Here is a 57,671-nt window from a genome sequence, read left to right on the forward strand (position 1 = left end):
AGAAATGGGTAGAATTGCAGGAGCTAATGCGTGCGGTGACGAAATCGAGTTTGAAAATGAATGCTACCCAGTATCACTAGATGCTATGGAAGCAAAAGTATTTACTCTAGGAAATATACAAGACTACGATGGAGAATTATGTTTAAAAGATCCTAAGAATAAGATTTACAAAAAGTTATTTATCAAAGATGACAAGTTAGTTGGAGCTATACTAATAAATGATATGAGTTCAACTGTTAAGGTAATGAGACTTATGGCACAAGATGCTAGTACGAGTGAAGTTGCCAATGAACATATTATTTAAAATGGTGGGAAAAAATGCGAATTGATTAAGATGAATTAAAAATAAATAAGACATACTGAACCAAAGTTAATGGATAGTATAAAGTGAAAATACATAAAACGTCCAGCACACTTACAGATTTTTTACCAATCTGTGGTGCTGGACGTCTTTTGGATTTTTAATTTCTACTATCCATTAACTTTATTTTCCTTCATTCCACCATTGAAATTCTCAAGAGCTTGTTTCCAATTAATAACATTGAACCAGTTATCTATATAATCAGCTCTAACATTCTTGTACTTCAAATAGTAAGCATGTTCCCAAACATCTAACCCAATCACAGGGGTCAAATTATCTGACACAGGGCTGTTTTGATTCGGTGTAGTGACTATTGATAGCTTTCCGCTAGAATCTTTCACTAACCAAGCCCAGCCAGATCCAAATACACTAGATGAGGCTTGTTTAAATTGCTCTTTAAAATTTTCAAAAGATCCAAAATCTCTTTCTATAGAAACTCTTAGTTCTTCTGAAGGTTCGGTTTTATCTGGTGACATAATGTCAAAGAAAAAACCATGATTATATGCTCCACCAGCGTTGTTTAAAACAGTTTTTTGAATATCTTTAGGCAGTGTGTCGATGTTTTGCAGAAGCTCAACAAGAGAGTATTTGTATAACTCTGGATATTTTTCTAGAGCTTTATTTAGATTATCGACGTATGCTTGATAGTGCTTATTGTGGTGCAAAATCATTGTTTCTTTGTCAATATACGGCTCTAATGCATCGTAAGCGTATGGCAAAGGTTTAACTTTAAAAGCATTTTGATTAGGTGCTAATGCAATTGAGTTAGTTAACGATGAAATTGTAAAAATAAATGATAAAACTAATGTAACTAAAAATTTTTTCTTCATAAAATCACCTCATTAATAGTATATCTTTGTTATACAAAACTATTAGGACATTTAATGGAATATAATCAATAAATTTCTTTTTTGGTTTTTTATATTTTAGGTTAAATCATTAGAATCTTATTAGAATAGCTGCGATTTTGAGGACAAATCAGTAGTAAAAATGATATAATACTATTAATAATGAAGGAAACTTTAATAAATAAGATAAGTAAGGAGATTAAAACTATGGGTATAACATTGGCAAAAGGACAAAAAGTAGATTTGACAAAAACAAATCCAGGTCTTAAAGACATTTTAGTTGGATTGGGTTGGGATACTAATAAATATGATGGTGGCTCTGATTTTGATTTGGATTCAGCTGTTTTTTTGACTGGATCTAATGGTAGTGTTACGAATGATGGTGATTTCGTGTTCTACAATAACTTAAAGCACAGTTCAGGTTCAGTTGAGCATTTGGGCGACAATAGAACAGGTGAAGGTGATGGAGATGATGAAGAAGTATTAGTTAATTTATCAAAGGTACCAAATAATATAGATAAAATATCATTTACTGTAACTATTCACGATGCTTTAGAAAGAAGACAAAATTTTGGACAAGTAAGTAATTCATATATCAGAATAGTAAATAAAGATTCAAATGAAGAACTTATCAAATACGAACTTGGAGAAGATTTCAGTATTGAGACTGCAGTAGTTGTAGCAGAACTTTACAGACACAATGGCGAATGGAAATTTAATGCTTTAGGAGCTGGGTTTGAAGGTGGACTTGCAGCACTTTGTGGAAACTTTGGTATAAATATATAGTTGTTTAGCATATATAAAAAGAGTTTTTAATTTGAATTTTGACGGGGGGATTTTATGGCAATCGTACTTAAAAAAGGACAAAAAATAGATCTTACTAAAGGAAATCCAGGTCTTAAAAAAATAAAACTTGGACTTGGATGGGATACTAATTCATTTGACAGTGGACATGACTATGACTTAGATGTTAGTGTATTTATGGTTGGTAAATCCAACAGAGTAGAGAGAGATGAAGACTTTATATTCTATAACAATCTAAAGCACAGCTCAGATTCAGTTGAGCATTTAGGAGACAATAGAACTGGTGAAGGCGATGGAGATGACGAGGAAATCGTTATGGATTTACCTAAAATACCAGAACATATTGAAAAGGTTGCAGTAACCGTAACAATATACGATGCTGATCAGAGAAGACAGAACTTTGGACAAGTTTCAAATTCATATGTAAGAGTAATAAACAATGAAGATGAAGAAGAAATACTTAGATATGACCTTGGAGAAGAGTTTAGTATAGAGACTGCTATAACTGTTTGTGAAATATACAGATACAATGGCGAGTGGAAATTTAGTGCTGTTGGCGCAGGTTTTGAAGGCGGGCTTGAGGCACTTTGTAGAAACTACGGATTAAGCGTTTAGAATATCATAAAGCAAAAAATGGAGGTTTAGTATGTCAATTAATTTAAATAAAGGTGATAAAATAGATTTAAAAAAATCTAATCCAGGTCTGGGTAACATTACTGTTGGTCTTGGCTGGGACCCAGTTTCTGAAGGCGGGGGCGGTTTTTTAAAAGCTCTATTGGGTTCAAGTAAAGCTAATATCGACTGTGATGCTTCTGTTTTTATGTTAGATAATAACGGAAAGCTAGACAATGTAAAGGATTTAATTTATTTTGGAAACTTAAAGAGTAAATGCAGATCTGTTATCCACACTGGAGATAATCTAACTGGAGATGGAGATGGAGATGATGAGCAGATATTAGTCGAACTTGATAATATACCAAGTAGAATACATAAACTGCTATTTGTGGTAAATATATATGATTCTATTCGTAGAAATCAGCACTTTGGTATGATAAAAAATGCTTTTATAAGAGTAGTAGATCAAACTACTCGTAAAGAAATAATTAAGTACAATTTATCTGATAATTACGCTGATAAGACTACATTAATAGTTGGATGTATTTTTAGAAAAGATGGTAGTTGGCAATTTGAAGCAATAGGTGAGGGAACTAAAGATTCAAGTCTTACGGAAGTTTTAAAAAATTTAGAAAAGATTGAGAGAGGTTATGGAATCTAAGAGTATGGAAAATAATAAAGAAAAAATGAAGTATTTTAATCACACCGGTCTTGAAGTTCTGGAAGAACTATCAGTTGATTGGGAAAAAGGTCTATCAGATGAAGAAGTTGAGATTAGAAGAGAAAAATATGGCTTAAATGAATTTACTCCAAAAGCTGAAGAGAGTTTTTGGGATAATTTAAAAGATGCCTTAACTGAACCTATGATCTTAATACTTATAGTGGCTGCAGTAGTAAGTGCAATAATTGGTGAGACTCACGATGCTATTGGTATAATAGGAGCAATATCTATAGGTATCGCAATAGGCATGATAACGGAAGGCCGTTCAAAAAAAGCTGCAGATGCGCTTTCTAAAATGACTGAAAATATTGAAGTTAAGGCTATGAGAAATGGAAAGATACATCAAGTTTCTAAGAGTGAATTAGTACCTGGTGATATAGTTTATGTCGAAACTGGTGATATGATTCCTGCAGATGGAAGACTTATCGAGTGTGTAAACATAAAAGCAAGAGAAGATATGCTTACAGGTGAATCTGACGATGTTTCTAAGAGATGTGAAGTAGTAGTTGAAATGGAGGAAATAGAATCTAAAGGAAATATTATAATTCAAGACCCTATTCCTGCAAAACAGATTAACATGGTATTTGGTGGAACTCTTATAGCATACGGTAGAGGTATAATGGTAGTAACTGATATAGGTGACGAAAGTGAAATGGGTGAAATAGCTCAACATCTTTCAGATCCAGATGAAGAAACGCCTCTACAAATAAAACTTGGTAACTTAGGCGGAATGATCGCTAAGATATCTAGTGCTGTAGCATCTTTATTGTTTATATTTATGATATTCCAATCAGTTAGCAAGGGGATACTAAATGTTGACACATCAGGTTTTATGCCTTTCCTAGAATCTATAGGGCCTGCTAAAACTGCGTTTACAGTGTGTGTTGCATTAATAGTTGCAGCTGTTCCAGAGGGACTTCCAACTATGATAAATATGACGCTTGCAATTACAATGCAGAAGATGGCTAAGATCAATGCCCTTATAACTAAAAAAGAGGCTTGTGAGACAATAGGTTCAGTATCAGTAATTTGTTCTGACAAAACTGGTACACTTACTGAAAATAGAATGACTGTAGAAGTTGTAAATGTAGATGGGGAGTATATTGATGGCAATATTACGAAATCAAACAGTTACTTTATAGAAAACTGTATAATAAATTCAACAGCAGATATAGAAAAAGTAGATGGTGAAGTTAAATATCTAGGAAGTGCAACTGAGTGTGCTCTTTTACTTTACAATGATGATAAAGATTATAGAGGTATCAGAAGTTATTCAGAAGTGGCTGCACAAAGCCCATTCTCTTCTGAAACAAAGAGAATGACATCTCTTTATAAAGATAATGGTAATTATGTATTGCTATCGAAAGGTGCTCCTGAAATAGTACTTGATCTATGTTCACATGTTCAAAGAGGAAAAAATATAGTACCTATTACAGATGCAATTAAAAATGAAGTTCTAGAAGAAATCAAAAAGCTTCAAGTAAAATCAATGAGAAGTTTAGGTTTTGCATATAGAGAAGTTTTATTGGCAGATGAAGAAGCTGCGATTACTACAGAAGACAAATTCGTTAATGTAGAAATCTTAGAAGAAAACTTAGTATTTGGTGGATTTGTCGGTATAAGAGATCCACTAAGAAAAGATGTAGTTGAATCTGTTGAATTAGCAGGACATGCTGGTGTATCTGTAAAAATGCTTACAGGAGACAATATAATAACAGCTAAAGCTATAGGTGAAGAATTAGGTCTTTTAAAAGATAATATGAGAGCAGTTGAAGCTTCTTATATAGATACTTTATCAGACGAAGAATTAAGAGAAGAAATTAAAGATATCGCTATAGTTGCAAGAAGTAAACCAGAGAGTAAGATGAGAATAGTAACAGCTCTCCAAAAATCAGGTGAAGTAGTAGCGGTAACTGGAGACGGAATAAATGATGCACCTGCACTTTCTAAGGCAGATGTTGGGATAGCAATGGGTATAAGTGGTACTGAGGTTTCTAAAAATGCTGCAGATATTATACTTACAGATGATAGTTTTAGTACTATTGTTCAAGGTATTAAATGGGGTAGAGGAATTTACGATAACTTCCAGAGATTTGTGCAGTTCCAGCTTACAGTTAATATAATTGCATTCTTAGTGGCGATAGTATCTCAAGTGATGGGACAAGAAATGCCATTTACAACAATACAATTACTTTGGGTTAATATAATCATGGATGGACCTCCAGCGCTTGCTCTTGGTCTAGAGCCAGTTAGAGATCATGTACTTAACAGAAAGCCAGTTAATAGAAATGCTAATATAATATCTAAAAAGATGATGTATTCTATTTTATCAAATGCTTTGCTTATAACAGTACTTATTGTAGCCCAATCTACATTTAACTTCTTAGGTGTTGATGAAGCTCATAAAGGAACTGTAATGTTTGCATTATTTGCATTCTGTGCACTATTTAATGCGTTTAACTGTAGAGAATTTGGATCAGACAGTATAATACCAAACTTTACTAAGAATAAATTAGCTATACAGATAATTATAATTACAGGGATAGCACAAGTATTCTTTACACAAGTATTCCAAGACTTCTTTAACTCAGTTGCAATGGACGTAGTAACTTGGCTAAAGGTTATAGGAATATCATCACTAGTAATAGTTGTTAACGAATTAGTTAAATTCTGTGTAAGAATAGTAAATGTAAAAGAAGAAGCTTAATTTGTGAATAGCAATTAAATAAGAATATATAAAAAAGATATGAAATAAATTGGAAATAGATAGAAAATTATAAATTAGCTAAAAAATAATTAAATAATTGATAATATATTATAGCTAAAATGTAAATTTAATAGTAATATTATATTACAGATTGCCTCAAAGAGAGCTTTTATGAGTTAAATTAAGTAATCTTTGGGGCATTTTTCATAATTTTTGAGGGATAGGAGGGTAAAAATTGAATGATTCATCGGTGTTTGGAAAGATATTTTCCAGTCAATCGGACAGAGGTAATTACACTCCTTCAAAAGCTTACTTAAGTTACTTTATTTTATACTTTGGAGTTGGTGAGGAAAATCTGTACAACTTAGAGATATACAAAACTAACTACAATATAGAAAATAGAAAAGATATAGCTCTATTTACAGATACAATTCCAAATCCAAGCGATTTTGATCTTATAAACTATTTCAAAGATGGACTAAAAAATTACAGAAATAGTTTGGAAGAATTAGATTTAGAGATTGTAAAAAACGAAGAAATTAATCTAAAGATAAAAAGGGCAATGGACTTAGTATTAGATGAAGAAAAAAGTGAATTTGCTAATGATAGAGTAAAACAAAACTTTATTATAAAAATAATGTCTTGGATAAAAGAGTATGTAGGAGAACTAAACATAGATAAAAACGAACCTCCGAAAGTTGTTTTTTATGGGGATGCAAAGAAGCACGAATTTCTTTTTATGTTGACTCTACATCTTTCCGGGTTTGATATACTTTACTTAAATCCAAACTCTAAAGCTAATACAAGTATTTTGAAACCAGAGAAACACAATATAGAAATTGAAGAAGGAAATATCGTTGACGAAGTAATTTCATTTGAAGATAGAGATGAAATGGGCGAAAAAGTAGAAAAAGGATCAATTAAAAAGGCATATACAGTTGGAGCAGAAGCTTCTAAGAGAATAAGCGAAGAACTTTTAAATGAGTCAGGTTTTATAAAGCGTGGCAGCTACAAGATAGGATGATTAAAAACCTACTTTTAAGTACTACTGTAGACGAAATATCTATTTACTGGAATGAGCCGTCTAAGCTTAGACCTGGTTTTAAATTTGATTCGAATATTGTAGATATGCCAGTATTTTTTTCTAAGATTGATGGAATTTACAGTGATAAGATGGAGTATGTAGAGTTTATAGACAAGCTTAGAAATTCTACTTATACGTATTTTATAGAGTACAATGGTTATACAAATGTATTCGCTAGAGAATTTATAAAAAATGCTTTCAGCCTTTCGTTTTTACTGTCTACAGATGTAAAACTAGATAAAAAGCCTATTATAAATAACCAAGATTACACTATATCAACTCTTAGCATACAGCAGCAAATAATGATTTTAGAAAAAGTAGAAGAGTTATTTGAAGGTAATATGTTTATAGAAGGGCTAAACGTCGAGGATAAGATAAGAGGACTATACACAGTGCTCCATATGGATAAGCAGTTTGTTAGGATGATTAACAACTTCGATTATTCAGGTATAAATCCTAAGTTAGTTTTATATATTGGGAAGAGCTTTTTACTGAATAAAGAAATTTGCTTCTTAATGATTTTACTAAGTAAGATAGGATTTGACATAATTATTATGTCCCCTGGAGGAGAAAATACAGTAGAGAATATAATAAATAGCAGTTTAGTAGATCGACATAGATTAGACAGAATGGAATACGATATGAGATTAAATGATCTAAATGAGGATGTTCCTTTATTTAAAAAGTTATTTGGGAAAAGGAGAAAATATTAATGGCTATTAACATGAACAGTCTATCAAAAGATAACAACAACCAAACAGAAGTGGTTGAAGGAAATGCAGTAGTAGTAGAAGATAACTTTGATATTGTGGAGTACACTAACATAAAAAAGAATGAACTTAGAAAATCCAAAGAAGTCGAAGCATTGACATCCCTTATAGAAGTAGAAAATCCAGATTCAATACTTAAGTTTGGTTGTGACGCTTCACAAGGAGTTGCTAAGGTTTCAGATAATCTATTAAATACTATCAGAGTTAATAAAAACGAAGAAAACTCTAAAATGCTACAACACTTAGCAAAAATAATGGACAAGTTTGATATAGATGATTTTCAAGATACTAAAGAACCAAATTTTATACAAAAAATCTTTAAAAAAGCAAACAATGCTTTAGAGATGATGTTCCAAAAGTATGAAACTCTAGGTGGAGAAGTAGAGAAAATACAAATAGAGCTTGAAAAGTATGAAAGAGAAATAGGAATGTCAAACAAGCAGTTGGGAGCTATGTTAAATGAAAACTTTGATTTCTACAACGAGCTTCAAAAATATATAGTAGCTGGTGAAATGGCAGTAGAAGAGATGGACAAGGAGATCCTTCCGCATTATAAGCAGTTGTCAGAGACTAGTGGGGATCAAATGGATTTAGTTAACTATCAAGATCTACTTAAGATATACGATATGTTAAACCAAAGAGTGTACGACTTGAGAATAGCTGAAAATATATCTATTCAAACAATTCCTATGTTAAAGGGAATGCAACACAATAACTACAATTTAATTAGAAAAATAAATAGTGCCTTTGTAGTTACACTGCCAGTATTCAAGCAATGCTTATCACAAGCGATACTTCTAAAAAAGCAAGAGCTTCAAGCACAATCACTTAAAGCATTAGATGATAAAACTAATGAGCTTTTACTAAAAAATGCACAAAATGTAAGTCAACAAAGTGCTCAAATTGCTAGAATGGCAGGTTCAAGTTCTATTCAGATAGAAACTCTTGAAAAAATGCACAATACGATAAAATCAGGAATTGAAGAGACTATGAGAATAGAAGAAAACAGCAGAGTTGCAATAAAAGATAATACGAAGAGATTAGAAGAACTAAATACTAGTATTATTTACAATAAATAATAGTTAAGGGCTGATTTGTATAAAGTCAGCCCTTAATAAGTATTAGAGGTGGATATTTTGAGATATTTTGATTATCTAAGTGAAGATACTCTGAACAGAGTATTTTATAAAAAGCCCATTGAATTCGATAAAAAAACTGATAGAAATACATTAAAATACGCTCTTGGAGCGTTTTTATATATGCCAGCTACTCAGTATGATATGATGCAGAAAAATATTTCAAGCGAGTTAAAAGGTGCAAGGCCCTTGGCTATATGCTTAGAAGATGCAGTTGGTGCAAGTGGAGAAAAAGAGGCTATAGAAAATGTGGAGTCAATATTAAATGAAGTAAGTCAAAGTAACCTTGATAATAATTTTAAACTGCCGATAATCTTTCTAAGAATAAAGAATCTGGATCAATTCCAGAAGATCAAAGATATAGTTTATACAAATCAATCTATAATTACAGGATTACTTATTCCAAAGGCAAACTCAAAGATTATAGAGTCTTTTATTGAGCTTATGGATTCAAATAATATAAAAGATATATATATTATGCCTATTATCGAGACAAGTGAATTTATATACAGGGAATTAAAAGACATAAGCTTTTTAGAGCTGTACGATACAGTTCTAAAACACAGGGAGAGAATACTTAGTCTTAGAATTGGACTTACCGATATACTTGGGCTGTTTGGAGTTAGGAGAAGCGAAAAATTTTCTATATATGAAAACAATATATGTTCGGTATTTATCAGTGATATGGTTACTTATCTTAACAGACCAGAAATAGATATACCTATATCCGGTGGAGTGTCAGAGTTTTTTGACATGAATTATGTAGAGATTAAAGAAAAATATATAAAGGAAATAGAGCTAGACAAGTTTCATGGTTTAGTAGGAAAAACTGTTATACATCCGAAGCAGATACGAATTGTACAAGCCCTGTGTTCAGTTAGCTTTGAAGATCATAATGATGCGGTTAATATTATTGAAAGCTTTGGCGGAAAATATGGCGTAAGTAAAAGTGCATCTGGAAAGAGGATGAATGAGACCAATCCTCATTTAATTTGGGCAAAAAGGACAATAATGTTATCAAAAATCTACGGAGTATTAAATGAAGGAGTAACATATGAGGAATTACTTAAATTTTAACTGTACAATGGATATAACTGAAAATCCTATGGATCTAGACATAAATGACTTTTTAGATATTGCAATCAGGAATAATAAAAAGAGAAGATTTTTATTTGTGTCTAAAAATTTAGGAAAACATCTAGCCTGCAAACCCAGTAAAATGGATGAGTTAGGTAAGATGATTGTAGATATGTACAATAAAACTGTAGAACCTAGTTGTGGTACAGTAATTGCATTTGCAGAAACTGGAACTGGTCTTGGACATAGCTTTTTTGATCATATAAAGGGCGATTACGAGTTTGTACATACTACAAGAGAAGAAGTAAAGAATTTTAAGAAGTTAGATTTCTTAGAAGAGCACTCACATGCTACGGATCAAAATTTATACTATGATAATTTAGTGCAGTTTAAATCTGGCAATGAAATAATATTGGTAGATGATGAAATAACTACAGCAAATACTTGCTTAAATATTATTAAAAAAATACAATCCATATACCCTAAAAAGAGATATACGATATGCTCAATTTTAAATTGGGTAGAAGGAGAAAATCTTGAAAAAGTAAATAAATTAGAAAAAGAGTTAGAATGTAAAATTGAGTTTGTTTATTTATTTAAAGGCAAGTTCAAATTCGATATGGATGATGAAGAAGTAGATAGACCAGAAGATATAACAGAACTTGAGAGAGCAACTACTGTAACTGATGAAAATCGTTGTATATCAGATACTAAAATACCTAGCGATAAATTAACTGTTGACTATGTAAGTTTGGATATGGATGACTATATCGAACAAAAAGAGTATATTAAGTACACTGGCAGATTTGGTATGGATAAAAAGGATCAATTTAGGTTAAAGGAGATAGTTAAAAGAGAAAATATAAAACTTGGTTTTGATATTGATATATACGAGGGAAAAAAAGTTCTGTTTTTAGGAACAGAGGAGCTAATGTACATACCTATGTTGTTTGCAAAGGAGAATGAAAAAAATATCGACTTGTACTACCATTCAACTACGAGAAGCCCGATAATAGCAGTAGATGATCAAAACTATCCGATCAAAACTAAAAATCTTATAAATAGTTTTTACAATTCAAATATAGATAATTATATTTACAATATAGACAAAAATGATTTTAATGAGTGCTTTTTATTTGTAGAATTGGCAAAAGAAAAAGAAGATTTTTATGATTTTATTGAGTTATTTAAAAATATAAGTATAGAAAAGCTAACTGTAGTAAGTTTGAATAAGCTGTATTAAACGCGCGTATTTGGCATATAAAACTTTAGACAAATTTTACTTGCAGAGGAGATGATAAATTGAAGAAGTTTGGAACGTATTCACAAGATGATGTAGTTTTTTTATTAAAGGATATTTCGAATAATATTGAAGAACAGGGAAATAAAGAACGTGAATTAAAGATACAGAGTGGAACTCATTATTCAGAGATGATACCTATAGAATATGAAGTAAGTGAAGAGTATTTGAAACTGTACCGCGAAAAACTAGAAGAGACCAAAGGAAAATTGTCCTATGCGATAGGTATGATGTGTGAAAAAATAATAAATAAGAATGGAAAAGATGTAGTACTTGTTTCGTTGGCGAGAGCGGGTACCCCTATAGGAATACTTACTAAGAGATATTTAAAAGATAGATACAATCTAAATCTCAGCCATTACACTATATCGATAATTAGAGACAGAGGAATAGATTTGAATGCTATGTCTTATATAATAGAGAATCATAAAGGTTCAGCAATACAGTTTATAGATGGTTGGACAGGTAAGGGAACTATTTCGCGTGAAATAGAAAAGGCGTGCAGGGTTTTAGAAGATAAATTTGGGACGAAATTTGATTCCACACTTGCAGTTTTAGCTGATCCTGCTGGATACTCAAGTCTATATGGAATAAGAGAGGATTTTTTAATTCCAAGTGCATGTCTTAACTCTACTGTATCTGGTCTAGTTAGCAGAACTGTTCTTAGAAGCGACTTGATTGGAGAAAACGACTTCCATGGGGCTAAGTTTTACGACCACTTAGTAGATAGAGACGAATCTATAAATTATATTGAGACTATTGAAAATTGTTTTAAAGATCAATACAAAACTATAGATGAAGACATGAGTAAATGGACGGAAGACAAACTTACTAAAGATGGCGATAAAGATGTTGCAATGATAAAGAGCGAGTATAAAATAGAGGATGTCAACTTTATAAAACCTGGGGTTGGAGAGACTACCAGAGTTTTACTTAGAAGGATTCCGTATAAAGTACTTGTAAAAGATATAAATGATGAGACTCTGGACCATATTATAATTCTAGCCGAAGAAAAAAATGTGGAGGTTGTAGAGGCAGATTTAAAAGCCTACAGATGTTGTGGGATAATAAAGAACATGAAGGATGTTTAGATTAATACTATACTATATTACATTAATTCCCAGTAGAATAAAAATATAAATAATTAATCTCAACGAAAGTGAGATTAAAATATAATAAAATTCAAAGATATTCTCACTAAAAAATATAAAGGAGCTATGCATGTTAGTTTTTTCTGATCTAGATAGAAGTATAATATATTCAAATAAATTTTTAAATACAGATGTTGATTATTCAAATATAGAAGTATATGAAGGTAGAGAAATATCATATGTTTCAAAGCATACTATAGATATGATTAAGCAGATACAAAAAAGGGGATTTTTTATTCCTGCTACAACTAGGACGCTAAATCAATTTAGCAGAATAGAATTTTCAAAGTTTGGTATAAATTTTCCGTGGGTTATTACTTCCAACGGTGGAGTTATCCTAAGAAATGGTGAAATCTTAGAAAGTTGGCAAGTTATGCTGAAAGAAATTCTGTCAAAGTCGAAATCGATTGACGAAGTAGTAGAGAGTTTTAAAAAGTACAAAGATAGTCCGGGTATTTTGAAATTTAGAAAGGCTGAAGAATTGTTTTTCTATTTAGTTGTGGATTTAGAAGTTTTCAAAATAAACATGTTAAAGGAATTTACAGATACACTTGATACTATAGGTTGGAAGGTATTTATGAGTGGCAGAAAGATATACTTTCTTCCAAGAGGATTGACTAAAGAAAATGCTGTTAAATATTTGGCTGAAGTGGTTGGAATAGAGACGTTTTACTCGATAGGGGATTCATTGATGGATGATGGTATGTTGTCACTGTCAGATAATCCATACGCTTTAAAACATGGAGAACTCTCTAGTATTGCTTTAGTTAGAGGGTTTGATATAAGCATATCTGAGGGAATGAAAGGCACTGAAGAGATTTTACAAAGTATAATTATAAAGGGCAATATAACGGAAGAATTAAATACTGCTGGAGCTTAGTATATGCAGTAGGTCATATTATACTGCACTTGATGTTATTGAAAATGTAATATTGGAAAATTTGTGGTAATGAGGTATATATATGAACTATGAAGAGTTGTTAGTAGATATGGAAAAGTACAAAGATACTATGACTGACATGGAAAGAAGTACAGCTTATTTTAAAGGTGAAGAGGTAGATAGAATACCGTATATGCTTATAGACCCTGACACAGCAGCTCCATTATACGGTTATACAATTGGAGAATACAGAAAGTATATGGATGTGCAATGTGATATTATGGATAAGATAAATGCTGAGTTTGGTTCAAGTGGATCAGAAGTAGGCTTAGGTCTTAAGTCTATAGGAGAAGCATTAGGATCAACTGTAATTTATCCAGAAAATGGCATGGATTATGTATCTGATTTCGTTCTAAAAGATTACAGCATGTTTGACACTATGAATATAATCGATCCTTACAAAGACGGAAGATTACCAGATTTAATCGATAAAATAAGATTTCTTAAAAAGCACTATCCAGATAGAAGAATAGCTACAGGTGTAGCAGGTCCATTTACAACTGCTGCATCTATTAGAAAACCAGAAAACGTTCTTAGAGACGTGGTTAAAGATAATGATAATTTACATAGACTGCTTGACTTCAGTGTGAAATGTTCACTTGTATGGGTTGAAGCAGTTTGCAAAGAACTAGGGCCAGTACCTGTAAATGTAGCAGATCCTGTTGGATCACTTAGCCTTATTAATGTAAAGCAATTTGAAGATTTTTCAAAACCACATTTAAAGGATTTAATTGATGGAATTAAAGAGATTACTGGATTTACGCCATCAATACACATCTGTGGAAAGACTAAAGGAATTTGGACACACTTAGTGGATATAGGAATTAAATCTTTAAGTATAGATAACTGTGAGGATTTAGAAGAGGCAAAACTTTTAGTTGGAGATAAATTAGTACTATCTGGAAATGTACCTCCTGTTGAAGTTATGAGAGATGGTACAATAGATGATGTAATAGAAGCAGTAAAGGTATGTTTAAGAAAAGGAAGCGACAACCCTATGGGATATATGCTATTTACAGGATGTCAAGTTCCTTTGAGTACTCCTAGGGAAAATTTACACGCATTTGCATATGCTGCTAAAAAGTATGGAAGAGGAGCACAAAAAGGAAAATTGTGCAAAGGTTTATTTGAATAATTTCGATAATCTTTTAAAATTATAGGTCTACTTTGGATACTGTTGGAAATGTATTTATGTTTAATATAAATTGATAGTAGTAACAAAGTAGACCTATAATTATTCTTGTATATAGTAGTTGTGCAACAGTTTAATCATATAATAATAAAGAAGAGATATTGTAAGAATATTTAAAAAATAATGGGGAGGGATAAGATGAAGAGTTTGATAAGTTCCGATAATATATGGGTCTTGTGGGCTATAATAACCGGTTGGGCTGCTTTTAGTATATACTTAGAGCAAAAGTACGATTGGGCATCTAAAATCTCTGGTGCAATAATAGCTTTAGTTGGAGCAATGGTACTATCTAATTTAAAAGTGATTCCAACTGAATCGCCAGTTTACGATCAAGTTTGGAGTTATGTAGTACCATTAGCAATTGCTTTACTTTTATATCAATGTAATATAAAAAAAATATGGAAAGAAAGTGGAAGACTGCTTATTATATTTTTAATAAGTTCTGTAGGAACTATGACTGGTTCAGTTCTAGGATTCTTAGCACTTCAAAAATTAATTCCTAATTTATATATGGTTGCAGCAATGATGTCTGCATCTTACATAGGTGGTGGAGTTAACTTTGCAGCAATGTCAGGTGCATTTGAGGTTCCAGGTGATTTGGTGTCTGCTGCTGTAGTAGCTGATAATTTATTAATGGCATTATATTTCTTTGTATTGATATCTGTACCATCTATAGCATTCTTTAGAAAGCACTTTGAACATCCTCATGTAGATGAGTTTGAGAGTATGGAGGTTAAGTCAGGAGAGACAGCGGCATCAAGCTATTGGAGTGGTAAGGATATTTCGCTTAAAGATATAGCTTTTGCAATTGCGAGTGCATTTATAATTGTGGCAGTTTCTGTACAGTTGGCAGGTCTACTCGCATCGATTATACCTACTTCAAATCCTTTATTTTCGATGCTAAATACTCTTTTTGGAAACCAGTATCTCATTATAACAACTATAACGATGTTGCTTGCTACATTTATACCTAAGTTCTTTGCAGAGATAAAGGGAGCACAAGAGATAGGAACATTTTTAATTTATCTGTTCTTTGTAGTTATAGGGGTACCAGCTTCTATAGGATTAATAATTCAAAAATCCCCACTGTTACTTTTATATTGTGTAGTCATGGTAGTTATAAATATGATAATTACTTTTACAGGTGCTAAAATATTTAATTTTACTCTTGAGGAAGCTATACTTGCATCAAATGCAAATATAGGTGGGCCGACAACAGCTGCAGCAATGGCTATTTCTAGAGGGTGGACTAAACTAGTAGGGCCTATACTTATTGTAGGGACTCTTGGTTATATAGTTGGAAATTACTTTGGGCTTTTTATTGGTAATATATTGATGTAACTTGCGATTGGTGATTTGTGATTGGTGATAATTGACTAAAAAAATGCGATGTTATAATTATTATGACATTTGAGAGAATTTAAAGTGAAATTATATGCTGGATAAGATGGTTGAAATTAGAACTGTTTTATCCAGCTCTTTTATTTGCCTACCTATATAATAATCTTGTTTATTAAGAACGACTAAATAACCGATAAAATATATAATTAAAAATTAGAGAATTTTATTTTATTGAGTTAATTCTCTAAAAAACTTGCATTATCAAAATGATAGCTGTATAATATACAATGGAATTATCAATTTGATAGTTGATTAATCATTATCAATGTTAGTATATTTCGGTAGGATCAATATGCCGAAATAAAGTAATTAATAAATTATAATAAAAAGGAGATATACAATGGCAAAAAGTTCGTTTTTTTCAAAATTTATAATGATTACAGATTTAAAAACAATACTTTTCATAGCTGTATTATTAGGAATGTTTGTTTTTGTTAAAAAATTAGGGAATAAGAAAGTTAGCTTCTCTATGAGGACCATTATTGCAACAATTATGGGGCTCGCATTAGGTATAATAATACAAATGGTTGCTGGTATGCCAGATGACCCGACTAAAGTAGTATGGTTGCAGGAGGTTACTAAATGGTATGGTCTATTTGGTAGTGGGTTTATGGCTCTATTAAAAATGCTAGTCGTTCCAATTGTATTTGTGTCAATACTTAGAGTAATAATCAACATGGAGGATGGAGAAAATTTAAAATCTATGACATTCAGAACTATAGGAATGTTATTAGGAACTACAGCGATAGCAGCAACTATAGGAATTGTTGTAGGAAAATTTATGCACTTAGGTGAAGGGGTTAAAGGTATTGTAGACAATACTGCACAAATGAAAGAGATAACATCAGTAGTTGATACATTAATTGGATTATTACCAACAAACCCAGTTCAAGCTATGGCAGATGCAAATATAGTTGCTATAATTATATTTGCTGCATTCTTAGGTCTTGCAGTTAAGGGATTAAATAAACAATATGAATATATTATAAAACCATTTGTGGACCTAGTAGAGGCATTTTATAAGATCATAGTAAGTGTTGCTATGACAGTTATAACATTGATGCCATATGCGGTTGTAGCGATGCTTGCAAATACTATAACATCAGGTGGGATAGGATCAATGTTATCAGTATTAGAGTTTGTTTTTGCACTTTATATATCTACATTTATACTTTTTATAGTTCACTTAATAATAATATCACTTAATGGTATAAACCCTATAAAATATGCTAAAAATGCAATAGAGCCATTAGTATTAGCTTTTACATCTCGTTCAAGTTTAGGAACACTCCCTGTAACAATAAACAACTTAGTTGAAAAACAAGGTGTAGAAGAAAGCGTATCAAGTTTTGCAGCAAGTTTAGGAGCTAATATGGGTATGAATGGTTGTGCTGGTATATATCCTGCACTTATGGCAGTGACAGTAGCAAATATGGCTGGAATAGAAATGAATGCTACGTTCTATGCAATGTTATTTATAGTTATAACAATAGGTTCGATAGGTATAGCAGGGCTTCCAGGCACAGCTACAATGGCGGTATCTGTTGTATTATCTGGAGTTGGTCTTGGTCCATATTTTCCGCTGGCAGCAGGAATACTAGCGATAGATCCTATATTAGATATGGGTAGAACTATGATAAACGTGAATGGATCTATGGTAACTTCGATAACTGTTGGAAAATCTTTAGGAAAAGTAAATAAAAATATTTATTATAAGGATGGAATGGAAGATAAAGAAGCGGTAAAAAAATAAATATCATTTTCCTTTGTCTCTGAAGAAATGAGTCCGTTTATAAGTGGTTTTATACATTTTAATGAAGAAGAGTCTATCTTAATATAGGTTAAGATAGACTCTTTAAATTGCTTTTTTATTATATAAAGTTAATTAACACTTTAAATTACTAATATTTATATTTGTGACATTTACATTTCTTAGTATTGCAACTATCAGATTTACGGCATGGCTCACAGCAATTAACTACATTAGTTATCGCAGTCGATATATTGTTAGATGGATCTGGATCTGGTGTTGTTGAAGTTACTTCTGTTATATTACAGATTTTTCCTTTTGCACATGAAGATACTTGACCCCTTATTTGAATAGTTATTGTTTCTCCTGTAGCTAAGGTTCCTATGGAGTAACTTCCAGACCAAGGATTCCATGTTAGCTCTCCATCTATTGAGAATTCAGGACAGATAATACATCGAGGTATATCATCTATTATTACAACATTCTCAGCGTCAGATGGTCCAGCATTTGATACTTTTATATTATATACTAAAAACTCACATGGAAGTACAGGGTTAAGATTTAATGTTTTTTCTACTGAGATATCTGCCACCCCATTAGTTTCTACGTCTACATCTACAGTAGAACTATTATTATCAGGATCAGGGTCCGGTGTAATAGATGTTACAGTAGCCGTATTACTTATTATACCTGTTGCACTTGGTGAAACTGTACCTCTTATTAGGATAACCCTTGTAGCTCCAGAAATCAAAGTACCTATATTGTAACTTCCAATCCAAGGATTCCATGTCACACCTCCATCTATTGAGAACTCAGGTTCCAATATTACTAGAGGTATATCGTCTGTTAATACAACATTGTCTGCATTTGAAGGACCTGCATTCGCTACTTGTATTATAAAAGTCAATAACCCGCCTGGAAGTACAGGATTAGGATTAGCTATTTTAACCACTGAAACATCTGCTAATGAGTTAATACCAACCTCTACAGTAGAGCTGTTATTATCAGGATCAGGGTCCGGTGTAGTAGATGTTACGGTAGCGGTATTACTTATTAAACCTGTTGCATTTGGTGAAACTGTGCCTCTTATTTGAATAACTCTTGTTGTTTCAGAATTCAAAGTACCAATATTGTAAATTCCAGTCCAAGGATTCCATGTTACCCCGCCATCTATTGAGAACTCTGCTCCTAATATTTCTGGAGGTATATTGTCTGTTAATACAACATTATCTGCATTTGAAGGGCCTGCATTTGATACTTGTATTATATAAGTCAGTAATCTACCTGGAAGTACAGGATTAGGATTAGCTATTTTTACCACTGAAACATCTGCTAATGAGTTAACGCCTACCTCTACAGTAGAGCTATTATTATCTGGATCAGGGTCAGGTGTAGTAGATGTTACAGTAGCTGTATTACTTATGATACCTGTTGCATTTAGTGAAACAGTACCCCTTATTTGAATAAATCTTGTAGTACCAGATATTAAAGCACCTATATTGTAAATTCCAGTCCAAGGATTCCATGTTACCCCACCATCTATTGAGAACTCAGGTCCCAATATTTCTGGAGGTATATTGTCTGTTAGTACAACGTCCTCAGCATCAGATGGACCAACATTTGACACTTCGATTGTATAAACTAGTAATTGACCTGGAAGTACAGGATTAGGGTTAGCTGTTTTAACCACTGAAACATCTGCTAATGAATTAACACCAACCTCTACAGTGGAACTGTTATTGTCTGGATTAGGGTCAGGTGTAGTAGAAGTTACAGTAGCTGTATTGCTTATAATACCTGTTGCATCTGGTGAAACAGTACCTCTTATTTCAACAAATCTAGTTACTCCCGCTGTTAAGGTACCAATATTGTAAATTCCAGTCCAAGGATTCCATGTAACGCCACCATCTATCGAAAACTCTGGTCCTAATATAATTGAAGGTATAACGTCTATTAATTCAACGTTCTCAGCATCAGATGGGCCAGCATTTGATACTTCAATTGTATAGACTAGTAGCTGACCTGGAAGTACAGGATTAGGGTTAGCTGCTTTTACCACTGAAACATCTGCTAATGAGTTAACGCCAACTTCTACAGTAGAACTATTATTATCTGGATTTGGATCTGGTGTGGAGGATGTTACAGTTGCTGTATTAATAATTATTCCCAATGCATTTGGAGATACAGTGCCTCGGATTTGGATAAATCTAGTTTCTCCTGATGTTAAGGTACCTATATTATAAATTCCAGTCCAAGGATTAAATGTTACCCCACCATCTATTGAAAACTCTGGACCTAATATACTCGGCGGTATAGCGTCTATTAATTCAACATTCTCAGCATTAGATGGACCCAAATTTGATACTTCTATAGTATAGACTAGTAATTCACCTGGAAGCACTGGATTAGGATTAGCTGTTTTTATCACAGACACATCCGCTAAAGGAGTCACTTCAAGAGGAACTACATTAGAAGTTACAGTATACTCACCGTCTATTCCACCTGGGACAGGAGTATAAAGGTAGTTGATTGTTGCGCTATTAAAAGTAGGATTTGGAATAGGCACATTTACTACTAAGGCATCAAAAGTAACTGTGACTGAACTTCCTCCTGGCACATCTGGTAAAGCGAATCCAGTGTTTGGATTAGCATCTAAATCTTGTATCGTGTTAATAGTAACTGTTTGAGGTATAAAAACCAATTCGTTAGGAACTATATCCTGGAAAAATACACTAGTTAAACTGCTACTACATGTATTTGTTAATGTTACTGTATACGTTACAGTTTCGCCTACATTTGCAATTGGTGTATCAACTGATTTTACAGGTATAAACTCTGGTATCTGTATCTCCATTAATGATATATCATCAATGGCATAATCATTTCCAATTGCAGCCGGGCCTTCACTTAAGAACTCTACAGTAAGGTTTGTATTATTTTGAGAATTAATTACAGTTCCAATTTCTTTCCACTCTGGAGCATTGGTATTTACGGGAATTTCTGTACCTAAAGTAGCACTATACAGAATATTATCATCTGGATCGAAAATTCTAACACCAAGTGCAGGATTTGCAAATCCTATTACTTTAAATAAATTTAATATCCATGAGCTAAATAAATAGTTTGTATTGGGTTGAACCATTACAACATCTCTAAAAAAAACTGATCCTGGATTAAATCCATTTACAATCATCATTCTTCCAGTCTCATTACCAGTAGTATGATCTGCAATACGCCACCAAGCCCCTAGATTATTACTAAACGCGTTAGTCATTATATTTTGTACTGTATACTCACCATCATCCGGTGTAAAATCACTAGGATCTGGAAGTACATAAATAAAATCAGGTGTAACCCCTGGATACGGCTCGACTGGAGCGCCTGTATTAGCTGGAGTTCCCTGAGAAAAGAAACCAAAAGTACCATTACTAGCGGCATCGATAAGATTCACATCTGATACTGATACACATGAATCCAGCTCTGAATTTAGAGGAGTGTATATAACTGGTCCATTCAGAAAGTTTTCATTAGCTATATCTGATCCGGATACGGTAACAAAAAGTGTATCTGGAGTTAGTGAGTCTAGATTTGTTGAACCTATTGGTGGATTTGTTGCAAAACTTATAGGAGGATTTGCTCCTACTGCAAAAGGCCCCACTACTGCCGTAGTAAAATCTCCTGGAGTAGGGATTCCACCTACTGTTCCATATGACTCCACAATTCTATAGTCGCCATTAGGAACATTAATAAATGAGTAATTACCGTTACTATCTGTAAGAACTACAAGCCTTACATTTGTTGCCGTATTTTGTAAGATAACAGGTACATTTGCTAGACCTGAATCTCCAGCATTTATTGTTGCGCTTCTGTCTATGTCAAATACAACACGGCCTGATACTGTTGCCAATAAAATCACCTCTTCATTTAAAAAATATTATATAATTTTTCAATTATATAACTAATATATGAAATATAGATTTAAAAATGACAAATTTATATATAATACGACTAATAAAGACTAAATTATATTAATAATTTGCTTTGTAATTTTTCATGGGACTTTGGGGGGTATATTGCTTAGATTGCATCTGGGAATTTGAAATACAGGTTTTGGAGATGATGGTAAAGCTGTTGAGATTTTAATGCACTATCCTAAGGGAGATGTTCTTCAAGCGTTAGTTAATTTTAATATGGGACCTACTGGTATTATCTATAAGATAGAGAAATATTCTAACCCTAATTTTTAAATAAGAAGTTAATGTAAAAAGATATAATTAAAAGTCTAAGGGAAACCTTAGACTTTTTGATTCTGATAATTCAACTCTAAATATTCTTTCCAAACAATCCAGCGACTAATATCTCAGAATTACCTCCAAGGAAATACTCATCGATATCTATTTTATCTAAAACTGACCTTATAGCGGCTTCTTCATGAATTACACCTGTTAAATCATCTTCAACAAAAGAAACATCTCTTCTGCCGAAAAAGTCACCATAAAATTTAATCTCAGTTATAACACCTTTAACTACGTTTAAGTTGAATTCTACATTTCCACCTGGATATTTAAGTTCATTGGTAAAGTTGTACTTTGGAGATTTACCAAAGTTCCATTCCCAAGTTCCGTATTTTACATCTACTAATTTTTGTATATTTTCTATATCGAACTCACTTAAAGTATAAAGCTCATTATCTGGATTTGTTTTAGCTAGATAATCCATAATAGTATCTTTAAATTCTAAAATATCCATTTCACCTTTTAAGTGATCGATTATATTTGTAACACGCGACTTAACTGACTTAATTCCCTTACCTTCTAGTTTTATAGGTTTGACCTTTAATGCACTAGAAAGATCGTTTATCTGCGAAGAGAACATTAGCGTTCCGTGGTGCATAGTTTTATTTTTATAGTTGTACTGTGCATTTCCAGAGAACTTTTTGCCTTCTATAAGTAGATCATTTCTGCCAGAAAATTCGGCATTTACATCCATGGTTTTAAGTAGATCGATTATAGGTTGAGTAAATCTTCTAAAATCACTGAAACTGTTGTCATTTGATATAAAAGTGAAGTTTATATTTCCTAAATCATGAAAAACAGCTCCTCCACCAGATTGTCTTCTAACAACTGGAATCGAATGTTCTTCGATATAATCTAAATTAATCTCTGATATAGTATTTTGATTTTTTCCTACGATTATTGAAGGTTCGTTTCTCCAAAGTATAAACAAATCACTGTTGAAGTTCTTTAAAAGGTATTCTTCCATAGCTAAGTTAAAATACGGTGTTGTCTTGTCATTATAAATTAGTAACATAATATTTCTCCCTTTTCAAATTTTGCATATTTGAGATTTCGTATTTCAGTTCTACATTTTGCATCTGAAATTTCATATTTAACCGTACTTGTAATTATTGATAAGTACTATTTAAATTTAATCTGTTATGTATAGTTATAGTAAATTATAATCACTACAGATTAATTTTTTACTACCTTATATGTTATACATATTATAACATGTATTATAAGCTCGTAAATATAAAGACATTAGTAAAAGTCGTAGAATTATTGTATATTGCTATAGATTATCAATTATAATTTTACTGAAATTATTGTATAATAAAGGCATAACATCTCTAATATACTAGCAAATGACATATCTTTATACATTATTATATCTATCTAATATAAAGAAAGTATATGTTAGTTTTATAAAATTCTAATAAAAAGGATGAAGTTTAAAATGGATAAGATTATCGTGTGGTCGAAGCAGCACGTAAATGTGCTAAATGAACTTCAAGAAACTGGTAGTTACACTGCAAAAAAAGAGTACATAATAGAGGACCTTAAAGAACATGCTAACTTGGTACTTGAAGTGTACAATTGGTATGTAAACAAAGCTTCAAAAAGTATAAAAAGGCCAGAAGATGCTGAGTACCCGATATGGGTCTCGCTATCTAAAGAAGCGACTATGTTGCCTAGTAAAGACACTGTAATATTAGAATTAGAACTTGATCCAAAAAACATTATGCCCGTAAATATCAGCAAATGGGGTACCATATTAAATTATTCTTACATTCCAAAAGATGAAAAAGATTCGAAGAGACATAAAGAAATTTTAAAGATCTATGGGACAGATGATGCTCAGGCATATATGTCTCGATTTTATCCTGAGATAAAAAAAGAAATCATAAAGAGTTGGGATCTATTGTTTGATGATTCTGTTGTTATTGATAAAAACAAAGAAAAATACGGAACCATATGGGAGGTTAGAAGTGAATGGATAACAAATGTAATACAGTAAGGTTATTTGCTTCACTAAACAATTCAGTTTTAGATATCATTGAAATGGAAGGAACATGTTTTTCAAAAAAAGAATTTATTAAAAGAAAGTATCAAGAGAGTTCTAAGATATTTATTACAGCATACAACTGGTTTGCTGAAGAAGCTTGTAAAATTGTAGAAAAACCTGAGAGGGCGGAGTATCCATACTGGGTTTATAAAGACTTGTATAGCTTAGAGCGATTTCCTAATACAAGTATTTTAGAATTAAATGTTCCTATTGATGAAGTCTTATTTTTTGATATGTACGACTGGAACAAAATTCTAAGTTTAGAATACATACCTCAAGATAAAAATGATGATAAGGAATTCAGACATATTTTAAAACAATACGGCATTAAGCATGACAGTGATATAATGCTTACAAGTTTTTACCCTCTGCTAAAGAAAAGGATTACGAATAGTTGGTCTAAATTATTTTTGAATAATGAAGAAATTAAATCAGGGAATTTTTCTTGTGTTAAGTCTGTTCAAGCATCAGTTTGGCAGATAAAAAAAGAGTGGATTGTAGACTACGATTGTTAAGCTAAATTTAACCTTATGTTCAGATATATACGCTTGAAATATAACAATTTATAAGCTATACTAAAGCAAATGAAAATTGAATAAGTGAAAATTGAGGTAGAGGAGCAGTATCCATAAGTAATAGTGAGGAGTTAAAGCGCGTTGATTTGCTATAAAAGGGGATGTTGCCGAAGTTAGTGGCTGAAGCTTTTAGGTCATTAGTCTGGGGATGTATAGAATATATACATAACTGTCACATGAAATTTTGTGGTGAGCTATCATTTGAGGAATTATAAATAATACATATTGATTTTGCATATGTAGATTATGCCTTGGGTGTTTAAGCCTGAGGTTTTTTTTAGTTTCGCTATCATAATCTCGACTTAATTTATTCACAGCATAGAAGGAGAGGGTTTAACTTATATGAGGAATAAAAAATTATATACTATTCTGACTACAATAATTATATTTTCAATGTTTACCGTTATAGGGTTTGCAGAAGGTAGTGATGTAGCAACAATAAATGCACAGAAATTTGGAGTGTTTACACTAATACCTCCATTAGTAGCAATTATATTAGCATTTGTGACAAAGAATGTTGTTATTTCATTAATGCTCGGAGTTGTTGCGGGAAGCTTTGTGCTTCAAGTAACTGGAAACAATGTATTTGTTGCACTGATATTGTCAATTTTGGATTTAGTAAACAGATCGATTGAATCATTATCTGATCCGTGGAATGCAGGAATAATCTTGCAAGTACTCGCGATCGGTGGAGTAATTAACCTGGTTGCTAAAATGGGAGGTGCACAAGCTATTGCGGAGGTACTAGCTAGAAAAGCCAAGACAGCAAAGGGAACACAACTTATTACATGGTTTTTAGGACTATTAGTTTTCTTTGATGACTATGCGAACTCTTTAATCGTTGGTCCAATAATGAGACCAGTATCTGATAAGATGAAGATTTCAAGAGAAAAGCTTTCATTTATAATAGACTCAACAGCAGCTCCTGTTGCTGGACTTGCAATAATTTCTACATGGATTGGACTTGAAGTCGGTCTGATAAACGACGCATTTAACAGCATTGGGATAGAAGTAGATGCTTTCGGAGTGTTTTTACAGACTATACCATTCAGATTTTATAATATACTGATACTTGCGTTTATAGTTATTTCTTCGATACTTCTTAAAGATTTTGGACCAATGAGAGACGCCGAAATCAAGGCGAGAAGAGGTGGAAAATCTGCGAGTTATGATTCATCAGGTAAAGTAGAAGATGACTTAGCTCCTAAAGAAGGAGTTAAACTAAGTGTTTGGAATGCAATAATACCAATAGGAACATTGATAGTGGTGGCTCTTATATCTTTCTATTACAGTGGTTATACAACAATTCAGGAGTCTAGTGATGCGACTCTTATAGCTTTATTTAAAGATGCACCATATTCTTTTATAGCTATTAAAGAAGCTTTTAGTGCTTCTAACGCATCACTTGCTCTATTTCAATCGGCATTTGTAGCGAGTATTGTTGGTATAGCTATGGCAGCAGGTAAAAAAATATTTACTGTTTCTGAAGCCATAGATGTTTGGGTCGATGGGATGAAGACTCTAGTTATAACAGGTGTAATACTTATATTAGCATGGTCATTAAGTTCAATTATAAATGAACTTGGAACAGCTGCGTATATGATTCAAATGTTATCTGGATCTTTACCAAACTTTTTATTGCCATCGCTTATATTTGTACTTGGATCTATAATATCTTTTGCAACTGGTACTTCTTATGGAACTATGGGAATACTTATGCCTTTAGCAATACCTCTTGCATACTCAATGAATCCAGATATGGGTTATATAATTGCAAGCACGAGTGCTGTTCTTACAGGAGCAATATTTGGAGATCACTGTTCACCAATATCGGATACAACTATACTATCGTCAATGGGAGCAGGGTGTAATCACTTAGATCATGTCAGAACTCAAATGCCTTACGCTCTATTTACAGGGGTTATTACAATTGTATTCGGATATATACCAGTTGGACTTGGACTCCCAATATATGTTGCATTACCATTAGCCTTAGTAGCTATATTCATAGGTATACAAATATTTGGTAAGAGTGTAGAAGTAGATGATGATGTTCAGGTTGATAAAACTGTTGCTAAATAATTAAAGTAATTTAATTGAAAATATTAGTTTAAAAAATACAATAAAATAGACATAAATAGACATAACATTAGTATTATAAAAATAGCTTGGAGATCCAAGCTATTTTTATTTTTGAGAATTTATATTGCGATAAGTAAAAATTTAAAATATCAAATTAACTTGAAAAAAGGATTATTATAATATATACTAAAACATGATGTTAAATATATGTTAATTACGTTAACAAAGTTAAAGAATGATAAATGAATACTAGGTAGAGGCGCAGTATCTATCAGTAATGGTGAGGAGTTAAGCACGTTGATTTGCCATAAAAGGAGATATTGCCGAAGTTAATGACCAATGCTTTAAGGTCATTAGTCTGGGGATGCATAGAATATATGCATAACTGTCACATATATTTGTGATGAGCTATCATTTGAGGGATTATACTTTTATTCAAGTAGTCGATTTATGTATATCAAAACCTTAGGTGCTTTAGCCTAAGGTTTTTTGTTCTCAGATCGCCATATCTGTGTTCATAAATATAAGAGGAGGAGTAAATATGAGAAACAAAAAACTTTATACGATTTTGACTACGATATTTATATTTACAATGTTTACTATTGCAGGTTTTGCAGAGGAAGTCGATGTAGCACTTATTAATTCGCAAAAATATGGGGTGTTGACACTTATACCACCATTAGTCGCGATAGTTTTGGCATTTATGACTAAAAACGTAGTAATATCATTAATGATAGGAATAATGTCTGGAAGTTTTATACTTCAAATTAGTGGAAACAATGTTCTAATAGCATTTATCAAGTCATTTTTAGATCTTGTAAACAGAGCGGTAGAATCTCTATCGGACCCATGGAATGCGGGAATAATTCTACAGGTACTTGCAATAGGCGGTGTAATAAACCTAGTTGCAAAGATGGGGGGAGCAAGAGCTATTGCTGAATTACTTGCAAATAAAGCTAAGACAGCTAGAGGAACACAACTTATTACATGGTTTTTAGGTCTTTTAGTATTCTTTGATGACTATGCAAATTCATTGATAGTTGGACCGATAATGAGACCAGTATCCGATAAAATGAAGATTTCAAGAGAAAAATTAGCATTTATAATAGATTCGACGGCCGCTCCAGTAGCGGGTCTTGCCATAATTTCTACATGGATTGGTCTTGAGGTAGGGCTTATAAACGATGCTTTCAACAGTATTGGAATTCAAGTAGACGCATTTGGTGTATTTATTCAGACTATCCCTTTTAGATTTTACAATATATTAGTACTTGTATTTATAGTTATTTCAGCTGTGCTTCTTAAAGAATTTGGACCAATGAGAGATGCAGAGATAAGAGCTAGAAGACTAGATAGGTCAGTTGCAGAGCTAGCTACTAGTAAAGAAGAGGACGATTTAGCTCCTAAAGAGGGGGTTAAACTGAGCATTTGGAATGCAATAATTCCTATAGGGACATTAGTAGTAGTAGCTTTAATATCATTTTACTATAGTGGATACACAGAGATAATGGCTTCAGATGACACAACACTCATCAACTTACTTAATAATTCACCGTATTCATTTTCAGCTATAAAAGAAACTTTTAGTGCCTCAAATGCTTCTTTAGCATTATTCCAATCAGCATTTATAGCGAGTATTGTTGCAATAGTTATGGCTGTATCTAAAAAGATCTTTAATGTATCAGAAGCAATTGATGTATGGGTTGACGGTATGAAAACATTGGTTATAACAGGTGTAATATTAATACTTGCTTGGTCTTTAAGTTCAATTATAAAAGAGCTTGGAACAGCTAAATTCCTTATTAAATTATTGTCGGGATCGCTTCCAAACTTCTTATTACCATCGCTAATATTTATACTTGGAGCAATTATATCATTCGCAACAGGAACTGCTTATGGAACTATGGGTATTCTTATGCCGCTGGCGATACCTCTTTCATACTCAATGAATCCTGAAATGACTTATATACTAGCCAGTACAAGTGCTGTACTAACAGGAGCGATATTTGGTGACCACTGTTCACCTATATCTGATACAACAATTCTTTCATCTATGGGGGCGGGATGTAATCATATAGACCATGTAAAGACACAGATGCCTTATGCACTTTTTACAGCAGTAATAGCAGTTATATTTGGGTATATCCCAGTAGGACTTGGACTACCTATATATTTAGTTTTACCAGTTTCAATTGTAGCTGTATTTGCTGGAATTCAAATTTTAGGTAAAAAAGTAGATGTAGATGATGGTGTTGAAGATACAACTGAAAGCATAAAAATCTAACGAATTCCGATGTATCAAAATAAATGAATGAGTCAATGTATAAAGAGGAAGTTATCCAGTACAAGTACAGTTAAAGATTTATTCTCAGACTGTGGTGCTGGATATATTTATCCATTGCATTTTCCCCTATTTATATATTCTTTTGCTTTATTTAAAAAAATCTAAAAAAAAACTTGCAATATTGTCCAAAAGATAGTACACTATAAAAGTGGTAAAAATCACATAAGCGGATGTGGCGGAATTGGCAGACGCACTAGACTTAGGATCTAGCGCCTTTGGCGTGGGGGTTCGACTCCCTTCATCCGCACTACTAAAGCCCAAAGCTTAGATTACATTTAAGCTTTGGGCTTTTTATTTATTTGATGACTTTTATATTTCGAAATGCTAGAATAAATAGTGTATGAATAATAAAAAATATGGGAGTGATTTTATGAAAAATAAATATGCTTTTTTGCTAATGGGCCCTCATTATAATCCTGATGAGCACTATGCCTGCTTTGAAACCGAAAAACAAGTTACTTATATATGTGCAGTTAGAAATTTTAAAGAAGCTTACTTAAAAGCAGTAGATTTACAAAAAGATGGAGTAGGTGCAATAGAACTTTGTGGAGCATTTGGTGAAGGTGAGGCTCAAAAGATAATTGACCTTACAAACAACGAGGTAGCTATCGGATTTGTAGTACATAAGCCGGAGCAAGACAGCTTATTTAATAACTTCTTTTCTAAATTTTAATATGTGAGATAAGGCTTTCTAAAATAAATTATAGTTATTTTTTGTAAAGCCTTTTTTATTTATTTTTAAATAGGACATATAGTAGCAATATATAAAATGTACACTAGAAATGAGTTTAAACTAGATACTAAAGAAAGATAGATATCCATGCGGCAATACTGGAGGATGGATTCATTAAAGGATTTTGAATGAACATGAACTAGAGGATGCTTTGTTATTAATCAAAATTAGAAAAAAGCCTTTAAAAAAGTATAAATAAAATATTATAGCGTGAATATTAGATGATGTCTTAATATCCACGCTATGATATTTCTATTTAATTTTTTTACTTATATTAATAAAAATCATCAGTACTTGTACTAGAATAATAGCAATCAATCCTAAAATAGTAAAATAATAACTTGTGTAGCTCTCAACGCTAAAGGCGCATAAAAAGTAAAGGGATAATGATGAAAATACTATTAATGTTAATGAGCTAATTTTAGCTCGTTTTTTTATGAATAGTAAAATCGAAAATATAATCGATATAACTAATACTAAGCTAAAAATCTTTAATAAACCATCTAATGGATAGTTTGTAACCCATTCTATATTTTTAGACATAACATGTCTAACCATTCCCATTCTTGTTTCTGTAAAGTATTGAACAGCTATACAGTACACTATTAATGAAAACTGTAAAATGGCTAAGAGGTAATTGATAATTTTTTTCATAAAGTTTAAACCTACTTTCTTTTTTCTAGATTAATCTTATAAAATTTGAATAATTAAGTCAATATATACAGTCTTAATCTATTATTATATTGATAATAATAGATAGGTAGGAGATATTTGACGTATTGAAAAAAATAAATCTTATTTGATATAAGATCTTGGGATGAGTTTATTGGGAAACTAGCGGATATAGCTATATAAAAGAAGCAGGTACGCCTAAAGGGGCAGTATGGAGGCATGCCGGAAGTGACAAAATTATCTATATTTCTATAATCGTGCGTATAGTAATGATTTATCAACTATAGAGCACGCTTATTTTTGTATTAAATCTTACATAAAGAACTCAATTATTCAATTTAAATATAATTACACTATTTGGATATTATATTTTTTAAAATTCTCAATCCATTATCTAATTCACTAGCTTTGTATGTAGATGATAACGAAATACGCAAAAACTGTTTTTCATTATAATTTCCAACTAAAAAACGATTTGAATGATAAATACGCAGACCGTTTTCTGTAGCCTCTTTTTTAATTTCGGAAGAATTTAAATGGGGTTTTATAGGTAACCATCTAAAAAAGCTCAAAGGATTTTCATTTGGATTATATATATCAAAATATTTTTTATAAATGTTATTTCTATGTTTTATTATAGATTTTTTTTCTTCAATAATTCTATCAGCTACTCCAGTATTAATCATCTCAGAAATTATCTCTACATTTAATGCAGAGGTTTTTATATTAACGTTATATATTATCCTTTCTATTGTTGATGAAAATTTACTGGGAAATACCATAAACGCAACACGCAGTCCTGAACATAGAGACTTTGATGTACTACATATATATATTGAATTTTCTGGAACTAAACAAGTAATGGGTTTAAAATTTTGTGGTACAAGGAAAGTATATATATCGTCTTCAATTAAAATAAGATTATATTCACTTATAACATTAGCAATCTCTTTTCTACGTTCCATATTCATCAATATAGCAGTAGGATTACTACAAGATGGTATTAAGTACACTCCCTTTATATTGTTTAACATACACTGTGATTTTAACTCGTCAGGATTCATACCATACAGATCACCTTCTATTGGAATCAACTGAATATTTAGCATATTTGCCAATTCAATAACATTTGGGTATGTGTACATATCAATCGCAATTTTATCCCCTGGCTTAAAAAGAGAAATGAGAGAAAGTGTAATTGAATTTTGTGATCCAGAAGTTATAGCTATATTATCTAATTTTGCATTTAAGTTATATCGTTGTAACCAACTTTGTGCTGATAACTTATGATGTTTAAGTCCTGATGGATTACCATAATCTAATAAATTTTCTATACAACTTTTTGATAATACCTCTTTTGTTACGTTTGCAACAATTGAGTTAGTCTGGTCCAGTGGTCTTATAACACCTAATTCAATATAATTTTTTTCTATTTTGTTATCTGTTATAGATATATCACTGCTTGCATTTGGCGAAACAAAAGTTCCTCTCCCGATTACTGCATAAATTAAACCTTTCAACTCGCAGATTTTAAAAGCTCTTGTAATAGTACTAAGGTTTAAATCTATATAATCAGCCAACTCCCTTTGAGGTGGCAATTTTACATTAGGGGCAAGGCTACCATTTTTGATATCTTGTTCTAATAAATTAGCTATAGAGAGATAAAATGGTGATGATAATTGATCTTTTTTTGGCTTCCATGACATTGGATAATTTTCAAAAGAATTAACTGGCATATTGACCTCCTATAATATTGTATGCAATACAATTATGTCATTGTATGCATTATTTTGCAATGATATACTTTTATTAAATTTAGTTTGTATGCAAAAGGAGGTATTATTATGAAGTACTATGTTGCTGATGCATTTGCAAAAAAGGTATTTGAGGGTAATCCGGCTGGAGTTTGTGTTCTAGAAAGTCCGCTATCAGAAGATTTAATGCAGAAAATTGCTATTGAAAACAATCTTTCTGAAACAGCATTCGCAGTAAAAGTAAGTGATGGATACGATTTAAAGTGGTATACGCCTGGTGGTGAAGTAGACTTATGTGGACACGCAACTTTAGCGACGGCATTTATTATTACAAAATTTGTAGATACTGGCGTAGGTAAAATTTTATTTCATTCAATGAGTGGAGATTTAACTGTAACCAAAAAAGGAGATTTATTTGAAATGGATTTTCCAAGTATAATGCCAAAAGAATTTCCACTTACTGACCAAATGGTTGAAGCGTTAGGAGTAAAACCACTAGAGACTTATTTGAATAGAGATTTGGTTTTTGTTTTAGAAAACGAAGAAATGGTGCAAAATTTTGAACCTAATCTATCAAAATTAGAGAATTTACCAGATGGAATGGGAGTTCTTATAACAGCAAAAGGGAACAAACATGATTTTGTATCTAGAACTTTTTTCCCAAAAATTAAAGTTCCAGAGGATCCTGTATGTGGATCAGCGCACAGCAATTTTATACCATATTGGGCAAAACGTTTAGGAAAAGATGAAATGGTGGCAAGGCAGCTTTCTAAAAGAGGAGGTACTTTATACTGTAAATATAATGGTGATAGAGTATCTATAAGCGGTCACGCTTCATTGTATTCTATAGCCGAAATTTTTCCGGAATAACTTATAATCATCTATAAATAGGAGGAAATACAATGAAGATAGAAGAAAGAATCAAAGAGCTTGGAATTAGATTACCTGAAAACACAAAACCGGGGGGTATGTATGTACCTGTTAAGCATTTAGGAAATGCACTATTCGTGGCTGGACAAGTTCCTTTTGTAGATGGCAAATTAAAATATACCGGTAAAGTGGGAAAAGATAGAACTTTAGAAGAGGCGCAGGATGCAGCAAAAATTTGTATAATAAATTTGCTTGCAGCGGTAATGGATTATATAGGTGATTTAGACAAAATAGAAAATGTTATAAAATTACAAGCATTTGTAAGTAGTGAAGTTGGATTTACTGAGCAACATATAGTAGTAAATGCAGCATCTGAACTCTTATATGAAATATTTGGAGAACTCGGCAGACATGCACGTACTGCAGTAGGAACAAATCAGCTTCCTTTAGATGCAACAGTAGAGATAGAAGCTATTCTAGAGTACAAGTAGAATTATGTAACGACAGTTTTTAATAAACTGTCGTTTTTCTATTGACCAATTTTATGTGTAAACATTTAAGAGATCATAGATTTTAAATCGATCAGTTGGTTAAATAATTTTATCATGGATTTAGAAGAGTCAATAGTAAATAGCTTTCTAAGTTGATGCTTTCTAACGACAATGTACTAGTACTTGACGAAGCATATTTTTATAGGTAAGTCAACATTCGTCAATTACACTCCACCTCCCACAAGCATAATTCAATGTTAAGCATATCAACTTTTCACATTTCTTACTACATTATTTTTAATCACTAAACAATAGATAATTTAAATAGTAAAAAGATATATATAGATAATTTATATAGTAAGACAATTACCTTCTTACTTAATTGACTTTAAAGAAATTATTGCTTATAGTTTTATTGTACATTTGTATTTTATTGAATAATCAGATAGAAAAATGAGAGGATTTGGGTTATTGAAAGAAGCAATCATTATATTTACTAGAACCCCAATTCCGGGGAAAACAAAAACAAGGTTACAGGATTTTTTAACACCTATTGAATGTGCACAACTTCATAAAAACTTTATAAAGGATGTATATGTTTCTTGCAAAGATACTGGCAAGGATATTTTTATATTCTATACACCTGATGAAGGACTTGAAATACTTAGAAAGATATTTATTGATGAATTGAGGTATTATCCTCAAATAGGAAGTGATATTGGAGTTAGGATGGGAAATGCAATAGAAACAGTTCTCACACTTGGATATGATCGGTGTGTGTTGATTGGAACAGATATCCCGACTATAAAATCTAAGGATATAATTAGTGCACTATATAAACTTGATGATAGTGATATATCCTTAATACCTACTTATGATGGTGGCTACTGTTTGATTGGTATGAAAAAAAGTAATATGGATGTATTTATTCACCAATCCTATGGACACAGTGAGGTTATTGAAAATACGAAGCATAACTTAGATAAATTGGGACTTAGTTATTATTTATGTAACCCATGTTTAGATATTGATGAAAAAGAAGATCTGATCGAACTTTGGAACAATAAAAACAAAAAAGAATACTACTGCGGACATACACAAAAATATCTTGAGACAATCTCAAGCTTGTTCAGGTGAGGATGATAAAAATGAAAATAGATCAAATAAAAGAGTATATCAATAATAATGAAGTTAGAAAGTCATTAAATATACAATCTAATAAAGAGATTGATGTATCATTATTGGGACAAGGAGAGTATAATGTTAATTTTCTATTTATAAATCCTGATAATAATAAGAAGTTAGTACTTAGATTAAATACGGCAAGTCAAATGAATTTAGACAATCAAATCTCTTATGAGTTTAATGTATTAAAAATGCTTGAGTTGAGTGGAAGAACACCAAAGCCAATATTTGTTGACTCTAGTATGGATAAACTACCTTATGGTTTATTAGCAATGGAATTTCTTCCAGGAGTTCCATTAGACTATAAAACTGATTTAGAGATAGCTGCAAGTTGTTTGGCAGATATTCACAGTGTTGACTTTAACGAAAACAATCACCTCATTACTCCAAAGAACCCGTTAAAAGCAATATTTGTAGAGTGTGTGGAGATGTCATCAAAATATTTGAATTCAGATATCGGTGATGAAAATATAAAAATTATAATAAAAAGAATGATTGAAAAAAGTGAAAGAAGTGTTTTAAATATCGATGAAAATTTAAATAAATACAATATTATAAACACAGAACTTAATTCAGGAAATTTCCTGATCAATGGAAAGGGTAAGAATAATTATATTATTGATTGGGAGAAACCTATATTAGGAGAAGTTGAACAAGATCTGGGACATTTTCTTGCTCCTACAACAACATTCTGGAAGACAGATGTTATACTTACAAGAGCTGAGATGGAAGATTTTGTGAGAATGTACATAGAAAAAGTTAATGGCAGGTTTGAAACTAAAAATTTATGGGACAAACTAGAAAAATATATTATAATTACTTGTTTGAGAGGGATAACTTGGTGTTCAATGGCGTGGGTAGAATATCAAGACCCAGATAAACTGATAAGAAATGAGTTTACGTACAATAAGATAGAGAATTACTTAAAGGAAAGCTTTTTGTTAAACATTGAGGATGAGTACTTTAATAAATTATAAAGAATTTAAATTTGTAATACATAAAATACTGTATGAAAGAGGTTCTTATGAAGAGAAAAAGTAAAATTAAATTAATAACAGTTGGAATTATACTGCTTTTTTTATTAATTTATATGTTTGTACCCTCAGTTAAAGGTCAAATCACTGAAGTTGTCTATATTTTATCTAGTATGAATGTAGATGGAGTGATAGAGTATATTAGATCATTTGGTGCGTGGGCTGTAGTAATATCGTTTTTACTTATGATATTTCAGTCAATTGCTGCGCCGATACCTGCATTTTTAATAACATTTGCCAATGCAGCCATATTTGGTTGGTGGCAAGGGGCAATTTTATCGTGGACAAGTGCTATGGCTGGAGCTTCACTGTGTTTTTACATAGCAAATATACTTGGTAGGGATGCTGCAGAAAAATTGACAAGCAAAACAGCATTAGAAAGTGTAGACGGTTTTTTTGAAAAGTATGGTAAACATACTATATTGATATGTAGATTGCTTCCGTTTATGTCTTTTGATATCGTAAGTTATGCTGCTGGCCTTACTTCTATGTCGTTTATTTCTTTCTTTGTTGCTACAGGTATTGGTCAATTACCAGCAACTATTATATATTCTTATGTAGGTGGAATGCTTTCAGGAGGTGTTAAAAAACTAGTAATGGGACTTCTTATATTATTTGCAGTTTCAGTACTTGTTTTTATGATTAAGAAAATTTTTAATGATAAGAAAAAAATGGACAACGGTGCTCAAGAGTAGACGTGATTTGAAGGGATGATTTTATGTCAAAGAAAAATAAAAAGCTTATTGTTACTGTATCTTTAATTGCAGTATTTGTCGCAGTATATTTTATCTGCTTTAGAGATATAGGAGCTGAAGACATACGAAATTACGTGAATTCATATGGATATTGTGCTCCTATTATATACATTGTTCTATTTACATTTTTACCTATAGCTTTTTTTCCAGTACCAATACTGGCGCTCGCAGCTGGTTTAGCTTTTGGGCTTTGGAATGGGACATTTTATACAATTATAGGGGCTGGGCTAAATAGTGCAATAATGTATTATATGGCCAAGTTTATGGCAAAAGATTTAGTAGTAGAATTTCTTAAAGGTAAGTTGCCAGAAAAATGGTTGGATTTATTTGAAGAAGCGGATTCAAAGAGTGGATTTTTAGTGGTATTTGTGTTAAGACTAATACCTCTGGCTCCATATAATGTGATAAACTATGGAGCAGGGCTTACATCTATTAGTTTTAAAAATTATATTGTAGCGACCCTGATAGGGATACTTCCAGGGACATTGGTGTTTTTAAATATCGGGGACAAGGCTATAGATGTTAAAAATCCAGCATTTATAGTTTCAATAGCGCTCTTAGCGATGTTGACAGCTGGATCACTTTATTTGGCAAAAAAGGTTACTCCAAATAATTTTACTAATAAAAAATAAAATAGTTTGTGATTTTGAGGTGTTAGGTATTGAGGTTTTCGATAATTATTCCTGTGTTAAATGAAGAAAAAAATATAGGGTCAATAATTGACAATATATTAAAAGTTAAAGGGGATTATGAGATTGTATTTGTAGATGGTGGAAGCAATGACAATACAGTTTCTATTATAGGAGATAAATATAAGGTGATTTCATCTGAAAAAGGCAGAGCAAAACAGATGAATCAAGGTGTGTGCGAAAGTAAAGGGGAAGTTTTATTGTTTCTTCACAGTGACAGTATACTTCCAGAAAGCGCTCTAGAAGATATTGAGGAAGTACTTAAAGGCGGATACAGCGTTGGTTGTTTTAAAGTGAAATTTGACAGTAATAGGCTGCTTATGAAGTGTTGTGGTTTTATGTCAAATATGAGAGTTAGGTGTAGGCAGATAGTTTTTGGAGATCAAGGGATGTTTATTTATAGAGAAGACTTTTATAAGATTGGGGGATTTATGGACCTTCCTATTATGGAGGACTATCAATTTTCCCTTGAGGCTAAAAAACACTACTCTATCGGGCAGACTAAATCTAAGATAATAACATCTAGCAGGAGATTTATAAAAAAAGGTATTATTAAGACTATGTGGAAGATGCAGCGACTTCAGTGGATGTTTAGAAATGGTGAGGATATCGAGGAAATTGCTTCTATGTACAGAGATGTAAGATAAGGGCGATAATTAATAAATAAAAATGCTATTTTATTAAATTTATATAAGATTAAATATAGAGTTAGGAGAATTGATATGGAAACTTATTATAATAAAGAAGATTTAGGGAAATTTGGAACTATGGGAGAAAACGCTCCAGAACTATGGGAAAAGTTTATGGCGTACTATGGAGAGGTTTTTGAAGAAGGTGAGCTTACAGCTAGAGAAAAAGCTCTGATTGGGCTTGCTGTTGCTACAGCAGTTCAGTGCCCATACTGCATTGATTCATATACTCAGTCATGTTTAGAGCATGGAGTAAATCAAGAGCAAATGGTTGAAGCAATACATGTGTCTGCTGCTATAAAAGGTGGAGCGACTTTAGTGCATGGAGTTCAAATGAAAAATGTAGCTAAAGGGTTAGAGCTTTAATGCTATAAAACAAGGATAATTAAGAGTAAAATTAATACGAGTATAAATAAAGTGAGGGCTGAGAATGAGTAGAAACAATTTAGTTGATAATTTGGAGTATATACAAAAATTTACTGATAGAGTTGAAAATAAGGAATTGCTGTATACAAAGGGCTATTTGTCGACAATGCAGTTAAACATTGGTAAGCTTTGCAACTTAGCTTGTAAACACTGCCATGTCGAAGCAGGTCCCAACAGAACTGAGCTTATGACATTGGAGACAATGAAGGATTGTATGGACGTTTTTGAAGAAAATAATTTTTCTGTTTTAGATATAACAGGAGGAGCTCCAGAAATGAACCCAAATCTTAAGTACTTAATTGAAAGTGCAAGCAAACTCGGAAGTAAAATAATGGTTCGTTCAAATTTAGTGGTACTAGATGATCCAAAATACACTGATTTGATGGAGTTTTTCGCAAGCCATAAAGTTGAAATTGTCTGTTCGCTTCCTTATTACACTAAAAGCGATACAGATCGCCAAAGGGGTGAGGGAGTTTACGAAAATTCTATAAGTATACTAAAAAAATTAAATGAATTCGGATATGGAATTAAAGATGATCTTGTACTAAATCTTGTATATAATCCAGGAGGAGCATTTTTACCGCCATCGCAAGAAGCTATAGAGAGAGAGTATAAAGTTAAACTCGATAAAGATTGGGGAATTAAATTCAACAGCCTATTTGCGATAACAAATAACCCAATAGGTCGTTTTGGAATGTTCTTAGAAAGAACTAAAAATCTTCAAGGATATATGCAGAGACTTTCAGATAGTTTTAATTTAGGAACCGTTGAAAGTATGATGTGCAGAGATCAGATTTCTATAGGTTATGATGGTAAATTGTACGATTGTGATTTCAATCAAACATTAGAACTGATTACTGAGGGTATAAACAATATCAGCGATTTAAAAGGTAAAAAGATAGAGAGAAGAAAGATAAATGTTGGAAACCATTGTTACGCTTGTACAGCAGGAAGTGGCTCTAGCTGTGGAGGTACAACAGCTTAAACAAACTAAAAGGTTGTTTTAAAATTGGAATAATATCTAATTAAATAAAAGAACCCATTAAAGTAAATCTGAAAGTTATTTTTACTTTAATGGGTTCTTTTATTTAATTATGTAATGATTTTATAACATTTCCTCTAATATCTTTGTAGTTTCAGCAACAACCTTAGGGCAGAAAGTATTTAGCAAATTTTTTTCGTGAATTTTTTCGGCATCTTTAGGATCGCTTATATCGTATCCCAACAAGTTTTTACAGAGAACAGAGTCGTATTTTTTTAAAAATTCATATTTAAACTCCATAAGTTTTTGAATATTTAAACCTTTTGCCTCGCCATCATCCGGTAAGTAGTGACCGTACTTTAGTCCTATTGCCATAAGCGCACCTGTTACAGCACCACAAGTTTCCCCCTCGAACATGCCAGCTCCAAAGCATGCAGCTACTTTGTTTGCGGTTTCATTATCTATATCTAGTATTTCAGATGCGTTGCTGAGTACTATTTGAGCACAATCAAAACCTTTGGAAAACTGATATAAAACTTCTTTTTCATCCATAAAATAACCTCCTATACAAATCTCGTACATATCAAAATTGAGTATATATTAGGAGAATATGATTGTCAATATAATGAATATAGATATAATCTATACAAATATTTATATTATTAATGTAAAACTATACATCTTTAATATAATTAAGTTTGAAATATAATTTATACTAGTGAATGAAATAAAATAAAGGATTTTGGCTATTGATATAAAAATAACTGAGTTGACATTTGGGCTAAAAATTCATACAATTTATATACAAAGTATGTGATAAATTTTGATTTAAGCAATTTATTGAGCATAAAATAATTTCACAATATAACAATAAAGATTTTACATCTAAAGGTTAATTTAACGGTATATGAATATATAATTGCTACTTCATATATCTTTTTTTGTATAGGTATGTAAATTATTTTATAAACATTGAAATATATGAGTCAATATTTATTGTATGTTATACCTAATAATATTGAGGGGGTACTATAATGGAAGAACTAAAAAGAACTTCGCTTTATGATGCTCATAAGGAACTAGGCGCGAAACTAGTGGACTTCGCTGGTTGGGAAATGCCATTGGAATATGAGGGAATCAATAAAGAACATGAAATGGTTAGAAGCAGTGCTGGATTATTCGATGTATCACATATGGGTGAAGTAGAGGTAAAAGGTGAGAATTCTGAAGAGTTTCTACAGTACTTATTGACAAATGACTTTAGTAAGTTAAAAGAGAACTCTATTTCATACACTCCAATGTGTTATGAAAACGGAGGCGTTGTAGATGATTTATTAGTTTACAAGTTGGCTGATAAGCACTATATGCTGATTATAAACGCTTCAAATATAGATAAAGACTTAGAATGGATTGAAAAACACAGTATAAACTTTAATGTTGATATAAAGGATTGCTCTGGGGAAATATCTCTAGTGGCTATCCAGGGTCCTAAGGCACAAGAAATACTTCAGAAAGTTGTCGATATAGATTTAGAACCGATTAAATTCTATAAGTTTGCTCAGAGTGTTAAAGTGTGTGGAAGGTCTTGCTTAGTTTCTAGAACTGGATACACAGGGGAAGATGGGTTTGAAGTATATTGCGATAATAAAGATTTAAAGTCAGTTTGGGATGGTTTACTAGAGACTGGAGGGAAGGAAATATCACCTGCTGGGCTAGGAGCTAGAGATACTCTTAGGTTTGAAGCTGGACTCCCTCTGTACGGTCATGAGATTAGTGAGCATATATCTCCTGTAGAAGGTGGTATTGGATTCTTTGTTAAAGTTGATAAACCAAATTACATCGGTAAACAAGTACTTGAGCAAGAAAAAAAAGAGGGAAGTAAGAGAAAAATCATTGGATTTGAGATGAAGGGAAAAGGAATGCCAAGAGGCGGTTTTGATATAAAGATTGGCGATGAGACTGTCGGATTTGTCACTACTGGATGTGCATCTCCTACAACGGGTAAAATTTTAGGATTGGGATTAATAGATGCCCAGCATGTTGAGGTTGGAACAGAAATAGATATCGCTATAAGAAAGAGGGTCGTACCAGCTGTAATAGTTGGGAAACCTTTCTACAAAAAACAGTACAAAAAAGATGATGCAATAAAAGTCGTAGAAAAGAAGGATGATAATGTGTCAGTAAATATAAATAAATTTGAATACATACCAGCGACATTTGAAGATAAGGAAAAAATGCTAAGTGTAGTTGGATTAAAATCTACAGAGGACTTATTTTCAGATATACCAAAGGAAGTAAGACTTGGTAGAGAGCTAAATCTAGACAAAGCGAAATCAGAGCTAGAAGTCACTAAAATTATAAAAGGGCTTGCAGATGAAAATATAAACCTTGAAGACTTAGTTTGTTTTTTAGGGGCTGGATCTTACGATCACTACATTCCATCTGTAGTTAAACATGTGACAGGTAGATCAGAGTTTTATACTTCATATACACCTTATCAAGCAGAAATAAGCCAAGGAACTTTACAAGTTATATTCGAATTCCAATCAATGATAGCTGAAATAACAGGTATGGAAATTGCAAATGCGTCGATGTACGATGGTGCTACGGCATCTGTAGAGGGATGTATTATGTCCATGGCTCAAACTAAAAAAGATAAGATAGTAGTTGCTAAGAGCGCTCATCCGGAAACTCTTGAAATTCTACACACTTATTTAAGATTTAAAGACTGTGAAATAGTAGAAGTGGATTTCTCTGATGAATACGGATCTACTGATTTAGATAAACTTAGAAATGTAGTTGACGATAAAACTGCATGTGTGTTTGTTCAAACTCCAAACTTCTTTGGAATAATAGAAGATCTTAAAGAAATAGAGAAGATAACTCATGAAAATAAAGCAATGTTAGTAGTTGGAGTCGATCCTATATCTCTTGGAGTACTGAAGAGTCCTGGAGAATTGGGGGCAGATATAGTAGTTGGGGAAGCTCAATCGCTAGGAAACTCTATGAACTTTGGTGGACCATATGTAGGATTTATGGCAAGTAAATCAAAATATACAAGAAAAATGCCTGGTAGAATAGTCGGTCAGAGTATTGATAGTCATGGAAAACCTGCATACGTTTTAACTCTTCAAACTAGAGAGCAACATATAAGACGTGAAAAAGCAACTTCTAATATCTGTTCGAATCAAGCACTCAACGCTCTTGCTGCCTCTGTATACATGGCAACTATGGGTAAAGAAGGACTTAGGGAAGTTGGACTTCAGTCTATGAAAAAAGCACACTATACTCTAAATAAACTAGTGAAAACTGGAAAGTATAAGCCAACTTTTAAAGGGCAATTCTTTAAAGAGTTTGTAATTAAAAGTGAGAATAGTGTAGAAGATATAAATGAAAAACTTTTAGAAGGAAATATACTCGGCGGATATGATATAGAAAAGGATTTTAAAAATTATAAAAACTCTTCTTTGATTTGTGTCACTGAAAAGAGAAGCAAAGATGAAATACATAAATTAGTTGAAATAATGGAGGGGATATAATGAAGAATTATAATAGTTTACTTATAGATATTTCTAAAAAAGGTAGAAAAGCTTATTCACTTCCAAAATTGGATATCGACAATATAGACCTGACAGATATGGTAGATGCTGATTTGATAAAAGAAACTGAACTTGGTTTGCCAGAAATAAGTGAGGTAGATCTTATAAGACACTACACTCAATTATCTAATAAAAACTTTGGAGTAGATACAGGATTTTATCCTCTTGGATCTTGCACGATGAAGTACAATCCTAAAATAAATGAAGATATGGCTAGAATACCCAGCTTTACAGAATTACATCCTTACCAACCAGTAGATACAGTTCAAGGTTCACTAGAACTTATGTACAATTTAACTCAGATGTTGTGTGAGGTTACAGGTATGGACGATGTAACACTTCAACCATCTGCAGGTTCTCACGGAGAGCTTACAGGACTTATGCTTATTAAAGAGTACCATCTGAATAGAGGAGATACTAAAAGAACAAAGGTAATAATACCTGATGCAGCTCATGGTACAAATCCTGCTAGTGCTGCTATGGCAGACTTCGATGTTGTACAAATAAATTCAAATAAAGACGGATCAGTAAATATGGAAGAGCTAAAATCTATATTAAATGATGAGATTGCTGCTTTAATGCTTACAAATCCTAGTACTCTTGGATTATTTGAGGAAAACATAAAGGAAGTAGCAGAACTTGTGCACGAAGCTGGCGGTCTTCTTTACTACGATGGGGCAAATATGAATGCTATTATGGGAATAACTAGACCAGGGGATATGGGATTTGATGTTGTTCACCTAAATATACACAAAACTTTCTCAACACCACACGGTGGAGGGGGTCCAGGAAGTGGTCCAGTTGGAGTTAAAAAAGAGTTAATTCCATTCTTACCGGTACCCACAATCGAAAAGATAGATGGAAGATATGAATTAAACTACAATAGAGAGAAAACAATAGGTAAGATTAAAAACTTCTATGGAAACTTTGGGGTATTGGTAAGGGCGTATACATATATTCTGACAATGGGTGGCGATGGACTTAAAGAAGCCAGCACAATGGCAGTTCTCAATGCCAACTACATCAAAGAAAGTTTAAGAGACGACTATATATTGCCAATCGATAGAGTTTGTAAACATGAGTTTGTACTTGGAGGACTTCCTAGGGGAGAAGCAAATATTAAAACTTTAGATATTGCAAAGAGACTTCTTGACTACGGATACCATCCACCAACAATTTACTTCCCGCTTATCATAAAAGAAGCGCTTATGATTGAGCCTACAGAGACAGAGAGTTTAGAGACTATAGATGAATTTATAGTTGCAATGAAGCAAATAGCTAAAGAAGCTGAAGAAAACCCTGAAATATTAAAGAATTCACCTCACAATACCATTGTGGGTAGAATTGATGAGGCAAGAGCGGTTAAGAAACCAATACTGACTTGGAAACAAATAGAAGCTTAATTGTCGCTACAATCGAAAAATCAATAAGCTTTGTAGTTTAAAGCTTTAAGGAAGATGTAAAAATTATAGGGATACAATGAAGCATATGCATCTGCTTTATTGTATCCCTTATTGTTTTGTATATCTTTACTTCAGTTACTTAATTAAAAAGGTAGATAAATATAAATAATTTATCTACCTTTTATATTTGAAAAATAGACCTAACAAAATATTGGTTCTTTTATTAGGTTACCTTGTACATATCTATCTACTATATTTCTATCGTCTCCAATGTATATAAATCGTTCAAGTCTTTCTAATATGGAGTAATTATCGTGATTTAGGTTGCAATCGTCGATTACTAATGCGTCAAAATCAAAGCCTTCTTCAAAGCTACCTACCTTGCCGAAGAAATTTCCACCGCTCTTTGTAGCCATGTAAAACGCTTCTGATAGTGTTAAGAAGTCGTACTCTTTATCTGAGTTAACCCACCATAGTTTTGATACTTGAATTGCTGAAACTATTGCATCAAATATCGATAGTGAATGTCCTCCACTGATATCTGACCCCAACGATACTTTTACACCGTTATTCATTAATTTTCTTACTGGCGAAATTCCACTTCCAACATTGAAGTTTGATGCTGGGCAGTGAACTACTGTTACGCCGTTTTCCTTCATCAATTCTACCTCTTCGTCAGATGAGTACACACAGTGTGCCATAAGCGTAGGAGTTTGACCGAATAGGTTGTATTGATTGTAAGCATCGCCGTAAAACTTTGACTTTGGCTCAAGCTCTTTTACCCATTCAATTTCACCTAGGTTTTCTGATAGATGAGACTGGCTCGGTACATTATATTTTATACATAAATCTCCAAGACCTTTCAGGAGATCGCTTGTACAGCTTGGTACAAATCTAGGTGTAATTATAGGTTTTACAATTGAATTTTTATTACTGTATTCTTTTAGTATTTCCTCAGTATCTTTTAGAGATTTTATTGTATCTTCAAGCAAAGGATCTGGACAGTTCATATTCATGTTAACTTTTCCAACGTACGCACCAAGTCCTGCCTTCTCAAATAAATTCATAAGCTCTCTAGTAGAATCTTTATGAACTGTAGCAAAGATAGATGCTCTAGTCGTACCTGCTCTCCACATCTCTTTTACAAATTTTGGGTACATGTTTTTTGCATAGTCGGTACTTTCGTATTTTGATTCTTCTGGGAATGTATAACTGTTTAACCATGGCAGAAGTTCTTTGTCCATAGCCATACCTAAGTTTCTAAACTGCGGTGCATGACAATGTAAGTCATTCATACCAGGTATTATTATTTTGTCAGTATAATCTATTAAATTGATATTTGAGTATTCGCTTGGAAGTTCATCGAATATTCCTTTAGTTTTACCGCCTTCTATAACTATATAGTTGTTTTCATATACTTTAAACTCTTTTGGAGTTTCAGTGAAAACTATATTTCCTTTTAGTATTTTAATCATGTTAGACTCCTTATATATATTAATTATATTTTAAAAGTGTACATTAAAACAAATTAATTAGATTAAATTCGTATATATGGGTATTATAACATAATTTTAAGACCTTAAGGACTCAATTTTGTAGAATTAAGTAGTAGAATTGAAAAATTTGAAAGATCTTGTTTGTTATACTTTTTTTAACAGTACATTTTATGATACAATGGGTAGAAAGAGTAAATTAGGAGTGTAAAAAATTGACGCTAAATAGAGAAAATTGGAACAAAAATTCTTATATAGATCTTTTAAAGTACATTGAAGATTTACAGGAAGCCGAGTACAGGGATTTCAATAAAAAACTTATTCCTGGAGAAGAACATATACTAGGCATTAGAATGCCAGTTTTAAGAAAGATATCTAAAGAAATTATCGAAGGGAATTGGAGAGAGTATCTACGCGTTTGCGAAGATACATATCATGAAGAACTACTACTGCAAGCGATAATTATATCAAGTAATAAGAGTGAATATTATGAAGTAGAAAAATATATAGTAGAGTTTTTACCTAAGATTAGAAATTGGTCAATATGCGATACATTCTGTTCGGGATTGAAAGTAGCTAAACTAAATAAGGAAAGGGTATACAAACTTGTCAAAGGAAATATCTATTCAGAAAATTCTTGGCAGGTCAGATTTGCTATTGTGATGCTTTTGGAATATTATATAGATGAAGCATACTTAAAGGATATATTTAGTTTTTGCGATGATATTAATTCAGAGGCATATTATGTTCAAATGGCAATAGCCTGGTTAATATCTATGTGTTATGTGAAATTTGAGGGAGAAACTTTAGATTATCTGAACAATAACAACTTAGATAATTTTACTTATAATAAAGCTCTACAAAAAATTGTAGAGTCATACCGTGTAGATAATGAAAAAAAGAAGATAATAAGAAGTATGAAGAGAAAAACTAGAAATTAAAAAATTATGGAGGTCTTTAGATGGACGGAAACGAAAGAATCGATAACTTTTTAAAACTTCAAGAAAAAAATTTAAAATTTGTTGATATATCGAAAGAACTTGGAATAAGTCAGAGCACTTTAAGAACCTTTCTAAATAAAAGAGGATATAAGTCCATAAAAGGCAAATATATATTAAAAAATGATTTAAATGACAAAGTTGAAGATAAGTTAAATGACAAAAAAGGTAACAATATAGAAAAAAATGCAGAACAACTTGATTTCGCTAATGTAGCAAAAATCGATGCTGTTAAAGAAAATAGCAATACTAAAGTTAAAAACCAAGCCAAAGTAAAAAAAGAAGAAGTGACAAATAAAGATGATAAAAAAGTACAGTCAAATATTAAAAAACAAGTATCAAAAAAAGAAACAACAAAGCAGACAACTGATAAGACAGTAAACAACAAGATAACTAGCAAGCAGACAAAGACTAAACAAGCAGAAAATAAAACATCAACTAGTAAAAATACAACAACTAAACAATCTGCTTCTAAGCAAGCAACTAAAAATGAGTCTATAAAAAAAGATAGTGAAAAAGAAAACTCTGTTAAAAAAGATACTGTAAAGAAAACAAAAACAAGAGTTGATAGAAAAATAAATGTGACTCAAGAAGACTTGGATAAGTTATGCGAGGTGTATGATTGGTATTTGCAAGTTAAAGATTACGCCAATGATAATTTAAACAAAATTAAAAAGTCTGATGAAAAAGAAATATTCGTTGAAGATGATAAGTTAGAAGAAATTAAATCAACATCTATTAGGGTAGATATAAATACATGGAATGAATTTGATAGATTATGTAGTAATTCGAAATATAGCAAGTCGGTGATATTGACACAGGCATTAAAGGATTTTATGAAAAAAATAAGGATCTGCTATAAAAAATAATATCCACAAGAGGTGCTAAGACAATGAAAACATCAAAAATTGTTTATATAGTATTATCTTTGGTTGTAATCACTTTTTCAGTAAGTGCTTGCAGGCAAAGTAGTGATACAAGTAAAAAAATAGAAATAAAACAAGATGAAGAAGATAATATTGATATCGATAAAAATAATGCAGAAGCCATTAATATAGAAAAGATTAAATTTGATGACGTGGATAAAGACACTACTAACAAAAGATTGACAAGAACAAAGGTAGAAAATAATTCTATTTTTAATCTTTCAAAAATTAAGCTAGTGTACAGTGAGTACGATAGAAATGGTAACTTAATTTCAACAGATTCAAGTGCTTTTCTTGGTATTACATTGCGTCCAGGAGAAACTGCGTATGTTGATTTAGAGCATAAAGAATTTGCAAATATTATCGAGATTACATCTTACGGTTATATTGCTGAAGGAAAAAGAGTTAGTGTCGACATGAGAGACAACAAGATTGACATTAAAAAAATAAATATTGTTACTGAAAATAGCAAATCGTACGAGACTTTAGTACTATCTGACTTCAAAAAGCTTAACGATGCAGAAGAGGGAAACACTTATAGTTTGAAAGTAAAAAACTCGTCTGCTAAAGATCTTGGTAATCTGATATTAAAGGTAGCTGAAATTAATGAAAATGGTGATTATATTAATTTGGAGCATATAGCCTATAATAGTGTATTAAAGGCATCTGAAGAAGCAGAGATAGAAGTTATAAGCTCAAAAGAGACAACAAAATTAGAAGTAGTTGGTTATATATACAATGATACTGACCAAAACTTAAATGTAGATATAGATTTTAAATCGCATAAGGCTATAATAGACTAGGCAGCATTAATATTATTGGAGGAAACAATGAAAATTCTAATTGTCGAAGATAATAAAGAACTTTTAGAGACCATTTCAAGTGAACTTAACAATTTTTTTGAAACAGAAGTCAGCAGAGATGGCGAAGAAGCATTATACTTGATTAATCAAAAGATATACGATTTAATTGTACTAGACCTAATGCTTCCGAATCTAGGAGGTATGGAAATTCTTAAATCTATGAGGGACAATAATATTGAAGTTCCAGTTTTGATCCTTACTGCAAGAGAAGAGTTAGATGACAAAGTTGAGGCATTTAAAATAGGTGCGAACGACTATCTTACGAAGCCATTTTATATGGAAGAACTTGTTGCACGAGTGTATGCAATTTTAAGGACAAATGGCAAAATTAAAGATGAAAACTCTCTAAAATTTAAAGAGCTGTATATGGATTTAAGCAAAAAGAAAGTATTTATCAATGATGAAGAAATAGAGCTTCAAAATAAGCAATTTAATCTTTTAGAGTATTTTTTGCTAAATAAAGGTTCTATTTTGCTTAAAGAGCAGATATACGACAGAATATGGGGTATAGATTCTGATGCTACAATTGAGATTGTAGAAGTTTACGTGAGCAATCTCAGAAAAAAACTCAGCAAATTTAATTACGACAAATATATAAAAACTAAACGCAAGGTAGGTTATATGTTTGATGATAAATAAAAATATATTTTCTGAAACTAAAAATAACTTAATTAAGATGTACACATTGGTAGTTGGAAGCTTTATGATAATTTTTTCGTTTTTTATTTTCTTATATTTCACGGCTATGACTTATGGTAGTGTAGATAATGAGATCAAAGATGAATACAATTATATAATGATGCAACTAAAGAGTACATCTTTTTTTGAGCCTATCAGACTTGAGGATCCAAAAGATATGGTTTATGTCTATGAAAATGATAGAATTAGATACTACACGCAAAACGAGTATTTTGATGAAATACTCCCAAATATTGATAGTGAGAAAATTAATGACTTTTATAAATACACAAAAAATGGACATACATTTAGAGCTTTAAGTGTAGTAGAAGGAAAATACAAAATACAGATTATAAGAAATATTGATTCGGAGCTAAATTCTAGAAGACAAATTACATCTGCAATTTTGATCGCCGTATTGGCATCTATAGTAATAACATATTTTGTTGCAGTTTATCTTACTAGAAAGGCATTAGTTCCAATTGAAAACGTATGGAAGAATCAAGCTAAGTTCATTCAAGATGCCTCTCATGAGCTTAGAACGCCAATAACAATAGCTTCATCTAAGTTAGAAAGTGTGCTTAAGCACCCAGACAATACTATTAGTGATGAAGTCGAAAAAATAGCAATTGCTATGAAAGAGACAAGAAAAATTAAAAAGATGGTAAATGATCTGTTGAACCTAAGCAAAGAAGATACAATTGTAAATATCAATCTAAAAAAAGTAGATTTAGTATCTCTTATTAAAGAAATAGCAGATGATTATATAGATATAGCAGAAATTCAAAAAAAGAATTTTAAGTTCGAATCTGATTTTGAGGAGTTGTTTATAGATACTGATCAAAATAAACTTAGAAATTGTATACTTGTATTTATTGATAACGCATTTAAATATACTAAAGCTGGAGACAGTATTTTTATAATTTTGAAGGAAAACCTATCGGTAGGTGGACTAAGTATCTATATAAAAGACACTGGATGTGGAATTAAAAATAGTGAAATTCCTTATATATTTGATCGGTTTTTCAGAAGTGAAAACGTTAGAGATAAAGATATTGATGGTTCTGGTATAGGTTTATCAATTGCAAAATTAATCAGCAAAAATTTATCAATAAAAATAAATGTTAATTCAAAGTTAGGCGAGGGAACGGAGTTTGAATTGATAGTTCCATATAATAATATATAAAATTTAAAAATTTGTTTTATACAATCAACAATGGGTATAATATTATCATATAAAAATATTAAAAGATTTAATTAGTCAAATTTTTTAATACTAAACATATTATAATATATAAATATATATAACAATTTAGTGGGAGGTAATTTAGAATGGCAAAAATTATTAATACAGCAGAATTTAGAAATCAGGTTGAAGATGGTAAAGGAGTAGTAGTAGTAGATTTCTTCGCTACATGGTGTGGACCTTGTAACATGCTAGGTCCAGTGTTTGAAGAATTAGGTGAAGAAATGAAAGAAGAAGCTAAATTCTTAAAATTAGATATAGATCAAAGTTTAGAAATAGCACAACAATTCAACGTTTCAACTGTACCAACAATGATGGTTTTCAAAGATGGTAAAGCAGTTGACACTATGGTTGGATTTATGCCAAAGGATAAGATAGAATTAAAAGTAAAATCTCATTTATAGAATAGGTGAAAAAATATGCGTTATGATATAGCAATAATCGGCAGTGGTCCTGCTGGCTTATCAGCTGCAATAAATGCTAAGATAAGAAATAAGAGCTTTATCTTGTTTGGAAACGACAACCTAAGTACTAAGCTTACAAAAGCGGCGTCGATAGACAACTATTTAGGATTTCATGAAATAACGGGAGAAGACTTAAAAGAGAAATTTGTAGAACATCTTGAAAAGATGGAGATATCTATAACTAATAAAAGAATAAACAACATCTACGCAATGGGAGAGTATTTTACTTTACTGTGTGGAAGCGAGATGTTTGAAGCGACAACAGTGATACTTGCCACTGGAGTGGAGTATTCTAAGCCTATCAAAGGTGAAGAAGAGTTTTTAGGAAGAGGAGTAAGCTATTGTGCTACTTGCGATGCACCTCTTTACAGAGACAAGAATGTCGCTGTTATAGGATACAATGATGAATCACAAGAAGAAGCTAATTTTTTAAATGAACTTACATCAAAAACTTACTTTATTCCTATGTATAAGAGCGAATCTCTTATGAGAGGGTCAAAGATATTAGAGGATACAATTGAAGTAATAAATGATAGACCAGTTGAAATTAATGGGGATAATCTTGTAAACAATATACAATTTAGAAATATAGAAGAACTTGCAATAGACGGAGTATTTGTTATAAAAGACAGTACATCTCCTGCATCGCTTGTTCCTGGAATAGATATTGAAGATAGACATATAAAAATTGATGCTATGATGAATACAAGCATAGCTGGATGCTTCGCCGCTGGAGATTGTGTAGGTAGACCCTACTCATACATCAAAGCTGCCGGTCAAGGTCAGATAGCGGCTTTAAGTGCAGTATCTTATTTAGACAAACTTAAATTAAAAAATAAGTAGATCTATACGAAACTATATAAAAAGAACCTCTCAAAAGTATTTGAGAGGTTCTTTTTTTATAAAATATTTATAGTTTCTTTGAGTTTTTTCTGATATAGTTATATTTCTTAGAATTTTATCTAGATTTTCGTTTAAATCTTCTAAATCTTTACTATCCACATTGTAATTTAAAAACAGTCTTTCCATTTCTTCATTTATTGAACTTACCTTATTCGTAACTTCTACAAAAGTAGGGAAGTTACTGCTGTTTTTAGCATTTACAAATTTATTTAAATCTTTGGTGATAAAAGATACAATCTCGTATTCATCGGAAAATACACCTTGTGGAATCGGATATGGCTTAATCCTTTGAAGAAAAAACTGATCCTTTGTATTGATATTGTACGAGTAAGTTACTTTCCACTCTTCGCTTAATTTAAATTCGATAAAGTATAAATAGCTTCTTATTTTACTTATCTTAGTAGCTCCTAGTTGTCTTAGCAGAACTTCTATCGAGTCTCCTATTGCCGTGTTTTCGTTCATTAAAACATCCCCTTTATTTATATTTTAAATAAATTTAATTACCATATATACTGTTGAAATAGCTACTGACAGAAGCATTATAGGGAATCCAACTTTAAAGAATTCCTTAAATGTTATAGGATAACCGTGTCTCTGACTCACTCCTGCTAAAACTACATTGGCTGATGCACCTATTAGAGTCCCATTTCCGCCTAGACAAGCTCCGAGAGAAGTTGCCCACCATAGTGGCGTAACATCTATGCCTTGAGCCTGCATAGTAAGTATAAGCGGTATTATTGTAGCTACAAATGGAATATTATCTAAGAATGAAGATACAATTGCAGATAACCATAGGATTATAAGCATTGTAAAAATCATATGACCTTCAGTTGCTCCAATTATTACTTCGGCTAACCTATTTATCAGCCCCACTTCTACAAGGCCTCCAACTACTATAAATAGACCCATAAAGAAGAAGATAGTAGACCACTCTACATCCAATAATATTTCGTCTACATCTTGTTTACCTATAAGAAGCATTACTACTGCTCCAGTAAGTGCTACTACACAAGATTCTATTTTTAGAGAACTATGGAATGCAAATCCAATTAAAATAAAGAACATTACTACAAGACTTTTTATCATAAGTGTTTTATCTTTTATAGATTTTGTTTCATCAAGTTTTAAAATTTTATTTCTAGCTTCATCGTCTACCACAAGTTTTTTAGCGTATAAGAATTTAAAGCATATGATCATAGCTATAAGTATTACAATTATTACCGGTGAAAGATTTACCACAAAGTCCATAAAACTTAGGTTTGCAGCGCTACCTATCATTATATTTGGTGGATCACCAATAAGTGTCGCCGTACCACCAATATTAGATGCAAGTATTTGCGATAGTAAAAATGGTACTGGATTTAGTCCTAAAATTTGTGTGATTGTGATAGTCATAGGACCAATAAGTAAAACTGTTGTTACATTATCTAGTAGAGCAGATAAAACAGCAGTTATAATTATAAAGTACACCATGATTTTCCAGGGATCACCTTTTGTCTTTTTTGCTGTCCATATTGCAATATACTCGAAAAGACCCGAGTTTTTAACTACTCCAACAAACAACATCATTCCTACTAAAACCCCGATAGTGTTGAAATCTATATGACTTAATCCTTTGTCAAAGGTCAGTATGTTGAATAAGATCATAAGTAGTGCTCCGCCAAGAGATGCAACAGAGCGATTTATTTTTTCTGTTATAATGGCAGCCATTACTATTAAAAAAATACTAAGTGCTATAATTTGTTGTACTGTCATAAATAATACCTCCATTTATATTATTATATTATTTCTAGTTAGCAATATTTATATTAGCCCTTTTTGCAATATAATTCAATGGAAGTTGAAAAGTAGTTTTTTTAACATAGTATTAACAAATTTAAACTCATATTAACAGTAAATCGCTGTTTATAACAATTGCAATTGATAAAATTATAACATGATAATGCCATATTTTAATTAAAAATCAATATTTTCATCATTTAAATTTATATAAAATCATCGTTAAATATTAAAAAATGAATAACAAAAAATAATTATGCAATATTTCGCTTGATAATTATTTTTCATAATATTATAATTGTATTAATGAAATTTTTTAAATGAATAATTCATTTTGTAAATTTTATTATTTATTTTGAATTTGTTAAAAATTGTAAAAAGAAGGGAATTGAGTTATGGAAATTTCGAATTATATAATATCATTTATTAATGATAAAGTCGTATTAGTAAATGACTACTTATGGTCTTATATTCTTATTATTATGTTGGTAGCTACAGGAATTTATTTTACTTTTAAGACTAATTTTGTACAATTTAAATATTTCTTTGAAATGTTTAGATTATTGGGGAGCGGATTTTCAGACAAAGATGTAAAGAAGTCTGGAAGTATATCATCTTTTCAGGCGTTTTGTATTAGTACATCATCTAGAGTAGGTACTGGAAATATTGCTGGTATAGCGATAGCAGTTGCTATTGGGGGGCCAGGATCTGTATTTTGGATGTGGGTCATTGCATTAATTGGTTCAGCATCTAGTTTTGTCGAGAGTACACTTGCTCAAATATATAAAATAAAAGATGGAAAATCATTTAGAGGTGGACCAGCCTATTATATGGAGCAAGGTTTGAATAAAAAGTGGATGGGTATTGCGTTTTCAATACTGATATCGATTTGTTACGGTTTTGTTTTCAATGCTGTTCAAGCTAATACTGTTTCATTAGCTTTTAACAACGCATTTGGAATAAGCAAGGTTACAATGGCTATTGCTCTTGGGGTTCTTACTGCTTTAGTTATTTTTGGAGGCGTGCACAGGGTTGCAAAAGTTTCTGAAGTTATAGTTCCAGTATTTGCGAGTCTTTATATTCTAGTAGCTATAGTCATAGTACTTATAAACATTACTGAGGTTCCAGCTGTGATTAAATTAATTGTCAGCAGTGCATTTGATTTTAAGAGTATGGCTACTGGAGGATTTATTGGAACTCTTATGACTGGAGTAAAAAGAGGTCTTTTCTCTAATGAAGCGGGTATGGGTAGTGCGCCTAATGCAGCAGCTACAGCAGACGTAAAACACCCTGTAGTTCAAGGGCTTATACAGTCGCTAGGTGTCTTTACTGATACAATAATAATATGTAGCTGTACAGCTTTTATGGTTCTTCTATACTCAGGATACTCTACTAGTAAAGCTACTGGAATAGAGTTAGCTCAGGAAGCTTTAACATCTCATGTCGGTGCACTTGGTGGAATATTTGTTGCAGTTTGTATATTCTTGTTTGCATTTAGTTCAATAGTTGGGAACTATTACTATGGTGAGTCGAATATAGAGTTTATGAGCGGAAGTAAAGTTAAGCTAAACATATTTAGAGTCTTTGTAGTTGCTATGGTTTGCTTTGGATCAATAACACAAGTAGAAGTAGTTTGGAACTTAGCGGACTTGTTTATGGCACTTATGGCTATCATAAATATAATAGCGATATTGTTCTTAGGTAAATACGCGTTTATGGCGCTTAATGACTACACAAAGCAGAAAAAGGCCGGAATAAAAAATCCTGTATATACAGTAGACGATATTCCAGAGCTCCAAAATGTTTCTGAGTGGCATGGCGAAAAATAAAACATACAATTATATAATAAGATTTACCTTATTATGGTGAATAATAGAGACATATAAAAGTAACAATACTGGTGCTTTTAATATGTCTTTATTTTATTGTGATATAATAAATTGTGTAATTTAAAGAATAGGAGAGTGGATATATGAACACGAGACCATTGGACATACTATCCAAATTTTACGGATATAAAAACTTTAGAAGAGGCCAAGCGGAAATAATAAATTCTATAATAGATAAAAAAGATGTAGTAGCTTTAATGCCTACTGGAGGGGGTAAGTCTATATGTTATCAGATACCTGCTTTGGTATTTGATGGTCTTACTATAGTGGTTTCACCTTTGATATCGCTAATGAAGGATCAAGTAGATGCACTTAATGAAATAGGAGTAAAAGCAGGATTTATAAATAGTTCACTTACAGCAAAACAGTTCAGTAAAGTTTTAAGTGAGATAAAAAATGACGAGCTTAAGCTTATTTACATTGCGCCAGAGAGGTTAGATAGTGATGAATTTATAAACCTAGTTTGGGATAAAAATATAAGTCAAATTGCAATAGATGAAGCTCATTGTGTTTCACAGTGGGGACATGATTTCAGACTAAGTTATAGAGAAATACCTAAATTTATAAAGATATTAAAAAGTAAACCAGTTGTTACTGCGTTTACTGCGACTGCTTCAAATGAAGTCAGAGAAGATATAGTGAGACTGCTGCTATTAAAAGATCCGGAGTGTTTTATAACTGGATTTAATAGAGAAAACCTTACTATTAATATAGTGAGAAATTCTAATAAAAGAAAATATATGTTAGATTACATACACAACCATAAATCGGAATCAGGTATAGTTTACGCAGCTACAAGAAAAGAAGTAGAAAAAATCCATGAAATTTTGGAATCAAAAGGGTTTTCAGTTGCTAGATACCATGCTGGACTGGGTAACAAAGAGAGAACGAGTAATCAAGTTGAATTTATAAAAGATGATATAAATATCATGGTAGCGACAAATGCTTTTGGTATGGGTATAGACAAGCCAAATATAAGATGGGTAATACATTACAATATGCCTCAAAGTATTGAAAATTACTACCAAGAGATAGGTAGAGCTGGTAGAGATGGAGAAAAAAGTGAATGTATATTGATGTTTACTCCGGGAGATATTCAAGTTCAAAAGTACTTAATTGATTTAGGCGTAGATAATTCAGAACGTAAACTACATCAACATAAAAAACTTCAACAGATGGTAGACCTTGTATATACTAATTCTTGCTACAGAAAAAATATACTGGCTTATTTCGGAGAAAACTTAGAAGAGGACTGCGGGAATTGTAGTAACTGTTTAAATTCTGGTGAGATGGTGGATAAGACAGTAGATGCTCAGAAAGTTATTTCGTGTATTTACAGGATGAAGAGATCTTACGGAATAACTACCATTGTCGATGTACTTAGAGGTTCTAAAAATAAAAAAGTGTTACAATTTGGTTTTGATAAACTATCTACGTATAATATAATGAAAGATTATTCTAGTGATGATCTAAAGACTTTTATAAATACATTGGTTTCTCATGGTTATTTGGATATGGTAGAAAGCCTTGGATCTGGAGGAAGGGGAAGTTTTCCCACAATCAAGCTAAATGATATATCAATGGATATACTTAAAGGTAACATTCAGGTTGAATTTAAAGAAGATGTAATAACAGAGGTTATAGAGGTAAAAGATGAGCTTTATGAAAGACTTAGAGAACTTAGAAAGAAAATATCTATATTACAAAAGATTGCGCCTTATATGGTATTTGGTGATGGGACACTTAAAAGCATGTCTATGAAAATGCCAACTACACAAAAAGAGATGTTAAATATATCTGGAGTTGGTCAAGTTAAATACGAAAAGTATGGAGAGCAATTTGAAAATGTAATTAAAGAATATATGGATAAAAACGGAATTGTAAGAAAAGTAGATAAAAATCCTCTTAATGAAGATATTTTAAACGATGAAAAGCCCGTAAAAGAAA

48 protein-coding genes, 1 tRNA gene and 2 riboswitches (2 of these 51 cut by a window edge) are annotated in these 57,671 nt (G+C 31.8%); of the genes, 41 read left to right on the top strand and 8 right to left on the bottom strand.

Translation table 11 applies throughout. From position 1 onward, the window contains the following. On the top strand, window positions 1-304 hold the final stretch of the coding sequence (locus T473_RS0100265) for an FprA family A-type flavoprotein (RefSeq protein ID WP_024620088.1). 2,231 nt of this gene lie to the left of the window's left edge; only the last 304 of its 2,535 coding nucleotides appear in the window; its start codon lies off the left edge, out of view; it ends in the stop codon at window positions 302-304. Between the two features lie 167 nt (window positions 305-471). Here the strand turns inward: T473_RS0100265 and T473_RS0100270 are convergent, their stop codons facing one another. Further along, complete coding sequence (locus tag T473_RS0100270; protein ID WP_024620089.1) at window positions 472-1,191, bottom strand: superoxide dismutase; 720 nt, start codon at window positions 1,189-1,191, stop codon at window positions 472-474. A gap of 225 nt (window positions 1,192-1,416) precedes the next feature. Between T473_RS0100270 and T473_RS0100275 the strand changes: the two genes are divergently transcribed. The 14 genes from T473_RS0100275 (at window position 1,417) to T473_RS0100335 (ending at window position 17,860) form a co-directional block, all read left to right on the top strand. Then, a complete protein-coding gene (locus T473_RS0100275) occupies window positions 1,417-1,995 on the top strand; it encodes a TerD family protein (protein WP_024620090.1) in 579 nt (192 codons plus the stop codon). 54 nt (window positions 1,996-2,049) lie between these two features. Further along, entirely contained in the window at window positions 2,050-2,628 is a 579-nt protein-coding gene (locus T473_RS0100280) for a TerD family protein (RefSeq protein WP_024620091.1), read from the top strand. 31 nt (window positions 2,629-2,659) lie between these two features. Further along, on the top strand, window positions 2,660-3,289 hold the full coding sequence (locus tag T473_RS0100285; RefSeq protein ID WP_024620092.1) for a TerD family protein: 630 nt from the start codon (window positions 2,660-2,662) through the stop codon (window positions 3,287-3,289). 25 nt (window positions 3,290-3,314) lie between these two features. Beyond that, entirely contained in the window at window positions 3,315-6,056 is a 2,742-nt protein-coding gene (locus T473_RS0100290) for a calcium-translocating P-type ATPase, PMCA-type (RefSeq protein WP_024620093.1), read from the top strand. Window positions 6,057-6,291: 235 nt separating this feature from the next. Continuing rightward, complete coding sequence (locus T473_RS19475; RefSeq protein ID WP_330369311.1) at window positions 6,292-7,080, top strand: YceG family protein; 789 nt, start codon at window positions 6,292-6,294, stop codon at window positions 7,078-7,080. After that, window positions 7,077-7,853: a YceG family protein gene (locus T473_RS19480; protein ID WP_330369312.1), complete on the top strand. Its 777-nt coding sequence runs from the start codon at window positions 7,077-7,079 to the stop codon at window positions 7,851-7,853. Before T473_RS19475 ends, T473_RS19480 begins: the two co-directional genes overlap by 4 nt. Then, window positions 7,853-8,989, top strand: a complete 1,137-nt coding sequence (locus T473_RS0100300) for a toxic anion resistance protein (RefSeq protein WP_024620094.1) — start codon at window positions 7,853-7,855, stop codon at window positions 8,987-8,989. The genes T473_RS19480 and T473_RS0100300 overlap by 1 nt, the downstream gene beginning before the upstream one ends. Window positions 8,990-9,037: 48 nt before the next feature. After that, a complete protein-coding gene (locus T473_RS0100305; protein ID WP_242825820.1) occupies window positions 9,038-10,123 on the top strand; it encodes an HpcH/HpaI aldolase/citrate lyase family protein in 1,086 nt (361 codons plus the stop codon). After that, on the top strand, window positions 10,101-11,366 hold the full coding sequence (locus tag T473_RS0100310; protein WP_024620096.1) for a phosphoribosyltransferase family protein: 1,266 nt from the start codon (window positions 10,101-10,103) through the stop codon (window positions 11,364-11,366). The genes T473_RS0100305 and T473_RS0100310 overlap by 23 nt, the downstream gene beginning before the upstream one ends. Before the next feature lie 59 nt (window positions 11,367-11,425). Further along, window positions 11,426-12,514, top strand: a complete 1,089-nt coding sequence (locus T473_RS0100315) for a cysteine protease StiP family protein (protein ID WP_024620097.1) — start codon at window positions 11,426-11,428, stop codon at window positions 12,512-12,514. 130 nt (window positions 12,515-12,644) lie between these two features. Next, complete coding sequence (locus T473_RS0100320) at window positions 12,645-13,454, top strand: HAD hydrolase family protein (protein WP_024620098.1); 810 nt, start codon at window positions 12,645-12,647, stop codon at window positions 13,452-13,454. An 82-nt stretch (window positions 13,455-13,536) separates the two neighbouring features. Continuing rightward, window positions 13,537-14,649, top strand: coding sequence for a uroporphyrinogen decarboxylase family protein (locus T473_RS0100325; protein ID WP_051365837.1), 1,113 nt, complete (start codon window positions 13,537-13,539; stop codon window positions 14,647-14,649). Between the two features lie 195 nt (window positions 14,650-14,844). Beyond that, window positions 14,845-16,047, top strand: a complete 1,203-nt coding sequence (locus T473_RS0100330) for a DUF819 family protein (protein ID WP_024620100.1) — start codon at window positions 14,845-14,847, stop codon at window positions 16,045-16,047. A 400-nt stretch (window positions 16,048-16,447) separates the two neighbouring features. Then, the gene (locus T473_RS0100335; protein WP_029791395.1) at window positions 16,448-17,860 is read left to right on the top strand and encodes a cation:dicarboxylate symporter family transporter; all 1,413 of its coding nucleotides are present in this window, start codon (window positions 16,448-16,450) and stop codon (window positions 17,858-17,860) included. A gap of 148 nt (window positions 17,861-18,008) precedes the next feature. On the opposite strand, the gene T473_RS0100340 is transcribed toward T473_RS0100335, so the two are convergent. Both T473_RS0100340 and T473_RS0100345 read right to left on the bottom strand, forming a co-directional pair. After that, complete coding sequence (locus T473_RS0100340; RefSeq protein ID WP_024620102.1) at window positions 18,009-21,764, bottom strand: DUF11 domain-containing protein; 3,756 nt, start codon at window positions 21,762-21,764, stop codon at window positions 18,009-18,011. 416 nt (window positions 21,765-22,180) lie between these two features. Then, a complete protein-coding gene (locus T473_RS0100345) occupies window positions 22,181-23,167 on the bottom strand; it encodes a lipoate--protein ligase (protein ID WP_024620103.1) in 987 nt (328 codons plus the stop codon). 426 nt (window positions 23,168-23,593) lie between these two features. Here T473_RS0100345 and T473_RS0100350 point away from each other — a divergent pair, with 426 nt between their 5' ends. The 6 genes from T473_RS0100350 to T473_RS0100375 all read left to right on the top strand — a co-directional run bounded on the left by T473_RS0100350 (window position 23,594) and on the right by T473_RS0100375 (window position 29,876). Continuing rightward, window positions 23,594-24,154 (top strand): DUF3841 domain-containing protein, encoded by a 561-nt coding sequence (locus T473_RS0100350; RefSeq protein WP_024620104.1) that lies wholly within the window; start codon window positions 23,594-23,596, stop codon window positions 24,152-24,154. Continuing rightward, window positions 24,130-24,717, top strand: coding sequence for a DUF3841 domain-containing protein (locus tag T473_RS0100355; RefSeq protein ID WP_024620105.1), 588 nt, complete (start codon window positions 24,130-24,132; stop codon window positions 24,715-24,717). Before T473_RS0100350 ends, T473_RS0100355 begins: the two co-directional genes overlap by 25 nt. An 89-nt stretch (window positions 24,718-24,806) precedes the next feature. Next, window positions 24,807-24,982: riboswitch (Lysine riboswitch) on the top strand. A gap of 137 nt (window positions 24,983-25,119) precedes the next feature. Beyond that, window positions 25,120-26,859: a Na+/H+ antiporter NhaC family protein gene (locus tag T473_RS0100360; RefSeq protein WP_024620106.1), complete on the top strand. Its 1,740-nt coding sequence runs from the start codon at window positions 25,120-25,122 to the stop codon at window positions 26,857-26,859. A gap of 246 nt (window positions 26,860-27,105) precedes the next feature. Next, window positions 27,106-27,278: riboswitch (Lysine riboswitch) on the top strand. A gap of 122 nt (window positions 27,279-27,400) precedes the next feature. After that, complete coding sequence (locus T473_RS0100365; protein ID WP_024620107.1) at window positions 27,401-29,143, top strand: Na+/H+ antiporter NhaC family protein; 1,743 nt, start codon at window positions 27,401-27,403, stop codon at window positions 29,141-29,143. Between the two features lie 226 nt (window positions 29,144-29,369). Continuing rightward, window positions 29,370-29,450 (top strand) — tRNA-Leu (locus T473_RS0100370). A 123-nt stretch (window positions 29,451-29,573) separates the two neighbouring features. After that, window positions 29,574-29,876, top strand: coding sequence for a DUF6506 family protein (locus T473_RS0100375; RefSeq protein ID WP_024620108.1), 303 nt, complete (start codon window positions 29,574-29,576; stop codon window positions 29,874-29,876). A gap of 1,085 nt (window positions 29,877-30,961) precedes the next feature. Here the strand turns inward: T473_RS0100375 and T473_RS0100385 are convergent. Beyond that, window positions 30,962-32,344: an aminotransferase-like domain-containing protein gene (locus tag T473_RS0100385; protein WP_024620110.1), complete on the bottom strand. Its 1,383-nt coding sequence runs from the start codon at window positions 32,342-32,344 to the stop codon at window positions 30,962-30,964. 108 nt (window positions 32,345-32,452) lie between these two features. Here T473_RS0100385 and T473_RS0100390 point away from each other — a divergent pair, with 108 nt between their 5' ends. The 9 genes from T473_RS0100390 (at window position 32,453) to arsS (ending at window position 39,486) form a co-directional block, all read left to right on the top strand. Then, window positions 32,453-33,232 carry a PhzF family phenazine biosynthesis protein gene (locus tag T473_RS0100390; RefSeq protein WP_024620111.1) on the top strand — a complete coding sequence of 260 codons (780 nt, stop codon included), beginning with the start codon at window positions 32,453-32,455 and terminating at the stop codon, window positions 33,230-33,232. Between the two features lie 32 nt (window positions 33,233-33,264). Further along, on the top strand, window positions 33,265-33,723 hold the full coding sequence (locus T473_RS0100395) for a RidA family protein (protein ID WP_024620112.1): 459 nt from the start codon (window positions 33,265-33,267) through the stop codon (window positions 33,721-33,723). A gap of 471 nt (window positions 33,724-34,194) precedes the next feature. Further along, on the top strand, window positions 34,195-34,860 hold the full coding sequence (locus tag T473_RS0100400) for a TIGR04282 family arsenosugar biosynthesis glycosyltransferase (protein ID WP_024620113.1): 666 nt from the start codon (window positions 34,195-34,197) through the stop codon (window positions 34,858-34,860). Between the two features lie 11 nt (window positions 34,861-34,871). Continuing rightward, window positions 34,872-35,885 carry an aminoglycoside phosphotransferase family protein gene (locus T473_RS0100405; RefSeq protein ID WP_024620114.1) on the top strand — a complete coding sequence of 338 codons (1,014 nt, stop codon included), beginning with the start codon at window positions 34,872-34,874 and terminating at the stop codon, window positions 35,883-35,885. Between the two features lie 47 nt (window positions 35,886-35,932). Continuing rightward, window positions 35,933-36,637, top strand: a complete 705-nt coding sequence (locus tag T473_RS0100410) for a TVP38/TMEM64 family protein (protein ID WP_024620115.1) — start codon at window positions 35,933-35,935, stop codon at window positions 36,635-36,637. A 23-nt stretch (window positions 36,638-36,660) separates the two neighbouring features. Beyond that, window positions 36,661-37,329, top strand: a complete 669-nt coding sequence (locus T473_RS0100415) for a TVP38/TMEM64 family protein (protein WP_024620116.1) — start codon at window positions 36,661-36,663, stop codon at window positions 37,327-37,329. A gap of 29 nt (window positions 37,330-37,358) precedes the next feature. Then, the gene (locus tag T473_RS0100420; protein ID WP_024620117.1) at window positions 37,359-38,033 is read left to right on the top strand and encodes a TIGR04283 family arsenosugar biosynthesis glycosyltransferase; all 675 of its coding nucleotides are present in this window, start codon (window positions 37,359-37,361) and stop codon (window positions 38,031-38,033) included. 75 nt (window positions 38,034-38,108) lie between these two features. After that, window positions 38,109-38,441: an arsenosugar biosynthesis-associated peroxidase-like protein gene (locus T473_RS0100425; RefSeq protein ID WP_024620118.1), complete on the top strand. Its 333-nt coding sequence runs from the start codon at window positions 38,109-38,111 to the stop codon at window positions 38,439-38,441. Window positions 38,442-38,505: 64 nt separating this feature from the next. Next, window positions 38,506-39,486 carry an arsenosugar biosynthesis radical SAM (seleno)protein ArsS gene (gene arsS, locus T473_RS0100430; RefSeq protein WP_024620119.1) on the top strand — a complete coding sequence of 327 codons (981 nt, stop codon included), beginning with the start codon at window positions 38,506-38,508 and terminating at the stop codon, window positions 39,484-39,486. 120 nt (window positions 39,487-39,606) lie between these two features. On the opposite strand, the gene T473_RS0100435 is transcribed toward arsS, so the two are convergent. Then, the gene (locus T473_RS0100435) at window positions 39,607-40,035 is read right to left on the bottom strand and encodes a C-GCAxxG-C-C family protein (protein WP_024620120.1); all 429 of its coding nucleotides are present in this window, start codon (window positions 40,033-40,035) and stop codon (window positions 39,607-39,609) included. Window positions 40,036-40,517: 482 nt separating this feature from the next. Between T473_RS0100435 and gcvPA the strand changes: the two genes are divergently transcribed. Together gcvPA and gcvPB are read left to right on the top strand one after the other, a co-directional pair. After that, on the top strand, window positions 40,518-43,022 hold the full coding sequence (gcvPA, locus tag T473_RS19485) for an aminomethyl-transferring glycine dehydrogenase subunit GcvPA (RefSeq protein WP_024620121.1): 2,505 nt from the start codon (window positions 40,518-40,520) through the stop codon (window positions 43,020-43,022). Further along, window positions 43,022-44,485: an aminomethyl-transferring glycine dehydrogenase subunit GcvPB gene (gcvPB, locus tag T473_RS0100445; RefSeq protein ID WP_024620122.1), complete on the top strand. Its 1,464-nt coding sequence runs from the start codon at window positions 43,022-43,024 to the stop codon at window positions 44,483-44,485. The genes gcvPA and gcvPB overlap by 1 nt, the downstream gene beginning before the upstream one ends. Before the next feature lie 200 nt (window positions 44,486-44,685). Here gcvPB and T473_RS0100450 read toward each other — a convergent pair whose 3' ends face one another. Further along, a complete protein-coding gene (locus T473_RS0100450) occupies window positions 44,686-45,960 on the bottom strand; it encodes an amidohydrolase family protein (RefSeq protein WP_024620123.1) in 1,275 nt (424 codons plus the stop codon). A gap of 233 nt (window positions 45,961-46,193) precedes the next feature. Between T473_RS0100450 and T473_RS0100455 the strand changes: the two genes are divergently transcribed. The 7 genes from T473_RS0100455 to T473_RS0100485 all read left to right on the top strand — a co-directional run bounded on the left by T473_RS0100455 (window position 46,194) and on the right by T473_RS0100485 (window position 51,996). After that, window positions 46,194-46,919: a DNA alkylation repair protein gene (locus T473_RS0100455; RefSeq protein ID WP_024620124.1), complete on the top strand. Its 726-nt coding sequence runs from the start codon at window positions 46,194-46,196 to the stop codon at window positions 46,917-46,919. Window positions 46,920-46,939: 20 nt separating this feature from the next. Then, complete coding sequence (locus tag T473_RS0100460) at window positions 46,940-47,845, top strand: hypothetical protein (protein ID WP_024620125.1); 906 nt, start codon at window positions 46,940-46,942, stop codon at window positions 47,843-47,845. A gap of 23 nt (window positions 47,846-47,868) precedes the next feature. After that, window positions 47,869-48,705, top strand: a complete 837-nt coding sequence (locus T473_RS0100465; protein ID WP_024620126.1) for a hypothetical protein — start codon at window positions 47,869-47,871, stop codon at window positions 48,703-48,705. A gap of 27 nt (window positions 48,706-48,732) precedes the next feature. After that, window positions 48,733-49,404: a response regulator transcription factor gene (locus T473_RS0100470; RefSeq protein WP_024620127.1), complete on the top strand. Its 672-nt coding sequence runs from the start codon at window positions 48,733-48,735 to the stop codon at window positions 49,402-49,404. After that, a complete protein-coding gene (locus T473_RS0100475) occupies window positions 49,394-50,629 on the top strand; it encodes a sensor histidine kinase (protein ID WP_024620128.1) in 1,236 nt (411 codons plus the stop codon). The genes T473_RS0100470 and T473_RS0100475 overlap by 11 nt, the downstream gene beginning before the upstream one ends. 146 nt (window positions 50,630-50,775) lie before the next feature. Then, window positions 50,776-51,093: a thioredoxin gene (trxA, locus tag T473_RS0100480; RefSeq protein ID WP_024620129.1), complete on the top strand. Its 318-nt coding sequence runs from the start codon at window positions 50,776-50,778 to the stop codon at window positions 51,091-51,093. Window positions 51,094-51,108: 15 nt separating this feature from the next. Continuing rightward, window positions 51,109-51,996 carry an NAD(P)/FAD-dependent oxidoreductase gene (locus tag T473_RS0100485; RefSeq protein WP_024620130.1) on the top strand — a complete coding sequence of 296 codons (888 nt, stop codon included), beginning with the start codon at window positions 51,109-51,111 and terminating at the stop codon, window positions 51,994-51,996. A 30-nt stretch (window positions 51,997-52,026) separates the two neighbouring features. On the opposite strand, the gene T473_RS0100490 is transcribed toward T473_RS0100485, so the two are convergent. Next, window positions 52,027-52,518, bottom strand: coding sequence for a hypothetical protein (locus tag T473_RS0100490; protein WP_024620131.1), 492 nt, complete (start codon window positions 52,516-52,518; stop codon window positions 52,027-52,029). Window positions 52,519-52,542: 24 nt separating this feature from the next. Then, entirely contained in the window at window positions 52,543-53,811 is a 1,269-nt protein-coding gene (locus tag T473_RS0100495) for an ArsB/NhaD family transporter (protein ID WP_024620132.1), read from the bottom strand. Window positions 53,812-54,230: 419 nt separating this feature from the next. On the opposite strand from T473_RS0100495, the gene T473_RS0100500 reads away from it, so the two are divergent. Then, on the top strand, window positions 54,231-55,664 hold the full coding sequence (locus T473_RS0100500; RefSeq protein WP_024620133.1) for an alanine/glycine:cation symporter family protein: 1,434 nt from the start codon (window positions 54,231-54,233) through the stop codon (window positions 55,662-55,664). 143 nt (window positions 55,665-55,807) lie between these two features. Further along, a protein-coding gene (gene recQ / locus T473_RS0100505; protein WP_024620134.1) for a DNA helicase RecQ crosses the window boundary here: on the top strand, window positions 55,808-57,671 show its 5' portion. 674 nt of this gene lie beyond the right edge of the window; the window shows 1,864 of its 2,538 coding nt (coding positions 1-1,864); the start codon lies at window positions 55,808-55,810; the stop codon falls past the right edge of the window.

Origin of the sequence: Clostridioides mangenotii TR (genome assembly GCF_000498755.1) — a bacterium.
In the GTDB taxonomy this organism is placed as follows: domain Bacteria; phylum Bacillota; class Clostridia; order Peptostreptococcales; family Peptostreptococcaceae; genus Metaclostridioides; species Metaclostridioides mangenotii_A.

Coding starts and splice junctions, on each gene's coding strand:
- T473_RS0100325 (WP_051365837.1), top strand. CDS start 13,537: ATGAACTATGAAGAGTTGTTAGTAGATATGGAAAAGTACAAAGATACT.
- T473_RS0100320 (WP_024620098.1), top strand. CDS start 12,645: ATGTTAGTTTTTTCTGATCTAGATAGAAGTATAATATATTCAAATAAA.
- T473_RS0100335 (WP_029791395.1), top strand. CDS start 16,448: ATGGCAAAAAGTTCGTTTTTTTCAAAATTTATAATGATTACAGATTTA.
- T473_RS0100410 (WP_024620115.1), top strand. CDS start 35,933: ATGAAGAGAAAAAGTAAAATTAAATTAATAACAGTTGGAATTATACTG.
- T473_RS0100375 (WP_024620108.1), top strand. CDS start 29,574: ATGAAAAATAAATATGCTTTTTTGCTAATGGGCCCTCATTATAATCCT.
- T473_RS0100385 (WP_024620110.1), bottom strand. CDS start 32,344: ATGCCAGTTAATTCTTTTGAAAATTATCCAATGTCATGGAAGCCAAAA.
- T473_RS0100345 (WP_024620103.1), bottom strand. CDS start 23,167: ATGTTACTAATTTATAATGACAAGACAACACCGTATTTTAACTTAGCT.
- gcvPB (WP_024620122.1), top strand. CDS start 43,022: ATGAAGAATTATAATAGTTTACTTATAGATATTTCTAAAAAAGGTAGA.
- T473_RS0100465 (WP_024620126.1), top strand. CDS start 47,869: ATGAAAACATCAAAAATTGTTTATATAGTATTATCTTTGGTTGTAATC.
- T473_RS0100415 (WP_024620116.1), top strand. CDS start 36,661: ATGTCAAAGAAAAATAAAAAGCTTATTGTTACTGTATCTTTAATTGCA.
- T473_RS0100405 (WP_024620114.1), top strand. CDS start 34,872: ATGAAAATAGATCAAATAAAAGAGTATATCAATAATAATGAAGTTAGA.
- T473_RS0100355 (WP_024620105.1), top strand. CDS start 24,130: ATGGATAACAAATGTAATACAGTAAGGTTATTTGCTTCACTAAACAAT.
- T473_RS0100485 (WP_024620130.1), top strand. CDS start 51,109: ATGCGTTATGATATAGCAATAATCGGCAGTGGTCCTGCTGGCTTATCA.
- gcvPA (WP_024620121.1), top strand. CDS start 40,518: ATGGAAGAACTAAAAAGAACTTCGCTTTATGATGCTCATAAGGAACTA.
- T473_RS0100275 (WP_024620090.1), top strand. CDS start 1,417: ATGGGTATAACATTGGCAAAAGGACAAAAAGTAGATTTGACAAAAACA.
- trxA (WP_024620129.1), top strand. CDS start 50,776: ATGGCAAAAATTATTAATACAGCAGAATTTAGAAATCAGGTTGAAGAT.
- T473_RS0100425 (WP_024620118.1), top strand. CDS start 38,109: ATGGAAACTTATTATAATAAAGAAGATTTAGGGAAATTTGGAACTATG.
- T473_RS0100270 (WP_024620089.1), bottom strand. CDS start 1,191: ATGAAGAAAAAATTTTTAGTTACATTAGTTTTATCATTTATTTTTACA.
- arsS (WP_024620119.1), top strand. CDS start 38,506: ATGAGTAGAAACAATTTAGTTGATAATTTGGAGTATATACAAAAATTT.
- T473_RS0100290 (WP_024620093.1), top strand. CDS start 3,315: ATGAAGTATTTTAATCACACCGGTCTTGAAGTTCTGGAAGAACTATCA.
- T473_RS0100330 (WP_024620100.1), top strand. CDS start 14,845: ATGAAGAGTTTGATAAGTTCCGATAATATATGGGTCTTGTGGGCTATA.
- T473_RS0100300 (WP_024620094.1), top strand. CDS start 7,853: ATGGCTATTAACATGAACAGTCTATCAAAAGATAACAACAACCAAACA.
- T473_RS0100495 (WP_024620132.1), bottom strand. CDS start 53,811: ATGACAGTACAACAAATTATAGCACTTAGTATTTTTTTAATAGTAATG.
- T473_RS0100450 (WP_024620123.1), bottom strand. CDS start 45,960: ATGATTAAAATACTAAAAGGAAATATAGTTTTCACTGAAACTCCAAAA.
- T473_RS0100460 (WP_024620125.1), top strand. CDS start 46,940: ATGGACGGAAACGAAAGAATCGATAACTTTTTAAAACTTCAAGAAAAA.
- T473_RS0100285 (WP_024620092.1), top strand. CDS start 2,660: ATGTCAATTAATTTAAATAAAGGTGATAAAATAGATTTAAAAAAATCT.
- T473_RS0100435 (WP_024620120.1), bottom strand. CDS start 40,035: ATGGATGAAAAAGAAGTTTTATATCAGTTTTCCAAAGGTTTTGATTGT.
- T473_RS0100390 (WP_024620111.1), top strand. CDS start 32,453: ATGAAGTACTATGTTGCTGATGCATTTGCAAAAAAGGTATTTGAGGGT.
- T473_RS0100365 (WP_024620107.1), top strand. CDS start 27,401: ATGAGAAACAAAAAACTTTATACGATTTTGACTACGATATTTATATTT.
- T473_RS0100395 (WP_024620112.1), top strand. CDS start 33,265: ATGAAGATAGAAGAAAGAATCAAAGAGCTTGGAATTAGATTACCTGAA.
- T473_RS19480 (WP_330369312.1), top strand. CDS start 7,077: ATGATTAAAAACCTACTTTTAAGTACTACTGTAGACGAAATATCTATT.
- T473_RS0100280 (WP_024620091.1), top strand. CDS start 2,050: ATGGCAATCGTACTTAAAAAAGGACAAAAAATAGATCTTACTAAAGGA.
- T473_RS0100490 (WP_024620131.1), bottom strand. CDS start 52,518: ATGAACGAAAACACGGCAATAGGAGACTCGATAGAAGTTCTGCTAAGA.
- T473_RS0100475 (WP_024620128.1), top strand. CDS start 49,394: ATGATAAATAAAAATATATTTTCTGAAACTAAAAATAACTTAATTAAG.
- T473_RS0100470 (WP_024620127.1), top strand. CDS start 48,733: ATGAAAATTCTAATTGTCGAAGATAATAAAGAACTTTTAGAGACCATT.
- T473_RS0100350 (WP_024620104.1), top strand. CDS start 23,594: ATGGATAAGATTATCGTGTGGTCGAAGCAGCACGTAAATGTGCTAAAT.
- T473_RS0100310 (WP_024620096.1), top strand. CDS start 10,101: ATGAGGAATTACTTAAATTTTAACTGTACAATGGATATAACTGAAAAT.
- T473_RS0100360 (WP_024620106.1), top strand. CDS start 25,120: ATGAGGAATAAAAAATTATATACTATTCTGACTACAATAATTATATTT.
- T473_RS0100500 (WP_024620133.1), top strand. CDS start 54,231: ATGGAAATTTCGAATTATATAATATCATTTATTAATGATAAAGTCGTA.